We start from the raw sequence: 57,671 nt of genomic DNA on the forward strand, positions 1-57,671 counted from the left end.
TGGATGCTCTCCCCTGACCTCTTTGAGCAGATCGACGACAAACTGTTCCGTCTCGCGCGAGGCGGTGCCGTTGCCGATGGTGATCACCTCGACCTGATGCTCGTCGATCAAGCTTTTAAAGATCCGCTTCGCCTCCTGCACTTTCGACAGCGGAGGAGTTGGATAGGTGACGGTGATGGCGAGCACCTTCCCCGTTTCATCGATCACCGCCACTTTGCAGCCGGTGCGATAGGCCGGATCGACGGCGAGCACCGTCTTGCCCTTGATCGGCGGTTGCAGCAGCAGATTTTTCAGGTTTTGCGCAAACACTTTGATCGCCTGTTCCTCCGCCGCCTCGGTCAGCGCCGCGCGCAGCTCTCGTTCGATCGACGGCGCGATCAGGCGCTTGTAGCTATCCTCAAGGGCGAGGCGCAGATGTTCGCTCGCGTCGGTCGGCCGCTTCGGCAGGTGGGCCTGCTCAAGCGATCGCAAGATGTCGCCTGCGGGCGCGAGGATCGAGAGGCGAAGCGCCTCCTCCTTCTCGCCGCGGTTCATCGCCAGCACCCGATGTGGCGGTATTTTTTCCAGCGGCTCTTCATGCTCCGCATATTGGGCGTACACGTCGCGCTCCTCGTCCGCCTTCCCGGTCGCCACGCTTCTGATCGACCCTTTGCGCCGGGTCAGCTCGCGGATCTTCTGCCTGGTGGCAGCGTCATCCGCCACCTGTTCCGCATAGATGTCCAGCGCTCCCTGCAGCGCCTCGGCTGCGCTTTCCACGCCCTTCTCCGCGTCCACATAGCGAGCGGCGACCGCGTGCACATCGCCGTTCCCGTCTTCGATCAGCCAGCTGGTCAGCGGCTCCAAGCCTTTCTCCCGCGCGACTCCCGCCCGCGTCTTGCGCTTCGGTCGGTAGGGGCGATAGATGTCCTCAAGCTCGGTCATCGTCTTGGCGAGCAGGATCGCCTGAGCGATCTCCTCGGTCATCTTCTCCTGCTCGTCGATCAGGCGATGCACCTCTTCGCGGCGTTCGGCGATGTTGCGCAACGCCTGCAAGCGCTCTTGGATCATTCGCAGCTGGTTTTCATCGAGCTCGCCCGTCATCTCTTTGCGATAGCGGGCGATAAAGGGAATCGTATTGCCTTCATCAAGCAGTTCGCTCGCCACTTTCACCTGCTGCGGGCGAAGCTTGAGCTCGCTTGCGATCTCTTTGGAAAAATCGGTCATGAAGTACCTCCTCGTGCCAAGCCTATCCTTCTTTCTTCGTTCCCCTGCCCGCTAATTCCTATGCAAAACAGGATCGAAAAAAGACGGAAGCGCCGCTTCGGACATGCTTTTGACACAAGGTCGGCACTTCTGCCTGAGCGCACCAGCCTCAGCAGTGCTCAGATCCAGCCAGTTTTTCGCCCGCGCAGCCGATACCAGACGCTGGTGACGACCACGGCGAGAACGAGATGGATCGCCCAGATCGTTCGGTTCGACCCGTCCTCGTCCAACCTGCCGAACCCCAAGAACCCGAGCAGCGCATACACCACAAAAAACACGATGAGAATGCGCAACAGCTCCAGAATAAACTTGATTGGCGCCATCCTTCGTCCCCCCTGTTGTAAAATCGTTCGATCTGCAGAAATCGATCAACAGAAAAGGACGGAAGCGACCGCTCAAGCTTCCGTCCTTTTCTGTTGATAAAACCAAACGGCTAAGCCGATCAAGCTCGCTCCGCCCAAGAAACCTCCGATCACATCGCTCGGGTAGTGCACGCCGAGATAGATGCGCGAGGTGCCGATCAGCAGCACAAGCCCCGCACATGCGCTGATCAGCGCGGCGCGCAGCCACTTATTTTCCACCTTCAGCCACACCATGAAGGCCAACACCCCGTAGAGCGCAAACGCCGACATCGAATGGCCGCTCGGAAAGGAGAAGCCGTGTTCGATGATCAGCGGGTTCTGATCGGGGCGAATCCGTTGCACCAAGTTCTTGATCAGGTAGTTGACCGCTCCCGAAGCGCCGACCACCAGAAAGACGATCGCCATCTCCAGCTTGTTGTTCCCCAGTCGATAGAGCAGAAACAGGGCGAGCAAGCTGATGATCACCACCGACTCGGTGTTGCCGAACGTGGTGATGGCGATCATCACCTTGGTCATCAGTTCGGAGTGAAACTCGGTGATGAAGGTGATGATGCTGCTATCGAAGCGGATCACCCGCTCCCATTCGATCAGATTGGCGATCAGCACGAGCCCGATCGCCGCAAACAGGCTGATCAAAAAGTACCTTTTCACAAAGATGCTCAGGTTCATCGCGTCTGTACCCTTTCCTCTCCTGTTGGTGTCCCCTCTCAAATTATACGAATTCTATGAACAAGGTACACCCCGCGCTTTACATCTGACCAATTTGTCATCATTTTTCCAAAGTCTTCCCGCCTGTGCGCCTCAGCTGGGCAAACGCGGCATTCAGCGCGTTTCCGCTTCCGGCACAGACTTTCCGCTCCGCCCGCCATACATGAACTGATAGACTTCCTGTCCGGTCGGCATCGCGGGGATCGCCCCGAGGCGAGAGACGGCCAGCGCCCCCACCGCGTTGGCATAGCGCGCCATCTCTTCGATCTCCTCTTTGCTCGACAGCGACTCGTCGAGCGAACGCCCCTGCACCCGATCGACCAGCTGGCGAAGGAAGCCTGCGACAAAGCCGTCCCCCGCTCCGGTCGCATCGACCATCTGCACGCGAAACGGAGCGACGCGGCCTTGCAGCTCGCGCGTCCGGTAATAGACGCCCTGCTCGGCGAGCGTGACGAAGACGATCTTCGGGCCGAGCGCCAGCAGTTCCTCGGCACCTCGCTCCACATCTTGCGTGCCGGTGAGGAAGAGCATCTCCTCTTCGCTCACCTTGAGCACGTCTGTCAGCGTCGCCGTCTCGCGAACTTTTGCTTTCCCTTCCTCTTCGCGCCCTCGCCACAGGCCGAGGCGAAAGTTGACGTCAAAGGAGATGATCACGCCATGTTCGCGTGCGATCTGCTGCGCGCGCCTCGTCGCAGCAAACGCCTCTGGCAGCACCTGCGTGACCGAGCCGATATGGATCACGCGCGCTTTTTTGATCAGCTCTGCTTGAATGTCGTCCTCGTCGAGCAGCATGTCGGCCGACGGATCGCGATAAAAGTGAAAATGGCGGTCGCCGCCCCCGTCGATCGCAACGAACGCCAAGCCTGTCTTCGCCCGCTTCGTCCGCGAGCAGCCCGTCGTGTCCACGCCGTGCCCCTTGAGCGTGTCGATCAGATAGTCACCGAACGGATCGACGCTAAATTTACCTAAAAAGGCGGCGCGCCCGCCCAGCTTGGCCACGCCGACCGCCACGTTGGCAGGAGCTCCGCCCGCCGCCTTTTCGAAGCCAGGCACGCGATCGAGCGTAACGCCTGTCGTCTGCGGCATAAAGTCGATGATCATCTCACCGATCGAAAGCACATCGATCATTCGAAACCCTCACTTCCCATTTCAATCCAACAGTCCATACACGGTCAGCCCGAGCCAAGCAAACAGCAGGCCGAGCGTCGCCGATCCGATCAGATAGGCGAGCGCCACGCTTCGCTTGCCCCGCTGAAACAGCGTCATCGCTTCGACGCTAAACGTCGAAAAGGTGGTGAACGCTCCGAGCAGACCCGTTCCAAACAGCCACCAGAGCGGCCCGCCGTCGCTTGCGGCAAACAGCAGGCCGAGCGCGAACGAGCCGAGCATGTTGATCAGAAAGGTCGGCAGCGGAAACGCTCCACCCCACCTCTTTTGCATCTGCTGACCCAGCCAAAAGCGCAGCAGCGCTCCGATCGCACCCCCGAATAACACCAAGCAGCTCTGCATCATCTGGCGGCGACCACCCTTCGCGCCAACAGCCATCCGCTCGCCGCCATCGCCACGCCGCCCAGCAGGCTGCCGAGCAGATAGAGCGCTGCCGAGAGAAAGCGTCCCGCCTGCAAAAAGGTGATCGCCTCCAAGCTGAAAGTCGAGAAGGTGGTAAACCCGCCGAGCACCCCTGTTGCAATCCCGGTGCGCATCGCCTGCGACATCCGAACTTTCGAGGCGCTGTAGGTCAGAAAAAAGCCGAGCAGAAACGAGCCGAGCAGATTGATCGAAAGCGTCGTCCACGCCCCCGTCGTGGTGAGCGTGCCGGCGAGCATCCGCAGAAGCGACCCGACCGCTCCGCCGATCATCACAGCCAGACTGTTCACGTCAGACGGCTCCTTGCGAACTGTCGCCTTTGACCGCTTTCCAGATCGTCCAGCGATCCTGCTCCCAGACTTCCTGCACCCCGATTTGCAGCAGGCGGTCTTGGATGTGCGCGACCAGCTCCTGCAACTCCGGGTCGCTCAGCTCATGCAAGATCGATCGTCCCGAGCGGGTCAGCAGATCGACCGCCAACTCCTCCAGATCCGGATAGACTTTGCGCGTCTCCCAGAGCTGATGCTCCTCGACCACCGAGAAGCCGGCCGCTCGCAGGCTGTCGATCATCAGCTCGCTCTTGTGACGCCTGCCGACCTCCCGTTCGACCAACCGCGGATACAGCTCAAAGAAATAGCCGCGCAGATGCGTCTCACTGCCCGGCAGCAAGCAGTCTTCCGGCGTGCGATTTTGAACGAGCAACACACCTGCCGGCCGCAGGATGCGGTGCGCCTCGGCGAAGCAGTCGAGCAGTTGCTCGTCCTGCAGATGGTGGGTCAGCGCGCGCTGCAAGACCAGATCGGCAGACCGATCGGACAGTCCGGTCGCCAGCGCATGACCGCTCAGATAGGAGATCTGTGGGTAGCCGTCCGTCTGCGAGCGGGCGCCCTTCAGCATCTCGCTGGAAAAATCGATGCCCGTCACGCGCTCCGCCCCCAGATGGGCGAGCGTCCGCGTGTAGATTCCGCCCCCACAGCCGATGTCTACAGCATCTGTTCCGCGCACCTCGACGAGCTTTTCGATCATCGCCGTCCACGAAACATCCACGAGACGACGCGCGTATGAAAAACGGTTTTTCTCCGCATGAAAATTTATCGCCATGATACGTCCCCTCCGCATGTGATCCGATACTTGATTCTATCCTCTTAGTTTACCACTTTCAGGAACAAAAAAGATACGGACATCTCCAGCGGATGTCCGTATCTTTTCAGCTTATTTGTGCGGGATCGATCGGTTGAACTCCGACCGCTCGACCAGCCGATAGATGAAGCGAGTGACCAGACATCCGATCATCCAGAGGATGCCAGCCGCCAAGCCGCCGATCGACGAGGAGAGCGAATGAGCGCCGACCAGCACAGAGCAGAGCGGTGCGCTGATGATCAGCGCGAACGAGACCAGCAGCCCGAGCATGCGCGCCCAGCGAGACTTCTGCGTTTGCCAGACCAGATAGGCGAGCGATGTGTAGAGCAGGATGGCAGCCATCACCTGACCGCTGGGCAGCGTCTTCAGGGTCAGCGTGTTGCCCGTCACCTCCAGCAACAGCTCCACCGTCGACTCGACCGAGCCCGGCATAAAATATTGAAACGATACCTGGATCAGCAGAACTCCGATCACCAGCCCGGCGAACAGGCGCATCTTGGCATGTTTGCGCAGATGGAACAGCAGCACGAACGAGACGAACAGATAGCCTGCGATCACCACCGGGATCGAGAACGCAAAGTCGAGCACTTTGGCAGGAGAACCCCATGCCGGATGCAACGTCTGCTGCACCCACAGGATCGTCGTCTCGTCAAAGTTTTTCAGCAGATCGGAGACCACATCGCCCGCAAATGCGGCGATGATCAGCGAGAGCAGGATGCCGACGATCAGAAACAGCACGCCACGGCGAGATCCCCGCTTGAACGGCGCGAGAAAATCTGTGCGGAAAAAGTTGACCAAGCCGATCAGCCTCTCGCGCAGCCAGGTGCCGCGCTGCGATTTTAAATAATACCAGAGCACGATCAGCGCCACGATGACGAGCAGGCCGATCAGCACCTTCATCTCCAAGCCCTCCGGGATGGTGATCACGCCGATCTTGCGCACGATCAGCACCAGTCCGAAAAAGCGGATGCCCCGGCCGATCAGCGCCCCGATCATTAGCGGGATGCGGCGCATCTTGAACACGCCGGCGGCGATGGTGAACAGCTTGAAGGGAAGCGGGATCAAACCTGCGACGACGATCGCCCAGATGCCGAAGCGATAGAACATCCGCTGAACCTTTTCCAGCCTGGACTCCGACATGAACTTGCGCAGGATTGGATAGCCCGCTTTCGATCCGATCAGGTGTCCGAACTGCGAGCCGATCACCGAGCCGGCCACCGCGATCGCGCCATAGAGAAATCCGAGGTCTGGCGATGCTCCGGTGAGCGGGATCAAGATCAAATCTGGTGCGACGGGGAGAAATGAAGCTTCAGCGAGTGAGACGATCAACAAACCGATCCAACCATAGTTCATCAACAGATCCATGATCCAATGGAACATAATCACCCCCCCCTCCTATGCGCTTTTTCTATTGTGACGGTCTAGTGCGAACAGAACCGAAATCGACACATTCCTTCATACATTGTACCATTTTTCACGGAGCCTATACAGCCGAACCGCGCATTCTTTTGTGTTACAATTATCCTTGGGAAATAGCCTTCCCAATCTGGATCGGAAGGATGAACCGCCATGAGTCGAAGAATCGAGAAAGTGGATGTCTGCATCGGCAACCTGGACAAGGGCACCGAGTGGGTCATCGAAAGGTTGAAAGAGGAGTTCCCCGACCTGAAAGGCCAACGCTGGGGTTGTCTCGGCAACTGCGGTGAATGTTACAAACGACCGTTTCTGCTCGCCGAGGATCGCTGGCTGTACGAAGCGGCGACCAAAGAAGAACTCCTTGAAAAAATTCGTCCTGATCTGAATATAGTAGATTCCTCCAAGTAGTATGACAAGAAACCACCTGTCCGCGCTGAGACAGGTGGTTTTTTGCAGTTAGATCGCCAGTTCTGACGTCTCCGTCTGCACGATGCGCGCTTTGACTTTTGAGACGAGTCGACCTTGGATGAAGCCGAAGACAGACTTTTGCAAGATCAGATCCATCACCGCTCCCACCGCGCTCGGCGTGAGGTCAGCTTTCGGCTCAGGGATGGTGATCTTCACCTTCTTGTTCATGTCGGTCAGAAAGAACAGTTCGAGTTCTCGTTTCATCTTCTAGCACCTCCTCTTTTTTCTGCGATCACATGCGGATCAGATCTTCGCGGTCGACGCGCTGGATCGAGCTCAGCCGCCACGACGACAGCGATGCGAGCGCCTCGCCCACTTCGTACAGATCGGTCGCGTTCACGGTCGGCAGGATGCGCGGATACGACTTGTCTTTGTACACCGCGTTCCCCTCCTGATCCACCCCTGTCTGCAGGCGCAGCACCATGCTGGAAAACCCTTTGTTGATGTCGATCATCCGAATCCCTCCTCGGCAGTTTGTCGAAGCTCTTCTTGAGCCTCACACCTTCTCTATGCGGCCAAGCGGGCCGATCGGGGACAACGTCTAAAAAAATGAAAAACCCCAGCCGAGAGAGACCCGACTGGGGTTTGCTGAAACAGGTGTTAGCAGCCACCCGCTCCTGCGCCGTAACCATAGCCCGGAACGAGCAGGAAGAACAGAACGAAGATGATCAGAAACACAACCGCCCAACGGGTGTATGCGCCAAACGCTCCGTACATCGAACAAACCCCCCTTTCAAGCATGGGTTTTGTCGCAACTCAAGACTTTGCCCTGAGTGATAGTACAGTAGATGCAGTTGTCCTGCTTTTCGTTCGCGACAGCTGCCCCGTTCCTCGCAAAATTGGACGAATGGTGTCCCCGTCCTCGCTCGATCCTCCCCTTGCGCCCCGCCATCCCCTCGCGGTGCTAGTCGTTGAGGTAGGCGAGCACGCCTGCCACCAGCACCTGCACCCCGAGCGGCAACACGCGCTCGTCGATGTCGAACGCAGGGTGGTGCACATTGTAGCTCTCCACGAGTGGCTGCGGATGCTTGCAACCTAAAAATGTGAAGCAGCCGGGCACCTTTTGCAGAAAATAGGCGAAATCTTCACCGCTCATCTGCGGCGGTGCGTCTAACACCCTCGCTGCTCCGAACATGTCGATGCAAACTTTGCGCATCAGCGACACCGCCTCGCGATCGTTGACCAGCACCGGGTACTTGAACTGGTAATCGAGCTCAGCAGACGCGCCAAAAGATGCTGCGATCCCGCTGGCGATGCTCTCGATGCGCTTGGGCATCTCCTCGCGCAAGAGCGGGTCGAACGTGCGAACCGTCCCGGTCAGCTCGACCGCATCTGCGATCACATTGCTCTTGGTGCCGCCTCTGATCGTGCCGATCGACAGCACGGCCGTCTGCGTGGGATCGACAGCGCGCGAGACCACCTGTTGCAAGGCGGTGACCACTTGGGCTGCGATCGGGATCGCATCGATCGCCATGTGCGGATAGGCGCCGTGGCCGCCCTTCCCTCTGATCGTCAGGGTGAACTCGTCAGCAGATGCCATCGCAGGGCCTGGGGAGACGGCGACGATGCCAGCAGGAGCGACCGGAGCCATGTGGATGCCAAACGCCATGTCCACCCCGTCCAGCACGCCCGCTTCGATCATCGGCGCCGCACCGCCCGGCCCTTCCTCCGCCGGCTGAAAGATAAACAGAACATCGCCCGCCAATTGATCGCGCAATTCTGATAACAGAGTAGCTGCGCCGAGCACGATCGTCGTGTGCGCATCATGACCGCAGGCGTGCATGACGCCAGGCACGGTGCTCGCATAGTCGCACGTCTTCAGATCTTGGATCGGCAGCGCATCCATATCGGCGCGCAACGCGACCGTCTTGCCGCTCTTCGCGCCGCGCAGTCGCCCGACCACCCCGGTCTTGGCGATGCCCGTCTCCACCTCAAGCCCCAGCTCGCGCAGCCAATCGGCCACGACCTTGCTCGTCCGCACCTCTTCAAACCCCAGCTCTGGATGACGGTGCAGATCTCGCCTCGTCTCGACCAGCTTCGGGTACAGCTCACCAATCCTTTGCCCCATCCACTCTTTCATATGCTCCACCCCTTCTCGTTCCTGCTTCACCTTCTGCCTTACTAATTCGAAAGCGATAGAAAAAGACCTCCTGTGCGGGAGGTCTTTCGGTCTTTGCTCATTTTATTGCGCTTTGCAAGCGTTGACAAACGCTTCGAACAGCCGCAGAACTGCGCTGTCTTTGCGCCACATGTTTTCCGGATGCCATTGCACGCCGACCAGGAACGGTCCGTCCTGGCGCTCGATCGCTTCGATCACTCCGTCCTCCGCGACGCCGGACACGACCAGTCCGGGCGCCACATCGCGCACCGCTTGGTGATGATAGGTGTTGGTGCGGATGCTGATCGCGCCGAAGATCTCATGGAGCTGCGAGCCTGCGGTGATGTTCACATGGTGAGCGCCAAACCAGCGCGGCGCATTTTGGTTGTGCTGAATCAGTTCGCCAACCTTTTGAGAGGGCAGGTCTTGGTAGATCGTTCCCCCCATCAGGACGTTGATCACCTGAACGCCTCTGCAGATGCCGAGCACCGGCTTTCCCTGATCTTGCATTTCGTCAAACAAGATCGTCTCCAGCCAGTCGCGCTCTGGGCACATCTCGCCGTTGCCGGGAACCGGTTGCTCGCCGAACAGGGTGGGGTCCATATCGACCCCGCCGCCGAGCAGCAGACCGTCCAGCTTTTGTGCCAACGCGCGGACATGCTCTTCCTTCTCCAAAAAGGGGATGGCGAGCGGAATGGCGCCCGCCTCTGCCAGCGCGTTCGTATATCCTTCGCCGACGAACACGCCCGACACTTCCCGCGAAAGGGGATGCAGATACCCAGTGACCCCGATGAGTGGTTTCATAGTTGTCGCTCCTTCTCTCACGCTCGCAAAACGGTTCGCAGGGATTACTCAGCCCACGAATCGAGGTAGCGCGCTTGCTCTTCCGACAGGGTGTCGATGCCCACACCCCACGTTTTCAGGCGCAGGTTCGCCACATATTTGTCCATCTCTTCCGGCACGGTGTAGACGTGCGGTTCGAGGTTTTTGCCTTCTTCGACGATCCAGCGCAGACCCATCGCCTGCAGGGCGAACGTCATGTCCATCACTTCGGCCGGATGTCCATCGCCAGCTGCGAGGTTGACCAGGCGTCCTTCTGCCAACAGGAAGACGCGACGGCCGTCCGCGAAGGTGAACTCTTCGATGTTTTTGCGCACTTCGCGCACGTTGGTGGAGAGCGCGTGCAGATCCGGCTTGGAGATCTCCACATCGAAGTGGCCTGCGTTGCAGAGGATCGCTCCGTCCTTCATCACTTCGAACGCCTCTTTGGTGATGCAATCTTTGTTGCCGGTGACGGTGACGAAGAAGTCGCCGTGCTTCGCCGCTTCGACGATCGGCATCACCTCATGGCCGTCCATGATCGCTTCCACCGCTTTGATCGGATCGATCTCGGTGACGATGACGCGCGCGCCCAGACCTTTCGCCCGCATCGCGACGCCCTTGCCGCACCAGCCGTAGCCGACGACGACAGCCGTCTTGCCCGACACGACGAGGTTGGTCGTGCGCATGATGCCATCCCAGACCGATTGTCCAGTCCCGTAGCGGTTGTCGAACAGGTATTTGCAGAACGCATCGTTGACTGCGACCATCGGGAATTTCAATGCGCCTTCCTTGTCCAAGGACTTCAGGCGCAGGATGCCGGTCGTCGTCTCTTCACAGCCGCCGACGATGCTCTCCATCAGCTCTTTGCGGCTCGGGTCGCTGTGCAGGGTGGACACGAGGTCGCCGCCGTCGTCGATGATCGCGTCCGGCTTGAAGTCGAGCGCCTTGTTGATGTGATCCATGTACTCCTCATGCGAGCAGCCGTGGATCGCATAGCAGGTCACGCCGCGCTCGACGAGCGCCGCCACGACATCATCTTGGGTGGAGAGGACGTTCGATGCGCACATCGCAACATCGGCGCCGCCCGCTTTGATCAGCAGGCCGAGATAAGCGGTCTTCGCCTCCAAGTGCAAGCAGATGACGATGCGCTTGCCTTTGAACGGTTGTTCCTGTTCAAACTGTTCTTTCAGCGTATTCAACAGGGGCATGTGTTGCGCCACCCAGTCGATCTTCAGATGACCGGACGGAGCGAGGTTGATGTCTTTAATGATCGAATTACCGATTGCAGTGGACAAGAAAAATCACCTCTATGTAAATGATTTGGAGTACCGAAAATATCAATTACCATTATACTACATGACGCTAAAAATCGCGAAGTGAATTAATCAGGGAAAACTCGCGTTTCACAGCCGGTCTGAAGCGCCTTCCCCCACTCGCCGCAAACACCCTTTCGCCAGCATCATGTCCTTGCTCACTCACGCGCCATCCGATCGATCGAGCCCGCATTTGCGCAGCAGCCGCTCTCGGCGATGGGCCAGCTCTCGAAGCTCCTCCTCCAGGCTGAGCGAGCGCAAGGCGGAGCGCCTGTTTTGCACGATCTCGATCGTCTCGGTCGTGAGCAGCAGCGCCCGCCGATGTTCACGCGCCTTGTGCTCATAGTATTTGGCGAGCTCGATGCGCGGCGCCGTCTGCCACATCCCGCCACCGTCGAGCAGCTCCTGCCACAGGAGGACTGCCCGCTCATACAGCCCGCGCCGCTTGTAGATCAGCGAAAGTTTCCACAGCGCTTCCCGCACATAGTCCTGCTCTTCCATCTGCGACACTTTGACCAGACAGGCCTCGCTCGAATCCCCCTGCTCCCACTCCGCATACCAGCGGGACAGCCCGAACAGCTCCTCAGGATGGGTCGCGCGGTGCAACGGCTCGTCGACCAGCAGGCCGATATGAGCGGACAGCGTGGCCAAAGTTAATATATCGTGGACGTTGTGCGTGAAAATTCCGGTCAACCGCCGCGCATCGCCGTCCGTCTGGTAGGCGAAGTAAAGCTCTGGCGCCATCTTCCCCGGCGTGTCATCCACTCTGGCAAACCCGAGCACCTCCTGTTCCAAAGTGATCAGCTTGCAGTTGGCGATCACCTTCTTCCACAGGCGACGGGCAGGCGGCAACAGGTCGAGATGGAGCATCGGTGGAAGCGGAAGCCTCGCCAGCGTGAAGCGGGTCTCCAACAGCTTCCAGTCAAACCCTTTTCCGTTGAAGGACACCATCGCTCGAAACCTGCCGAGCAGTTCGGAGAGCGCGTAGAGCAGCGCCCGCTCCTCCGCATAATTTCGCAAGAAGAACTGCCGCACGACAAATTCATCATCCTCATAGAAGCCGATCCCGAACAGAAAGATAAAGTTCCCCGCTCCCGACCCGAGTCCGGTCGTCTCCGTGTCGAAGAAGCAGACCTCCTGCCAGTCGACCGGCTCCTCCTTGATCTTGCACACCTGATACAGCACAGCGAGCGGAAGGTGGCGCGTGCGAGCCAGCGGATAGTGACCGTGTGACGAGAGCACATCGAAGCGCACATCTCGGCAATAGCACCGCCCATACGGCGTCTCCAGCTCCATGCCTGGCAGCGCCCGCTCGACCGCGCTCTCCGGCAACTCGCCCGACAGCGACTCCGCCTCCGCCACCAGCTCGTCGAGCGTCGTCTCTCCCCCGCCGAGCGCCATCTCCTTCTTATAGCTTTGCAACCGATCCCGCAAGCTACGCATCCAATCCCTCCTCTCGGCTCAGTTTTTGTGCGATCACTGTCGTTTCATAGTTGGATATATGCTACTACAAATAAAACCCCTTTGGCAATCAAGCCAAAGGGTCATATTTGAGCCGGATATAGAGGTCGAAAACAGAGGAGCGCCTACCCTTTCCTTTTTGCAGAACTTCCAATTCTACTCTGTTAAACACATTTAGCAACAGAATGTTTTTTCTGGCCCTACTGTTCAAGCGATGATATACGTTGATCAAACTGGAAATACTCTCTTGCACTTTATTCACATTAATTTCCACTTTCTTCTCTTCCCGTATTTCATGTAGACTGAGGTACTTTTTTTGTTTTTCCAGATCTTCCAATTCAACCTGGTACTTTGCTTTTCGATCTTCAAATTCCTGTTTGCTGACCGTCCCATCAATGACTAAATCATATGCACGTTCCAATTTCTGTTGTACTGTGTCTTGATGCTGTTGGAGTTGCTCAATCAGTCTCGCCGAGTTGATGCAATCATTGCTGGAGCTCCCTTCTATTGTTGTTTCTATCCCCTTTTTGAGTTGTGCTTGATCCAACACAAATTGATTTAGGATCTCAATCAATCTTGTTTCTACATCTCGATACTTCACATACACGCCACACATACAGCGTAAAAATTCCTTCTCATAGATGGAACTTCCCCCATTCTTCTTCTCATAACGCTGAACAGAATATTGCCGCACCATCTTCTTCCCACAATTATGACAAGAGATCAATGAAGCAAGTTCACACAGCGAAAAGTCTGTAGTCACCGACTGTTTAGATTTGGTATCTTTCAAACGATTCTGACAGGACTGCCATGTTTCATCGTCAATAATTGATTCGTGAGCCTGTTCAACTACGATCCATTCCTCCTTTGGACGCATCACAACTTTACCATTTCTTTTTTCAGTCATCCGAAAATTGACCTGCCCAATGTATACAGGTTTCTTTAACATTCGATGAATTACTTCTGGTTGCCAATTTTGCTTGCCAGTAGCTGTACGTATCTCAAGTTTCCTTAAGTGAGTGGCGATAGAATAGTATCCCATTTTTTGATGGGCATATAGGTCGAAAATCAAACGAACAACTTCAGCTTGATCTTCTTCAAGTTCCAATTTTTGAGTTTTCTCGTTGAATTTATAACCAAAGGGAACAGTACCAGCCATCCACTTCCCCTGCATAGAGTAATTGTAACGTGCTCCCATCAAACGCTCCCTTGTTGTCTCAAATTCCTCCCGCGACAGGAACAGTTCGAATCGAATTTGACGTAGATCTGATGGGTTCTTAGGGTCATAGATTTTATATGGTGTGATGATAAAGATTCGGCACTGTTGCAGCATGTCATAAATACGCCCCATGTCCGTATAGCTCCCACGACCCATACGACTGATTTCTTTGACGGCAATTGCATTCCACTTTCCAATCTGCAATTCTTCAATGATTTCTTTAAAAATGGGTCGAGTATCAATTTTGTCACCTGATCCAATCTCAAAACGTTGCTCGTATGGAACTCCCCATTCGGCCAACACGCGATTCATTAACTGCTTCTGTTCAGACAGTGTATCTTCACCCGTTCTCCGTTCTCTTTCTTCGTCCTGTCTGGAACGTCTTATGTAGTTGATAATAGCCGTGATTTCTCTAGGCAGTTTAGACACTCCAAAATCACCTCTTTTTTAGTAGTAGCTATATGTAAGCACGATCAAAAAAATCGCTCTTTGGCGTTGGACAGTCACTAAGATAAACTCGTCTCCAAGTTCCAGCAGCTCTTCTCTTGAGACCCAATGTGGACGAAAAAACACCTCCCACGCACGGAAGGTGTCCAGTCGATGTATAAATATTCATTTTTAGGAAGAAATAACTCCTTCTGGTCTGGGTGGTTGGATTTCTGCTTCACTGGAACTTTGTTGATGACCGATCAAGGTGAACACACATGTAAGCCCAATGAAAGCAACGTAAACCATGAATAATGACTTTTTCATCCCGACTCCCCCTTTCTGTCACAAATTGCAGAATTAAGTGAATGACTCCCCTCTGCAATCAGATTGTACCTCATCTTTTTTTGCGTCGCCTACCTCTTTATCACGTTCGTTAGGGGTTAGCCAGAGTGTCTTCGTTGTTTTCAATACACTAAATTCATACATGTCGGACCACACGAATACCATGATTCAAAAGTCGGAAGGGGTGTTGCCATGGGCCACGATCAAATCCTGAAAACACACGACTGCGTTTCTGGTAAAACTTATGTTCTTCACCCAAGCAAACAGACTACGGAAGCAGACATCACAAATATTCACAACCTAATTGCAAAACTTCTCGTAGATGACTATTTGGATACTCACCAAAATTTTCAAGAAAGTACAAATACCACAACCTGAGCGGTTGTGGTATTACATTTTCTAAATGAGTTGCCAGAGACCGATACTCTCTTGCTCAACTTTTTTACCATTTTTAACCATTAATTGCAAAAGATCATACCATTCAGCGTACTCAGGGCTTTCTAATAAATCGATCAGCTTTTTCTCGTACTCTTTCCCAAAAGAGATTCCCGATTCGAGTAGCGATTCGTAGATCTTAACATCCATGAGATAGGGTCGTAGTCTTGGGAAGAAAGTATTCTTCATAAAATTGAAAATGCGCACACCGCCAAAATCAAGATCTCCCCAATGGTACACAGGAATCTCTTCAGGAATCTCTAATAAGTAATCCGATATTTTCCCCAACAGCTTTTGTAACGAACGATGTGGGAATCCTCCCGTGTAAATAACCAGAGTTGACTCCAGTTCTCTCTGCTCTACTGCCTTTACCAACATATAATAACTTGTCAAGTTCTCCACACAAATAATGCGTTTTGTTTCAATACCGACAACCTTGAGAAACTTTATCGATTCATTCGTAATCCCTATTCCACCAGCAAAGTGACCAAGATCAACCAGAGAGTCGTCTATCTCAATTTGCAAAGCCCCAGCGATCATAGACAGTTTAGCATGCTCGACAATACCCAAACTATCTAGATACTCCTCATCAGTATCGTAGAAAACTCCCCCAAATTTTTTATATACGCTCAACACTCTCTTCTCTACTATTTGTTCAAATCGTTTAGAGTCAAGAAGAACTTGTTGACTAAAGATACGTTTTGGCAAGTAGTCGTTTATCTCTGGTAATGCTAGCAAGATTTTTACAAGATCCTCATTCACTTCAGGATCATCAATGTCACAGCCAACCGGTATCCGAAATTGATCAATATGCTTCACAGCATGCGCAAACCAGTTTCGAACCCACTCCCACGAATGTGAGGAGAGAGGTGCAATCTGATTGCGGAGCACCTCCAATTTCTCCTTTTTTGGTGTTAACCTCGACATTCGAAATGCTTCGTCTAAACGATCTAGGTTTAAATAAACCTTTTGCGCTTCCTCTCCTTCACGAAACTTTGTCCACTGCACCTTAATTAGGTCCTCTGCGAGCAAGTTGAAAAGTGCTTCATTGAAAAACTCTTTTTTACGATAGTCCATCTCGTCATTGTAGTCATCGTAAAACGGACTTCTTGCAATCGTGAACTGAGGCCGTGTATTGCTCTTAACACCCTTGCGCACCGTTAAACTTCGATCATGCTTGCTTAAGAGAAAAGAGAGTATCTTGGATTGGTACTCCTGTACTGTCGTCATCTTCTTCGTTCACCTCAATAGTCTCTACCGTCCGTTCCATACGTTCGATGATATCGACAAAACATCTATATTCTTGTCGATGAACAATCAGTGTAGTGCTGACCTCCGGTGCCATATGCGCCATTTTTTCATCTGGGACAGCGGCGATCATTTGTATCCCCATTCGTTTGATCAGCCTAAGTGCCTGCTGTATTCGTGCTTCGTCCATTTTATTGAACGCTTCATCAAATACGACTAAACGCATTGTCTTCTCTGAGTACAAGAGATTAAAAGAAGCTAGGATTGCAATGTAGAACGGGGTTTGTGTTTCACCACCCGATTTTTCACGTAAAACTTTTGAGAACAAGAATGTCTCACCATGCGAAGTAATCTCGATATCGAAATCAAGATACCTGCGATAATCAGTGAACTCCTCATGTTCGCCAATCGCACCTCGTGCAACCTTTTCAAACAGTTCATGTAGGTAATTGACCTTCTCTTCGTCATGTAAATCAAAGAGTGAGCCTTTTTCAATCATCATAGGGTCCATGATGATATCATAATACTTCTTATACAGGTCGCTCGGTACGACCTTGAACTCGTATACATCAGAGTGGAAGGGGAAATTCTTGAGTGCATAATTAAGACGACCAAATTCACGTTTCGCCATGTCAATCGCTTCACGCAATTTGAAAACGAAATGCGATTGGAACTCCTCTTCCGACTGACGGAGAGCTATTTCTAATTGCTCTTTGTATTTCGGTATATCTACATCAGAAATTCGGTTCAGCAATTCATTATAAGCAGTGTTCGATTGCGACTGTGTATCTTGGTTGTAAGTATATGTGATATTGTACAGTTGTCTTTTTTGTATCACTTGTTGAAACCGATTCTCAAGCATGCTTATATTACCCGCTTTGTTTCTTGACCAATCTTCGGTCTTCTTGGTTGTTGGTACATCCTGACTCTCAAGCTCTTTGAGCTTGGCTTGTCCTCGTGGGATCAACTCTATGGAGTACTCTGATTTCCAGTGTTCGAAGTATTCCATCGATTCGCGCACTGCGTTCTTTTTTGTTAGCAGGATTACTCGCTTTGAGTCAAGATCATTTTCATACTTCCCCTTTTGTTTAGTTAAAGCTGTAATTTGCTTGCCAAGTTCACTGAGATCATTCTTCCACTTCTCATATTCCTCCTTCAGACGAATAACCTCTTTAATATCTAAGTTACTCAATTCCGCTTTTTTTGTGGTCAGATCTGCCCGTTTCTTTTGAATCTCTAAAGGAAGATTCAGATGGTCGGCTATTTTGTGATACTGAGATTTCTTGTCCGCTACTCGTAGAACCCACTTTGTCAACCTCACTTTTCGTTGGGTTGCTTGCTCAATCTTTTGCGAATTCTCGTTGAGCTCGTTGCGCTTGATCTCAAGTAATCGAACAATAGCCTGTGCTCCAATGAATGGAACTTCGTATACTTTTTTAGGAATTTGTCGGGCAACAAGGTTATGATAGGACATACACGATTCTGTGATTGCAACACGGTGGTTGCGCAAGTCCTGCTCGTTCTTGGCCTTCATGACTTGTCCTAACAAGTGATCAATACGCGCACGAATAACAGGATTGTCTGCACTTAACTCTTGAGCTAATGAGCCTGCTGAGAATTGCCCTAAATACTTCTGCTCTTTTTGAGTATCAACGAGCCCAACTCCCTCAAGCTGATGTCTCCACTTTTCCTTTTCGTAAATAGACAATGCTTCAGCGAACACTTGCGGCTCGACCAACAAATCAAATCGTTGAGTGTTCAGATAGCCCTCAAGTGCATTGCGCCACCTTTCTTCAACAACTTCCATTTCTTCACACAGAATCCAAACGGATGACCGCTCTTGTAACTGTTGTTGCAATACCAATCTCAAGCGTTCAACAGAAGGAGGGTATGGGCGTTTCTTATTCTCAAGATTTTTCACTTCAACTTCTAACTCAGTTTTTTTCCGTTGTAATTCTGATATATTGTCTTCAATTCTCCCCAATGATTTGGTGAAGCGCAAATGCAAACCTGAAAGGAATTCTCCGATCTCAGTCAGTTTCTGACTTGAATGTTCAAGATCCGTTTCAATCCAAGTGGGACTTTCAGGTTCCTCTAATAGTTCAGCTAAGCAATCGGTTGCTCCCCAAAGATAATCAATCTCCTCATCTGTCCAAACGTTCGTATCAATCTCGCTTTCTGCCAAGTCTTCCAGCAGTCGACGTTCTTCGATGATTCGGTCTTGTAGTGTCTGGAATAGGCGCGTTTCAACGTTTATTTCTTCCGCAAGTTTTTTTATCGCGTTTTTTAACTCCTCTTGCTTTTTATGATGTTCGTGGCTCTGCCATGCTTGGTATGCTTCATTTGTTTTTTGTTGAGCATTATCCTGATCACTTTGTGCCCTTTGTACCTGCTCGTCGATCAATTCAAGATCCTTTTGGAGAGACTCTACGATTGATTCAAGCTGATTACGGTTCTCAACTTGTTCCTGGTGTTTAAGAGATCGGATGACATATTCTTGAACAGCAATCGTATCCTTTAGTTTTTGATACTGATCAAATTCATCATGAATTTGTTGCAGCATCCCCTGCCGAATTTGAAGGTCTTCAAGTTCGCGTTGATAGCGTTCATGAATTCGGAAGTTCTCTTTCATAACATCCAGTTGCAACTCTTTTTTATCCAAGATGTAGTCATATACAAAATTACGGACATTATTAATTGGCTTGAAAGATAATGCCTTGGTGAACACAGAGAAAAATCGGTCAGGCACTTGTCCCATTTTGTGCAAGAGCATCTTCTGATATGTCCCTTTGTGATGCTCAAATTTTGCAGATTTGTACCTTCCAACGCAAAATCGTCTAAACTCATCACGATTTCTCAAGTGTCCCGGCTCGTTCACCACATTCAAATCATCTACTCCTACATCTTGGATAATGAAGTAATACTCGTCCCATTTATCGTCCCGATACACATCAATCACAACACCAACAACAAACCTTTCTTTCTTCCTAGCATCCTCAAATTCAGCTGCAATATAGGTTGAAAAATCACCATCTCGAACATAAGTCTGTTCATTCGTTCCTTTTTTCCCCCGTAAATAGCTGATCAATGAACGTGTTGCATCCTCATGGGCAGCTGGGTTGAACTTAATTTGGCGTTGGTCAGCAACGACTAGAACCTGCAAAGCATCGATGATCGTTGACTTACCGGCAGCGTTACGTCCAGAGATCAAAGTCTGCCTACCAAATTCGAGTGTTTCATCTTGAAAGTAATGCCAATTAATCAATCTTAGCTTCTTCATCCACTTCATCAAGCGTCTCCCCCTCTTCAAAATTGTATCTTTTGAGCATCTCTTCCACTGTTGAAAGTTGTTTATTATCAATAGCATGCAACAGTGTATGAAACAAATGGAATTTACTGTCGTCTGACGTTACATCTGTGCTCAATGAATCAATCAGCTGGTATCTCTTGAACATTGAAACCATCTGTTTTAGTAGGGTCTGCTTTACAAATGGGAGACGGAAAGTTTCATACTTGCTTCGAATGTCATGCAACGTAATCAGAGGATGATCACTTAACGAAAGACTTTGCCGTTTTTCCTGATAGAGCAAGCGCAGCACTAATAAAAAGATACTCTCGTCACGCTTCAAGTGTCGTCGATGATCTGCTTTTGGGGATATAACAGCAATGCACTCGTTACGATCATCCAACACGAAGTTCCATCCTAGAAATTTAAAGTAGCTTTCGAGTGCATCCTTATGCCGCTTAGCTAACAGATACTTGTCTCGGTCGACCTCTTTTCGTAAAAAATTTACACCAAGAAGTTGGTTAATCAGTTCCTTGATTTTCTCCTGTTCTAAATCACTGAGCCCATGAAACATTTGCGCCTCACTCCCCGCCATTGCTATGAACAATCTGCCGATCATAAAAACGATAATTTCCAACTACGAGGATTCGGTCATCAGCACTTCGTTCCAGTCGAAAACCAACCGTTTCATCATAGCCATACAGGTACGTAAAAGCCAGGAGTAAGAACTCTTCCAGCGTAGATGGAGCCAGTTCTTCTAATCTCATCTGCTTTCGATTTCCTAATTTGCTAAAGACGTATTTTTGGACTTTTTCCCGTGTGATTGTCTTTTCTAAGCGAGCCAAGTTTTCTTCTCTAATTTTCTTTCTTAACTCATCAGACAACGGGACAACGACATACTCGTCAGGACTATGAGGGGCTCGCTTGGTTCGGGGGGTCAGCAAAGACTGCTCGGATATGAAATTTAGTTCTATCAAGCGAAAAAGAGATTGGGGTACATTGAATGAGGTATCCTCTTGTATTTGCTCAGAAATCCACTGTAGATAGTTGCTTAGCTGTTGATCGATTCCGTGGCTGTGCTGACCTAAATAACGTGCACGTTCGAACGACGCTCTTAGGAATTGATTATGGCGTAGGTCGATCTGATAAAACATTTCATCGAGCCCGCTATATACTTCTTCTATATTCAGCAATGCCCCCCGAATGACGCGCTCCGCCTCTTCCCGTGTTTGATACAGTTCGCTTTTCAAACCATCTGTGATTGTATCTTCGATTCGATCTCGATCAAGTAGCCATTTCTGGACATTATCCAGAATCCTACTTCGATATCTTGCTACATGATCAGAGGTTTTAAGGCGATGATAGCTCATATCGACCACCTTCGTTTTATACTCTGAGAAGTGATGTTCTAATACGTCTTGAATCGTCTCTTTACTGAGTACTTGCTCCATGTGATGTTTCATGTTATTGATCAGAACTCGAAGCTCATCCAAAAGGCTCATGGTCATCTTCTCTGCTTCCAATAACGCCACACACGGGCGCACACTCGCTTCCTCCCCAGCCAATAATTGATAGGTTGAAAATGTGAATCGTTGATACTCGATCGTCTTACCCTCGCACAAATCTTTCAATACAGCCAAGATACGACTAGAATAGTGAGGAAGGACGATATACTGTTGGAACTGATCTCGTGATTCAACATCAATCCATTCTTGTTCTCGCAGCCTTCTCAACAGTGCATTTGCCTTAAACCGAGAGAGCTCTTCTGAGGTACTGCTTTCGTGCTGCGAACGAAGTGATGGTTGATCCTCTTCCTCATCCTCGTATGCTAAACCTAGTAGCTCCTGCGTTTCAATCAGCTCTTGCAAAAGGTCCCTCATGGTTTCATACTGAATGCCAAAACGATTTTTTTGATATTCCTCATACAGCAGAAGAAGAGCCTCAGCGTATAAGTATTTGTTTTTCCTCGAAAGCAGTGAAAAGAAATTTTCAGGTACGACTTCGAACAGCCTCATAAAAAGTCCACCTTTGATTTGATTTTATCAGCCGTAATCGTGAACAGGCGAAGTGATGTGTAAACACTTCGCCTTAGATCCAATACTTGTTAATAAATCAGTAAGAACGATCTAAGTAAACGAAGCAAAATCATGATGGCACGATTTAGAACATGCGTTGTACGTTGTTGACCACTATTAGGACTATTTCCTACTGTGCATTTGCAGCAACATACCGCTTGAAGATTGACTGTAATTAGAATACGTTCAACTGATTTATTCTTTGCATCCATTGAAATACCTCCTTTCATCACATAGTATGAATTTCGCACAGAAAAGGTTAGCGAAGTTACTGCAAGAAAAAACTAATTGGACACAAAGAGACCATAGCCAAATAGCTATGGTCAATTCTTTAGGTATAACCATGTCACCATCTATTCATCACCTGTTGCCACTGCAAAAAAGCGCATGTTACTCCGCATCCTCCACGGTCGACAGCACCAGATAGTCCAACCCGTGCTCCCGAAACGTTCCCGCCTCGATATACGCCTCCTCGGGCAGCCGATTCAGCTGTGCGGTAAACTCGTCGCGCAGCTTGGCGACGTCGATCCCTTGATACTGAGGCGGCAGGGCGGCCAGCACGCCAAAGCAAAACCCGTACAGCTTGCGAAACCCGTTCATATATCCTTGATTCAGCTTGAACTGCGCGGTCGCCACCTGCACCATCGCCTTATAGAACGACTTGAGCGGCTCCTGCGCTTCCGCCTTCCACGCCTCTTCGAACAGCTCATGGCATTCGAAAAAATCGCGCGTCTCGTTAAAGTGCCGCACATATTCCTTGGTGATCTCGTTCATAAGTCGGCCCTCCTTTGCCCATACTATCCTCTATCTGCTAAAACGAGAGGTGTTCGATCATGCGGCTCGCCGTCGTCCACAACTATCTGCGCGAAACAGAAAACGGCAACGTGCTCACCCTCTATCTATCGAAAAACTCCGATGTGGAAATTGCCGAAGAGCTGGGCCGGATGGAAAACCCGCTCGACGACCGCTATCTGTATGCCTATATCAAGCGCAACTTTCCTGACACGCCGATCAACCTCGTGCAGATCGTGGGGAGCGATCATCAAATCAGAACGCTGTCCTACATGAGCATCCTCGCCGGCGTCAGGCCATAGCGCGCTTCGCTTCGTCCGTTTTCGATTCTATTATAGCAAAAGGGAAGGAGGCTCATGACCCCCTTCCCTTTTGCTTCACCAGTTTCCCTCTCCGTTTTTCGATCTAAGAGACGCGCATGAGAACCTGAATCGCTTCATGGCGGCAGACGAACGCTTTTCCACCGATCCAGTAGAGGTCGAGCCCCGATGCGGCGAAGAGCTCTCGCAGCTTGCGATAGCTGATCCCGAATTCCTTGGCCAGATCGACGATCCGGGTCAGCCCGTCCATCGCCACCCCTTTCAGCCTTGCATAGAACGATTTCAGCACATCCTCATGCGTCATCTCTCATCCCTCCGCTTCAAAATTTACCTCTTTGCTCTACAGTATGCCCAAACCTATCATTTTTAGAACTGCAACCTGATAGATAATATTCTTTTCTTTTCCAAACGCAACTTTCGTCGACTTCTGCCCGTCTGCTGAATATAGATAGAGGCGAGACATCGTGCAGGCGTGGGAGGAGGATTTTCGATGCAATCATCGTGGGGGTATGGATTGTACCTGCTGCTCTACACCATCTTTTGGAGCGCACTGTCTGTCATCGCCTATCGGATCTTGGTGCTCGACGGAATCCTGCAGGTGCAGACGGGGCACTATTTCTTCACGACCGGACTGCTGCTGCTCGTCTGCGGAGCGGTTCGCGCCCTGTCGCCAGTCGTCCGTCAGACCAAAGAGAGCTGCCCCATCGTCGGCTCCTTCTATCTGACCGGCATCCTGCTGATCTTGTACGCCAACCTCGCATAAAAAACTCCCCCGATCATCTGCAGATGACAGGAGGAGTTTTCTTCTGACTTCGATTCATCTTCTCTCGAACTATCGGACCGCTTCCAAGAACCGTTTTGCCGTCTCTTTTCCCTTGCTGCCGACGACCTCCACCGGGCCGACACAGGATGGACAGCCCTGCTCACAGGGGCAGTTGCCCAGCATGTCGAGCGCGGTGCGGATCACTTCGCGTCGCACTTGGTAGCATTTATCTGCCAACCCGATGCCGCCCGGATAAGCATCGTACAGAAAGACGGTCGGCGCTTTCGTATTCATCGCCCGCACCTGCGGCTGGACATGCAAATCTCCTGGTGCGCACATCAGGTAGAGCGGCGCCACCCCTTTTAACAGGTTGGCCGTGCCGACAAGTCCACCTTCGATCTCCTCTTTGCTCAGCTCCCGCGTAAGCAGCTCGTCAAACGTCAGCCAATAGGACATCGTGTGCAGCTCCGCCTCGGGGAGATGAATCTTGCCAAATCCGAGATTTTCGTGCGTGTCAAACTTGATCTTCTTATAGATGGTCGGCATCGCGTTGACCATCACCTCGCCATAGCCGTGGCGCACCGCCTCTTCGCGCTCTTCCCGCAGCTCGTCCAACACCCGCAGGTTGACCGCCAACTCCGCATCGGTGTAGTAGTCGCAGTCCACTTTCCGAACGAACGCTTTGCCATACTCAAGGTCGAGCTTCTCCACCTGAAACTGAACCCCTTCGTGAATATAGATCGCCTTCTCATGCAAGGTGGTCAGCGCGGAGAAGCGATCCGTCTCCCCGATCACGCGGTTTTGCTCCGTCATGTCGATGATCAGGACGTTCTCCTGCGCCGCCGAGCGCAGCGAGATGTCATGGCTGGGCATCGCATCGTTCATCCAGTAGTACCGCTGATCTTGCGCCTTGTTCAGCACTCGCTCTTCGACCAGATAGTCGAGGATCTCCGGCGTGGTCGCGACGCCAAACTGCTCGTCCGATTCGAAGGGAAGCTCATAGGCTGCGCACTTCAGGTGATCGACCAGGATGATCAGATTTTCCGGATGCACCCACGCGTGCTCCGGCGAGCCTTCAAAAAAGTATTCGGGATGCTGGACGATATACTGATCGAGCGGTGCGGAGGAGGCGACCATGATCGTGACCGACTTGCCGTGCCGCCGTCCCGCGCGGCCTGCCTGCTGCCAGACGGAGGCGATCGTGCCCGGATAGCCGGTGATCACGCACGCTTCGAGGCTGCCGATGTCGATGCCCAGCTCCAGCGCGTTGGTCGAGACCACGCCGCGCACCTCTCCTTCGCGCAAGCCCCGCTCGATCGCCCGCCGCTCGGTCGGCAGATAGCCGCCGCGATAGCCGCGCACCGCCTGATGGGGCACGACGCCAGCTGTCGATTCCTTCAGATAGGTCAGCATCACCTCCACCTGCGTGCGCGCCTTGGTGAAAACGATCGTCTGCACGTCGCGCTTGAGCAGCTGTGTGGCGATCTTGCGCGATTCGAGCAACGAGCTGCGGCGGATGCCGAGCTGCTGGTTGACCACCGGCGGGTTGTAGAACAGAAAATGCTTTTCGCCGCGCGGCGCACCCGAGCGGTCGATCAGTTCAAACTCTTCGCCAAACAGCTCGACCGCAAGCTCCCGCGGGTTGGCGATCGTCGCCGAGCAGCAGATGAACTGCGGATCGGAGCCGTAAAACTTGCAGATGCGCTTCAGACGGCGGATCACGTTCGCCACATGCGAACCGAACACGCCGCGGTACATGTGGATCTCGTCGATCACCACATACTTCAAGTTTTCAAACAGCTTGACCCACTTCGTATGGTGCGGCAAGATCCCCGAGTGCAGCATGTCCGGGTTGGTGACGACGATGTGACCCGCCTGCCTGATCGCCTGTCGAGCGGTGACCGGCGTGTCGCCATCGTAGGTGAACGTCTTGATCTCCTGTTCCAGATGTTCGACCATCTCGTGCAGCTCTTTCATCTGATCTTGGGAAAGCGCTTTGGTCGGGAACAGATAGAGCGCCCGCGCCTCGTTGTCGTGGAGCAGGTGATGTAGGACGGGCAGGTTGTAGCAGAGCGTTTTGCCAGAGGCGGTAGGGGTGACGACCACGATGTTCTTCCCCGCCTGCACCTGCGTAAACGCTACCGCCTGATGGGTGTACAGCTTGCGGATGCCCTTCTTCTGCAAGCCTGCTCGAATCTGCTCGTCCATCGCCGCAGGAAACTCCGCATACTCCGCTTCCTGGCCGGGGTAGACGCGCCAATGGGTTATATTTTGAAGAAAGGAAGGGGTGCGCTTCCACTCTTCCAGCAATAGATCGATCGACAAACTTCATCATCCCTTCAAGAGAACAGATGTTCCGTAACTTGTGAACAGTTCGTCAAGCGTGCGGGAAAATCCTTTTGTTTCGTAGCCGATTCCAAAGATTTACTAATAATCGACCCCGCTTGGGATACTCGGTGGTAGCGAATCGATCGCCCCCTGAGACAAAAAAGTGCTAGCCTTCACTCATGGTCTTTGTAGATATAGAAAATACACCTGGTTAGGTCGCCGTACATGGTCGACATCCCCGCAAACGATTGGGTACTTACTAACTCGTCATCAGTAAATAGATTCCGGTAAAAAAGAGTATGATGTATGTGATGATTTTGAAAACCGTCTGGTTGATCCACCTAAATAACAGTTGTCCAAGCAAGATCCCCAGCAAGAGCACAGGAAGCGCAATTCCAGCCGAGATCCAAGTCTCTTTCGTGGTACCGTCAAATAAAATTTGCATGATCAAGCTTACTGAGTAGACAAAGAGATAGTAAGCGAGAGTGGTACTGCGCAGCGTCTCCTTTTTAATCCCGACTCCTGCAAAATAAAGCAGCAAAGGAGGCCCAGGCACTCCGATACTTGTTGTTAATAGCCCTGAGAATCCTCCGGTTAGATGATCCCTTGCCTCTGTTTGTTGAATCGTGAGTCTTAACACTAGGAGCACTGTCAAAATAAGCACAAGGCTGCCGACCACAAATTTTAGCCACTGAACATCCACATAGAGGTAAACGAAGATACCCAGAACCAACCCGATGACACTACCTTTTACCAGTCTAGCTAAGAGAGCCGTATCGATCTCCCTTCGTATTTTATAAATCATGAAAACAGAGAGCCAGAGTGACAAGATAATATTGATTTGAATCGCCGTGTGAGCAGGGTAAATCATGAACAAAAATGGAGTACCGATAATCGAAAAGCCATATCCAGTGCTCGCTTGTAGCAACGCAGCCACAAAGACAATCAAGAGCAGCATGATCCAATCCTCCATCATGCACATCACCCCCCACCGATTTCCTATATCCACTAATTATATCGTACTTCACTTTAGAAGGCAGCGCGCCGTCCAGCTACGGTATGGCGATAAACTCAACAAGCATAACCGACTTTTGATAAGTACAACTGCTGAACAAGACTGTCGATCAAATCTTCAAGTTTGAGTCAATATGGTAGCGGACAATGGAGTCACCTATGTCTGATGATAAACAGAAATGACCCGCAAGAAGGTCACTTTTTTCAAAGTGTCCATCTTGCGGGTCACAGTTCAAGTTCCGCATATCAAGGAGTTTTTCCTATGTCAGCTTTACAGGGGGCACTTCGCTCAAGAAAGCTAGCCTTTCTAAGAGGGCCAGCCTTTCTACCGTTCTTTCATCCGTCGCTCGCTTGGCATTCCCCGCACGTCCGACGACTAAGCTCTGTTTCCACCCCGATGCCTTCTGTTCACAAAAAACAGCGTGATCAGCACGCAGACGCCGAGCCAAGAGGCGACCCCGAGCAGGCGGTAGGTGGTGAAGATGTCATACTTGTCGGCGATCACACCCCCGACCATCGTCCAGGTCATCGCGCCCAAGCCGTGCCCGACCGCCGAGTAGACGCCGATCGCCGTGAACTGAACCTCCTTCGGCGTCACCTCGCGGATGAACTGCGCCGAAGCGGGCAGATAGAGCCCGACGGAGATCCCCTGCACGAACAGCAGCCACATCACCAAGGTTGACGACGGCTCTGTGCTGTAGAAGATCCAGCGCAGCGACGACACGGTCGCCGCCAAGATCAGCACGGGGATCATGCCATATTTGCGAATCAGCTTGCCGGCGATAAACATCAGCGGCGCCTCGCTGCCCGCTGCGATCAGGAAGGACAGGCCGACGCCCGCCACCGTTCCGCCGATCGCCGTGAAAAAGAAGCCGTACAGCGCGTTGTTCGCCTGAATCACGCCGAAGACCAAAAAGGTCGAGGACATCAGCAGCAGATAGCGCGGGATGAACACCAGCTTCCTCAGCCCCTGCAACATGTTGCCGCCCAGATGGGTCTGCTCCTGAGGCAGCCCGCGCGTGAGCAGAACGCAGGCGATCATCGCGCCCGCATAGAGATAGAAGATGACCGACAGATCGGTGCGCTCGGCGATCAGCCCCGCGCCCCAAGAGGCGACAGCAAAACCGATCGCGCCCCACAGGCGCAGCGATCCGTAATCGCCGCCGTTGCGCTGCGTGTAGGACAGCGAGATCGAGTCGAGAATCGGCACGCCGGAGGAGTGAAACAGCGCCATGCCGGCAAACAGGATCAGATAGAGCGGATACGTATCGCTAAACGTATAGACCAGACCGATCGTCGCCGCGGCGATCAAAGTGCTGATCAGCACTTTGCGCTGCGCGTGGTAGCGATCGCAGATCATCCCCCAGATCGGCTGAAAGATGACGGTGACGACCGGGCCGACCGCCATCACCGAAGAGGCTTGCTGCTTGCTCAAGCCTTTGCTCTCCAAATAGAGCGGCAGCATCGTGTAGAGCGCGCCAAACGCGATAAAAAAGAAAAAATAATAGCTTCCGAGCAGTTTCATCTTGCTCTTGGCCGCACCTAGTGCCTGTTGGTGGAGTACCAGAATCTAACACCCTTTCTGTTGTGCTATAATAGAGTGGAGTCGGGAAAGGAGTGTCCCTCCAATGTCAGAGAAAGATCATTCGCATGACCACGCGCATCACAGCCATGCGGAAGCGAAGCACAGATTTTTGGAGCGCTTGAAAGGACAGGGTTTCAAATTGACCGGCAAGCGTCAAATGATCGTCAGCATCCTGCTGGCAGAGGATCGCTACATCTCCGCCAAAGAGCTGTTGGAGCAGATGCAAAAAACGTTTCCTCGCCTCTCCTTCGACACGGTGTACCGCAACTTGCACCTGCTGAAAGTGGAAGGCTTGATCGAAGAATCGACCTTCGGCGACGGAGGCAGCAAATATCGCATCGCCTGTGACACGCACGATCATCATCACCACTACATCTGCACGCTGTGCGGCAAGACGGAGTTGGTGGAGGGCTGTCCGATGGACATGCTCGGCATCACCGCACCCCAAGGCTTCAAAATCGAATCACATCGCTTTGAAATCTTCGGTCAGTGCGCAGATTGTCATCCCGTTTGATCGGCGCGCCGAACACCGTCAAGCACAGCTTCGATCAGTTCTGGCGCGCCGCCGAGCGGCTCTGTCACATGAAGATTCACTTCCGAGTCGCCAAGCGCTTCCCGCACGAGCCGAAGCGCTTTTTTGCATAAAAAGCCGTCCGACAAAAAGAATGGAACCACGAAAAGGTCTGTCAGCTTCTGCGCTGCACAGACCTTTGCTGCTTCTTGGATCGAAGGTGCTATGTAGGCAAGGTAGCCGACTTCCACCGTCTGCATGCCCGTCGTCGTTCGCAAAAAGTGAACCAACTTCCGCATCTCAACTTCTGCTTCCGGCACGTTGCTCCCGTGCGCGACGAGCAAAATCCCCACTGTGGTCATCTGCGCTACCTCCTTTCGCCATCCCTTCCCCCCATCTTACTCCTTTTTGTTCCCCAGTTCCACAAATCTGTGTTTGAGCGCGTAGATCGCCGCCTGCGTCCGATCTTCCACACCGAGCTTGGCCAGAATGTTGCTCACATGCGTCTTCACCGTCTTGATGCCGATGAAGAGCGCCTCGCCGATCTGCTGATTGGTCAGACCTTTAGCGAGCAGGCGCAACACCTCACCCTCCCGCTCGGTCAGCGTGTCGAACAGCGTCTCCGCTTGCACTTTCGGCTTTTGCAAGGCGGCGAGCATCTTCGTTGCAACCTGCGGCTCCAACACCGTCTCCCCCGCCCACACTTTGCGGATCGAAGCGACCAGCTCCGCGCCCAGCACCGTCTTCAGAAGATATCCAGACGCGCCCGCCTCAAGCGCAGGCATCACCTTGTCATCCTCCACAAACGAGGTGAGCACCAGCACTTTTGTGGCTGGGCATGCTCGCAACACCTCGCGCGTCGCCATGATGCCGTCCATGCCCGGCATCACCAGATCCATCAGCACGAGGTCCGGCTTGAGCGCCAAGACCTGCTCGACCGCTCGCTCACCCGAATTCGCCTCGCCGATCACCTCGATGTCCAACTCGGTGAGCAGATAGGTGCGGATTCCCTGCCGCACCATGTCATGATCATCGACCAGCAAGATTCGGATTCTCTTTTCCATCCGCTTCCCCCTCCCTTTCGCTCAACATGTTCACGCTCACCCGCACCTCGGTCCCCGTGTCGAGCGAGGAGCGCACCGAACATCGCCCGCCGACCTCCTCGGCGCGCTCTCTGATCGACCGCAAGCCGTACGATCCGTCCCGCATCGTGTTCGGGTCGAATCCCACCCCATCATCGCGCACGATCAGCGTGACCTGCTCCCCTTCTCGGAGCAGTCGCACTTGCAACAGCTTGGCAGACGCGTGGCGCACCACGTTGGAGATCGCCTCCTGTACCACGCGGAACAGATGGGACTCCAGCCGGTCGCTCAGCGGAGCGACACTCGTCACATCGAGATCATAGCGAATCCCGTGGCGCGGGCAGACATCATGTAAAAATTGCTCCAGCGCTTCCCCGAGCGATCTGCCTTCCAGCTCGACCGGGCGAAGCTGCAAGAGGAGCGCTCTCATCTGCGCCTGCGCTTTTGCGGCCATCTCCTCCGTCTGCTCCACCAGCGGGCGGGCGCGCTCCACATCGAGCGCGAGCAGCTTGTTCGCCGCACCGGCCGTCATGCCGAGCGCAAACAGCTGCTGGGAGACGGAGTCGTGCAACTCCCGCGAGAGCCGAGCTCGCTCTTCCATCGCCGCCACGTTTGCCGACTGCTGAAAGAGCTGTTCATTCTTTTTGACCAGCTGTTCCAGGGCGATCTTCTGCTCTTCCAGCCGCTCCGCCATCCGGTTGAGCGAGGTGGCCAACTCCTCCATCTCATCGTCCACCTCCTCGACGCCGATGCGATGCCCGAGCCGTCCGTTCGCCCACAGAAGCGTCGCTTCGTGCATCGTTTGCACCCGTCTCCGAAACGACCGCGACTCGACAAACCCGGTAATGCCTCCGACCAGCAAGGCGGAGAGCAGGCCGGACACCACCAGGATCGCGACCAGCCCTTCCGACCAGATCTCCTGCGGCAGGAGAGCATGCTTTGTCAACAGCCCTCCGAGCAGCACGCCGAAGATCACCAGCCCTGAGAAAACGGCAAGCGCCGCCGCCGATGTGCGCACAAAGGCGAACAGCATCGACCAGCGGACACTCCGAAAGCGTTGCTCAAACTCGTTGGACATTGAGATCACCGATCTTCACTTCGATCAGCAGGCGCACCTTCCGCTCCGCATCCTGATAGCCTTCGCTCTGGTAGAACAGGGCGCCGCTTCCGTTGCTCGATCGATCGAACAGCGTGACAGAGCCGATTTTACAGTGCGCTTCGATCGAGACGGCCAGCCCTTCCGGCAACCGGACATCCACATCGCCCATCTTGCACTCCACCTCAAGCACCGTCTCCCCTTCTGGAATCGGCGTCTCGCTGAGATCCATGCGGATCGAACCGATCTTCTGCTCGATGAACGAATCCCGCAGCGGCCAGTTTGGCCCGCCGACGAACAGGTCGCCAATCTTGCTCTTGATCGTCGATGTTCTGTGGCGCCCGCCTTCATGAGTCGAGCCCCACATCTCCTCTCCCCAATCGCCATCGCGAATGATCGAGATCCTGCCGCGTGGGCGTCGCCCAAACAGCAGCGATACGCCGAGCAGAACCAGAACGCCCGGGATGATCCACGACGAGAACGAAGCGATCCCCAGGAAGTCGAGCAACAGCACCCCGCCGAGCAGAATCAGCATCAGCGGGAAGACCCGCAATCCTTTTCGTCTGCGCCGAAAGCCGGAGATCACGCCATCCAGCCCCCAGAGGATCAAGAACAGCGGCCACAAGGTGGAAAAAGAATCCCCGATCGAGTGGATGTCAAACAAACCGAAGTTGGGCACCAAGAGCATAAAAGCTACTAACAGAAGTGCGATACCGCCAACTTTACTTCTCACACAGCTCGTCCCCTCTCATCTCTAGTTCAAGTATATGCCAGGTAAAGGCTTACTTCCATTCCTTATATTTTTATTTTATATCGGTCGAGGTGAAACTGCGCCGACCCGCAGACCGTCTTTCTCTCCGTCTGGAGGCGGAGAGGAAAAATGACCGATGTAAACGTTTTCAAATAGTTTCAACGAAATTTGTGTTGTCAATCCGATTTTCTGGTGATACGATTACAGCAAATCCACAATCCGAAAACGCTACGAAGGAATTGTCCGCCACTTCATGTTTCAGAGAGCCGGTGGTCGCTGTGAACCGGCACATGGGTGATGTGACAGAGCATTCCTGAGCGCTTTTCCTGAACGCCGCTTGACCTTGACGAGGCAGGCAGGTCAGTAGGGAATGACGGTTGGCTCCGTTATCGGCCGAGGTTTCAGCTGGCAACACCGTTGCGGCTGCGACCTGCTGAGGCAGCAACGCGCGAGCTTGCTGCGAACAAGGGTGGAACCACGAAGGATCTGTAATCCTCTCGTCCCTTTCTGCACATCATAGACAGAGCTATGAGCAGGTGCGGAAAGGGATGGGAGGATTTTTTGCTGTTCATAAAAACAACGGTCGATGAGGAGATGAACGAGATGTTTCAAGAGCAAATGATGTTGCGCATCCCAGGTCCTACCCCGATTCCTCCCCAGGTGGAGCGAGCGATGAACCGCCCGATGATCGGACACCGCAGCGGCGAGTTTTCTCGCCTGTTCGCAGAGACTGCCACCCGCTTGAAGCGCGTGTTTCAAACGGAGCAGGACGTGCTGGTATTAGCAGGCTCTGGCACAGCAGGCCTAGAAGCTGCGGTCAGCAACGTGATCTCGCCTGGCGACAAAGTGATCGTGCTGGTCGGGGGGAATTTTGGCGAGCGGTTTGTGAAGATCGGCGAGGCGTACGGCGCGACCGTGCTGCGGGTCGAAGCCAGATGGGGGGAGCAGATCGACCCGGAGCTGGTCGCGCTGACGCTCGCCGAACATCCTGATACGAAAGCGGTGTTCGCAACACACTGCGAGACCTCCACCGGCGTGTTGCATCCGATCGAGGAGATCGCCCGCCGCGTACGCGCGACAGACGCCCTGCTGATCGTCGATGCGGTCTCTTCGCTCGGTGCGGTCGAGCTGCCGATGGACGAGTGGGGGATCGACATCGTCGTCACCGGCTCCCAGAAGGCGTTGATGCTCCCGCCTGGGTTGACCTTCCTCGCGTTGAGCGCACGAGCGTGGCAGGCGGTGGAGGAAAGTCGTGCTCCGCGTTTTTACTTCGATCTTCGCGCCTACCGCAAGCAGCTGCAGGCGAACACCACGCCCTACACCGCCCCGGTCACCTTGATCTTCGCGCTGGCCGAAGTGCTGACGCTGTTCGAAGCGGAAGGGCTGACTGCGATCTATGACCGCCACCTGCTCTTGCAGGCGATGACGCGAAGCGCCATCCGTGCGCTCGGGCTGCCGCTGTTCACCAGTGAGGCGGCAGCATCGCCAACCGTCACGTCGGTCGGACCTTGTGAGTTCGATGTGGAGGCGTTCCGCAAAACGCTTCGCAACGACTGCAACCTCGCCATCGCCGGCGGGCAACAGCATCTGAAAGGTCAGATCTTTCGCATCGGTCACATGGGCTATTGCTCGCCTGCCGATCTGTTGCAAGCGATCGCACTGCTGGAGATCGGCCTGATCAGAAGCGGTGTGCAGGTCGAGCTCGGACAAGGCGTGCGCGCTGCGCAAGCGGTTTGGTTGGAACAAAAGGAGGTCGTACATCATGGCTAACTTTCGCGTGCTGGTCAGCGATCCGATCTCCGAACAGGGCCTTGCCTCGCTGCTCGAAGCGGAGGAGGTGACGGTCGACATCCGCACCGACCTCACCCCCGACACGCTGTTGCAAGTGATCGGCAGCTATGACGCACTGCTCGTGCGCTCGCAGACGAAGGTGACCGCAGAGGTGATTCAGGCGGGCGTCAACCTGCGCGCCATCGGACGGGCCGGCGTCGGCGTGGACAACATCGACGTCACGGCCGCCACACAGCGCGGCGTGATCGTGATCAACGCGCCGGACGGCAATACGATCTCCACCTGTGAGCATACGTTTGCGATGCTGCTCTCGTTGGCGCGCAAGATCCCGCAAGCGCATGGGCGGTTAAAAGCGGGCGATTGGGACAGAAAATCGTTTGTCGGCGTCGAGTTGAACGGCAAGACGCTCGGAATCTTAGGCTTTGGGCGCATCGGGTCAGAAGTGGCCAAACGGGCGCTCGCCTTCAACATGCGGGTGTTGGCCTACGACCCGTTCTTAACTCGCGAGCGCGCCGAAAAGCTCGGCGTGATCATGTCCAGCATCGAGGAGATCGTCGAGGGTGCCGATTTTATCACCGTGCACACCCCGCTGATCAAAGAGACGAAACATCTGCTCTCCAGCGAGCAGTTCGCGCGGATGAAACCGGGCGTTCGCGTGCTCAACTGTGCGCGCGGCGGCATCATCGACGAAGCGGCGCTGGTGGAGGCGGTGCAGAGCGGCAAAGTGGCGGGCGCTGCGCTCGACGTGTTCGAAGTGGAGCCGGCGACGCTCGCCAATCGGCTGGTACAGCTGGACGAAGTGATCATCACCCCGCATCTCGGCGCTTCGACCGAAGAGGCGCAGATCAACGTGGCGATCGACGTCGGGCGGGAACTGCTGCACATCCTGCGCGACCAGTCGTTTAAAAATGCGGTCAACTTGCCGTCCCTGTCTGATGAAGCGATGCGCACGATCTCACCTTATGTGACCCTGGCAGAAAAGGCGGGTCGCCTCGCCGCCTCGCTTGCGACCGGGTCGATCCAAAAGATCGAGATGATCTACGCGGGCAAGCTGGCCGACAAGCAGACAGACCCTTTGACCCGCTCGATCCTCAAAGGGCTGCTCGGCTACCATCACGGCGAAGAGGTCAACTATGTCAACGCGCCGTTTCTCGCCGAGCAACACCGCATCCGCCTGACCGAGACGAAAACGTCTCGTCACGACCTTTACGCCGATCTGCTGCAAGTGAACGTGCACACCGAGACGAGCTCCGTCACGATCGCCGGAACGCTGATCGCCGACCTCGGCCCGCGCATCGTGCAGATCGACGACTTCAAAGTGGATCTCGCCCCTGAAGGCACACTGCTGATGACGGAGCACCTCGACCAGCCGGGCATGATCGGAAAGGTGGGCACGCTGCTCGGCGGCGCAAACGTCAACATCGCTTCGATGCAGGTCGCCCGCCGTCAAGTCGGAGGGCTCGCGCTGATGATCCTGACGGTCGATAAAGTTCTCGACGCGGACACGCTCGCGAGGATCGAATCGATCGAGGGCATTCACCGCGTGCGAGAAGTGACAATTTAAATAGGAAGAGAGAGCGGCTCGCAACTTGAGCCGCCCTTTCCTATTTGGTACGCCAATTGATCTTTTTGGTGATCAGGACGGTGAAGCAGAGCGCATATCCGACCAGGATCAACAGATTCCAGCCGACAGACGCATCATATCCGCTGAGCAACAGCGTGCGCGCCGCTTCTGCGATATAGGTGGTGGGAAAGAGATAGGAGATCCACTGCAGAAAAGCGGGCAGCTGGTCGAGCGTGACCATCACCGGGGACAGGAAGGAGAGAAACATCAGCAGCACTTGCCCCATCATGTTGGCCAGCTGTTGGTTTTTCGCCCAGAAGCCGATCATCGTGCCGAACGCGGAACAGACGTAGATCGCCAGCAGAAACATCGGCAGCAGCCACCAACTGTAGTGAAAATCGACCTGATAGACCAACGCCCCGAGCACGGCCATCACAGCGACCGAGGGAATCGTGTTCAGCAATCCTCTGAACAGGACGGCGATGATAAAGGATAGCTTGTGGATCGGCAGTGATAGATAGTAGGTAAAATGGCCTTGCTCTTTTTGCCAAGCGATGTTTTGCGACATCACGTTCACCCCGGTCAGGATCACCGCGAAGATCATATTCCCCGCAATCGCTTGTACGATATATTCTGGAGTCGGATTCGGATTTAAAAATTTCATAAAGAGCAGCGTCGTCAGCGGGAAGATGCTGGCCAGCACCACCACCCACATCCAGGACTCGCGCAGTTCTAACATCTGCATCCAACACATGGTTGCCACTTCGCTCACCTTGCGCTTCCAAGCGGGAATCCCCTCTCGCTTGATCACCGACTGCGGCAGTACCCTTTGTTGCTCCATCGCTTCCATCATCGTCGCTTTCATCTTAGATCGAACCTTCCTTTCCACCCAGCGTGAAATACACATCCTCTAAGCTCGGCGGCACGAGTCGATATTCTTCACATGCCTCCCCCGCCTGCGAGAGGACAGTCTGCAACGCTTCTCCTGCACGATCCTTCTCCATGAACAGGCGCAGTTTTTGCTCGGCCGGGCGGTCGATCGTTCCGTAGCTGGCGAGCATGTCTGCCAGCCGATCGCCCGCGTGCGACTGAACGGTCAACTCCAGACGCAACCGGCTGTCCACCTGCTGTTTGAGCTTCCTGACCGTGTCATAGGCGAGCAGTTTGCCATGATCGATCACCGCCACTTTGTCCACCACCTGTTCCGCCTCCAACACGTTGTGCGTCACCAGCAGGATCGTCGTGCCCTCGCGGCGGTTTTTTTCTGCCAACAGATCCCACAGTTGACGCCTGCGCTCCGGGTCGAGCTCGTTGGTCGGCTCGTCGAGGATCAGCACGGGCAGTTCGCCGATCAATACGGTCGCAAAGCCGACCATCCGCTGCTGCCCGCCCGACATTTTGCGAATCTCCCGCTTGCGGACTTCGCCGAGATCTAGCTGCTCGATCAGTCGGTCCGTCTCCCGCTTGGCAGCCGCCCGCGACATCCCGCGCAGGCGCCCGGTGCAGTAGATCGCCTCATACCCGGTCAGCGCATCGAGCGCAGCCGGCCGCTGGGCGTAGTAGCCGACATACTGCGGGATCAGATCTGCCCGCTTCACCACATCGACTCCGAACAGCCGAATCTCGCCCGCAGTTGGGCTGACATGCCCGACCATCTGCTTGATCAGCGTCGACTTGCCGGCACCGTTCGGGCCGAGCACCCCGACCACCTCTCCTTGTGCGACCGAGAACGAGATCTCTTCGTTCGCCACCTTTTTGTTCTCGTATACTTTCGTCAGCCCGACGACCTCATACACGTTGTTCACCATCATCTGTCTCCCCCTCCAGCGCTTTGCACTTGATGGTTTTATTGTAAGAAGAATCCAGTGCAACTGCGCCGACCTCGGGACCGTTTTTCATTCCGTCCGCAGGCGGAGGGGCATCTACGACCTCCTGATGATCGCAGGCGGTCGATTGGCTGAATTTTCACCTACCGCTTTGATCGAGATCGCCTTTCGACAACGCAAAAAAGGCTGTCGACAAGATGGTTGTCGACAGCCTTTTTGCAATTGTGACCTTCGCTTATTTGTAGCCTTTTGCCACTTCGTCGATCATCTCGGAGACGGAGAGCAGTCCGCCGCCGGAGAGGTACCAGAAGCCCGGATCGAGGTAGACGATGTTGTTGTTCTTGTAGGCGTTGGTCTTCTTGACCAGCTCGTTTTCGATCAGCGCTTTGGCGCCAGCTTGTGCCGAGTCGCCTACGACAGCGCCGCGGTCGACGACGAACAGGTAGTCAGGGTTCTTCTCGGTGATGTACTCGAAGGAGATCTCATCGCCGTGCGTGGAAACTTTGATGTTTTTGTCGACAGCCGGGATGCCCAGCACGTCATGGATGATACCGAAGCGGGAGCCTTCACCATATGCGCTGATCTTGCCTTCGTTCGCCAAGATGATCAGTGCGTTTTTCTTGCTCGCATCCGCTTTGTCTTTCACGCTTTTGATCGTCGCATCGAGCTTGGCGATCTCCGCGTTCACCTCAGACTCTTTGCCGAAGATCTGTCCCAGGCGCTGCATGTTCTCTTTGAAGGATTCCATGTATTTCGTCGTGTCCACCCCGACATACAGCGTCGGCGCGATCTTCGACAGCTCCGGATACGCCTTCTCTTGACGACCGGAGATCAGGATCAGATCCGGTTTCAGCTGGTCGATCTTCTCATAGTCTGGCTCTTGCAGGGTTCCGATGTTTTCATACTTGCTGTCTTTGTACTTTTCCAAGTATTTCGGAACGCTCTTCTGCGCCACGCCCGTCACGTTGACGCCGAGCTTATCCAGCGTGTCCAGCGCACCGAAGTCGAACACGACCACTTTTTGCGGATTTTGCTTCACCGTGGTTTCGCCCAGCTTATGTTTAAAGGTGAACTCTTTGTTCTCTTGTTGTGTTTGCGATCCACCGTTGTTCGAATTTGCGTTGCTCGCATCGTTCGTGCCGCACGCGGTTGCGAAAACGGTAAAGCAAAGCAATAGCGCTGCCCAACTAAATTTCTTCTTCACTCGAATCACTCCATCATCTTTTTTAACTGCTTTTATTGGTATTTGAGCATCCGCCAGAGCGGGACGCCCAAATTATGAATCGAAATACACACAGATTCTGTTGCCGTTGATCGTCTCGATCTGAATGTCCATATCGTAGACTTCTTTTAAAACTTCGGTTGTGATGATCTGCTCGGTCGCGCCTTCTTTGATCACTTTGCCATCCTTCAAGGCGACGATATAGTCCGAATAGCAGGAGGCGAAGTTGATGTCATGGATGACGATGATCACCGTCTTGCCCAACTCATCGACCAGGCGGCGCAACACTTTCATGATCTGCACCGAGTGCCGCATGTCCAAGTTGTTCAGCGGCTCATCGAGCAGGACGTATTCGGTGTTTTGGGCGATGACCATCGCGATGTACGCGCGCTGGTTTTGACCGCCGCTCAGCTGATCCAAATATTTGTCCTGCATCTCCTGCAGCTCCATGTAGGCGATCGCCTCATCGACATACTTCCAATCCTCGGCGGTCAACCTCCCCTGCGAATAGGGGAACCGCCCGAAAGAGACGAGCTCTCTGACGGTGAGCCGCACGCTCATCTGATTCGATTGCTTGAGGATCGAGATCTGCTTGGCGAGGTCTTCGCTCTTGCACGTGCTGATCTCCTTGCCCTCGATCAACACTTCCCCCGCATCTTTTTTCAGCAGTCGGCTGATCATCGAAAGCAGCGTGCTCTTGCCAGCTCCGTTGGGCCCGATAAACGATGTGATCTTGCCCTTCTCAATGCGAAGCGACACATCCTCGATCACATTTTTGCTGCCGTACTTTTTGGATAGATGCTTGACTTCGATCATGATTTATTCTCCCTCAGCAGAAGATATAGGAAGTAAATACCGCCGACAAGATTGATGATCACGCTCACCGTCGTGGTGAAGCTGAAGACGCGCTCCACGATCAGCTGCCCTCCGACCAGCGCGATGATGCTGATCAGGATCGCTCCTGGAATCAGGTAGGCATGGCGGTACGTCTTCATGAACTGGTACGCCACGTTCGCCACAAGCAAGCCCAAGAATGTCAGCGGTCCGACCAGAGCGGTCGCGACCGAAATCAGTGCCGCGATGATCACCAGCAGCTGTTTGACCACAGCGTCATACGGAACGCCCAAGTTCACCGCATGCCCTTTGCCGAGCGAGATCGCGTCCATATACTTGTGCAGCCGCATGTAGTAGAGCCCGACTGCGATCGCCACGATGTAGCAGATCACCGTCAGCTGCCCTTGCACGCTGTTAAAGCTGGCAAACATTCTGCCCTGCAGCACGAGAAACTCGCTCGGGTCGATCAGAAGCTGTAAGAACGTGGTCATGCTGCCCAGCAGGGTGCCCAAGATGATCCCGACCAAGAGCAGAAAGTAGAGGTGGTTCCCCTCCCGCCGGAACATCACCCAGTACAGCAGCAGCGCGAACACCATCATCAGCGCGAGCGTCAACATGAAGTTCAGGTTGCTGTCGACCAGCAGTTTGTTGGTCGATCCGAAGACATACACGACGGCCGTCTGGATCAGCATGTACATCGAGTCCAACCCGATGATGTTCGGCGTCAAGATGCGGTTGTTGGTAACCGTCTGAAAGATGACCGTCGAGAAGGCGATGCACACGCCTGTCAGCACGATCGCCGCTATCTTCCAGGCTCTGCGCTCCAGGGAGTATCCCCAGTTGCTCCCCAAGCCGATAAACAGGAACAGGAGGATCAGCAGCAGTGCGAAGAGCGAGAGCACTACGATCTTTGTTCTAAGCTTCATATGCCCTTCTCCTCATCAGCAAGTAAAGGAAAATCCCGCTTCCCAGCACCCCGACGGTCAGGCCGATCGGCACTTCATACGGGTAGATGACCACCCGTCCCAAAACGTCGCAGGCCAGCACGAACACAGCCCCGAGCACCGCCGTGTGTGGAAGGTTTTTCTTCAGGTTGTCCCCTTGGTACATCGTGACGATGTTCGGAATGATCAGCCCCAGGAAGGGGATCGTCCCGACTGTCAGCATCACGACAGAGGAGACGAGCGCCACGATCACCAGACCCAGGTTGACAACCCGCTTGTAGTTAAGCCCCAGATTGACCGCAAACTCTTCGCCCATCCCGGCGATCGTAAAGCGGTTGGCATAGAGATAAGCCAAGATGACCGCCGGAATGCTCACATATAACAGCTCATAGCGACCTTTCATCGTCAGCGCGAAGTTGCCTTGCAACCAGGCGGACAGACTTTGAATCAGGTCGTACTTATACGCATAGAAGGTGGAAAAAGATGTGATGATGTTCCCGAACATCAACCCGACCAGCGGGATGAAGATCGCATCTTTGTACTTCACCTTGTCTAAGATCTTCATAAAAACGAACGTGCCGAGCAGCGCGAACACAAACGCGACGAGCATCTTTTGCATCGGAGTCGCGTTGGTGAACAGGAGCAGCGAGACGAGAATCCCCAGTCTGGCCGAGTCGTCCGTCCCGCCTGTCGTCGGCGAGACGAACTTGTTTCTGCTCAGCTGCTGCATGATCAGGCCGACGATCCCCATGCTGACGCCGGCGATGATGATGCTGACCAGACGTGGAATTCGGCTGATCATCAGCACTTCCAGCTGATCCTCATTCAAGCTGAACAGATCGAGCGGACTGATATCCTTAACCCCGATGAAGACGGAGGCGATCGAGAGTACGATGAGCGCGATGACCAAATATCTCAGTTTCATCTGTATGTTCTCAACTACGCTTGGTCGATGACGGTCAACAGCTGTTCAGCCGGAATTCTCGACTTCGCCGCCGGCACTTTTGCCGAATAGCCAACATGGAGGTTGCCGATGATCCGCTCGCCAGGACCTACGCCGAGCGCCGCGCGAAACTCCGGTGCGGAGAGCATCGGATACGTCTCCCAGACCATTCCGATCTGATGCTCCCAAGCGAGCAGGCTGAAGTTGTGGATGATGCAGCTGGTCGAAGCGTAATCCTCTTCGCGCACAGCCGGGTTGGGGTTCTCACTCATGACGACCGCTACGAACAGCGGAATCGACATGAAGCGGTTGTACAGCCGCTCGCCCACTTCCTGTTTTTTCTCCGGGTCGCGCTCGCGGCTTTCAGCGCCAGTTCGCACCGCATCTGCCAGCCGTTTGCGCCCTTCGCCATGAACGAGCACGAAACGCCACGGTTGCGTCATTCTGTGATTCGGCACCCACACTGCCGTATCGAGCAGTTCCTTCACCAGTTCGATCGAGACAGGACGGTCTTCGAACAGATGGACAGAACGTCTTTCTTTGATCAACTGAGCAAGCTCCATTTTGCAAATCCCCCTGTATAGATCGCACACGCCGACGCGTGTTACGGATCGAAAATGAGAATCATTATCACTTCAACCATTTTTTCATGAAACGCCCGCTTCAGGAATGGACGTTTCTTTTTTTCATATGGACTTTCCTTTACCGCCGGTAGCTGATCAGATGATCGACAAGCTGATCGACCAGCCCTTCATAAAACGCGGCGTTGTAGAGGAGCATCTCTTCATGCCGCAGGAAGATGCAGCGCTTTTCACGCCGATTGCGCTTTCGCTGCAACCACTCCTCCTCCAGCTTGATGCACTCCTCGTCTGACAGCGACTCCGGCACCAGAAACAGGATGTTCTCACAATCCAAAGCGGCCACTTCATCCAGCAGCGCAACATCCAAAAAGCTGATCTCATGAGCGGTGGCCGGAGGGGTTACCCACAGCTCGTCATAAAAAAGGTCGCTGACCTTGATCCGGCGGAGGCCGTAGACGCGAAAGAACGGCTCGAAGACGCTGACCACCAGAAACGGCAGACTGCCGAGCAGCTGGCGAACGTGCGTGCGCGCGTTTTCCACCTTCAGCTGAAAATTGGCCAGCCAGCGCTCCGCAACGCTCGTCAGCTGAACCGCGCGGCTGATCTCAAGCAATCGCGCTTTCCACGGATACCCTTTCCATCTGATCATCAGGACGGGCGCGATCTGTGACAGCGTCCGGTGCAATTCCTCAGAGACCGGCGGTGTGAGGATCAGGTCGGGCCGACATTGCTCGACCTGTTTGACATATTGATCGAGGTCTGGCTCTTCATACCATCCTCGGTGCAGTTCCAAGACGGGCGCGATGCCGAGCACCGATAGATCGCCGCGAAAGACCGGGCCTAAGATCGCCACTCGCGCCTTGGCGCTCGCCGCATAGTCGGTCGGCGACAGGCCCATATGCTTTTTGAACAGCCTGCTGAAGTACAGCTCGTCCGGGTAGCCGACCGAGTGCGCCACTTCTTTGATCGAAGCCGGGCTGTTCGCAAGCGTGCGCAGCGACTCATTCAGCCTCACCATCGTGATAAACTTGAGCGGGCTCAACCCGGTATAGCGCTTAAACGCCTGATAGAAGCGTGCAGAGCTCGCACCTGACAGGCGGGCGATCTCCTCGATGTCGATCTCCGCTCCGCAATGCTCCAGCATGTTTCGACTGACCTGCACCACATATTCGATCAGGTCGTCATCTGCGCTCCGCGGCTGCTCAAGAAACGCAGCAAACTCTGCCATCAGCGCATACAGATGCGACTGGACGAGATAGTGATGTGCGATCTCCTGTCGGGAATCATCGTTCAAAAAGTCGCGCACCCAGTAGTGAACGCGCGGCATGCGGAAATGGTACAGCCGCAGCTCCTTGCCGCCTGCGAGCGCCGCATCTGTCCAATTGAAACGGCCTTGCTGTCTCCCCTGCCAGGCAAAGCGGATCAACAGCACACGAGAGGAGTGTTTTTCCGCATTGTGCAGGGTGCACAGACAGTTTGGCGGGATCAGAAAAACCTCGCCGTACGCCACCTTCCCTGCCCGTCGGTCGTTCACCGCTTCCAGCGTGACTTTGACCGAACCTTTTAGCACGAAGCCGAACATCGAGTGCTCGCCAGTTGGAAGCTCCAGACTGTGGCGGCTTTCGAGCTTATATTTCTGCGCATCCATGTAGTGAAGTGAAAGCTCTTGGAACGACTGAAGCGATACCATTTTACAACTCACCCTTTTCCCATACAGTCGAGTACGGTCGATATGCACATACTAGTTGATAATGATTATCAACGTCAACTACACTTCTTTCCATCTGCCCTGACTGGTCGAGTGAACCAACCAGCAGGATGCAGCAGCGTGCCGCGCTCAGCGACCAAGTTTCAAAACAATTGACACTGATAATCATTATCAATAAAATGAACCTCATAAGTCAATCTTTTGGAGGTATCGACCGATGTTTGTTGAGACATTGACCATCGTGGTGAACGAAGGGTTTTCCGATCAAGTGGTAGCTCGCTTCAGCAAAGAGGGCGCAGTAGAAAAATCGAACGGTTTTCTCGATCTGAGCGTGCTGGTAAAAAAGGCGAGCAAAGGGGAAGAAGAAGTGATCGTGCTGATCCGCTGGGAATCGAAGGCGCACTGGAAGGAGTGGGAGATGAGCGACGCGCACATTCAAGGGCACAAGCGGTCGCGCGAACAGGGACGTCCCGAGTACATCCTGCGCTCCCACAGCAGCGTGTATGAGGTAAAGGCGATCAAGACGGCGTAGCGATCTCGCTTACACACTTGGCAAGCGAACTCGATCGGGGCGAGATGCGGTTAAGTTTTCACATAAAAAGATCGCCAGACGTGTTGACCTCGCTGGTGATCTTTTTTAGAATCAACTATTGCCAAAATTATCATTTTGTGGTATATTTTTCATTAGAAAATAGTTAATAAAAATTAACCGTATGGAGGTTACCTAATGAAAAAAATAGTAACAACAATCGCGTTTGCAGTTGCACTGACAACCTCAGTTACACCCACAATGGCTGCTCATGATACCCTAGTCTCGGTGGCAGAACCAGACGGAATGGAAGTCGGAATCTTTTCATTCACGGTGAGCAAGTATGGAGCAAGAGGGGCAAACTTCAGCGCTTCTTGGGGCGGGGGCAACGGCTATTATGCAAACACACTGCACTATTGGGACGGTAATAGCACGAGTAGAGTTGGATACATGACTTCGGATAATTGGTCTTACTACTATAACTCACCAGGTACATATTATCCTAAATTGGTGGTTAATTCTGGCGGTTTCAGCGATTCTGCGACAACCGGAAAGATTGTTTACGAATAAAATTCCTACAAGACAAGGAGTCTATCTGACTCCTTGTTAACCTATTTCCACCAATAGATAGGAGCGACATACATGTTTAAATATATCTTAGCAACCGCAAAATCCTCCTCTCTATTCGTGACTTCCGTACTTTTGCTTGCGTTGCTACTTACAACCGTACCCTCAGCTCTTAGTAGCATGCAATCATCCAAACTGGCAACCAATGAGTCAATCGCCCAGTTTGGCCGAGGAAGTTACGATCTGCTGGTTCGCCCCGACTCTGCTCGAACCGAGATTGAGAAATCAAAAAACATTGTGGAAGAAAACTTTCTAACTGGTGGCAAAGGCGGCATCTCTCTCGAACAATATCATGCGATCAAGGTATTAGCTGATGTAGAATATGCTGCTCCAGTCTCTGTTCTAGGTTTTTTCACAAACGATACGGGCGGATCTGTGGTTGATCTCCCCAAGCCTGCTGATGGCGTCAAGACTACTTCGATTCGCATCTCTGCTGAGACAGGCTTGGCGAGTGAATACAACGTTGCTCAAGATACAAATGTGATGAGCTTTCCATTTCAGGACTTTCCGATTTTGCCAAGCCGCAGTTTGGAGTTTCGACACGTTGATCAGCACTACCAAGTTAACCTTACATTACCGGCAATTTATAACCTCATCGTGGCAGTCGATCCTGAGCAAGAAGAGTTGATCACGGGGAAACAGTTAAACATTTTCCCCAGTCTACCGCTAAACATTTCTGGTTCGCGTGAAGCAACAGAAGTCGATTCAAAGAATATCACCCAAATTCCCTTATTGATCAATGAAGACATCAAAGTTCCACTAAAAGTAGTCCTAGAAGAGCGTAGCCCTCAAGGGTCTGCGCAAATTTGGCGGCAAAAGGCAGAGCAAGTGTACGATTTACAAAAGGATGGCGGGCCATTTTTTGCCGAGGCACTGAAAACGCCGACCGATAAGAGTACCCACTATGATCTCACCCCATTCCTCGACCCTTTCCAAGTCAAGAAGCTTGTACTCGAAAATGACGGAAAAGTTCGTGTTGGGTCTGGTGGTCTCAGTTCAATGTTACTCAGTTCGGTTTATTATCAGACAGATCGACTGCATTACGCTCCCTCCACCGATTTGTCGTCTGATCTGGAACTGATCCCCAGCGAAAAAAGCGGTACAACTTACTATCGTCCACTTGTCCGTGACGGCTTAGCAGAAGACCACGTACAAAAGAATATCTCTCTGTATAAGTTTAGTATCGTCGGCAAGTACAAAGGAGAACAGGTTGGTAATGACCCGTTAAATCCGAGTCCGTTAGGGATCTACACCTTTTCTCCTGTCCGTCAGATTATCGACAGGAATGGCGAACAGGTGAACAACCTGCTCACCAAAGACATCACTCCGGACACTTTTTTGCCGATTCAAGCAAGCGCGCTTACTAACCTAGAAGCAGCAGAATATTTAAAAGGTGATACTCCGATCGATGCCATACGGGTGCGCGTTTCGGGCATCGAAAAGTATGACGAGCACGCAGAAGCCAAGATACTTCAGGTCGCTGAACAAATTCAAAAAACAACTGGATTGCACACAGATGTTATCGCCGGTGCTTCCAAGCAAAACGTTCGCGTTTCCATTCCAGCAGTTGGTGACCGTCCCGCAGTCGGGGTTGTTCAAGAAGTATGGACGACGCTTGGAATTGCAACTCAGATTAAAGAAGCGGTCAACCAGCTTTCGATTTGGGTGACAGTTGCAATGGCCATCATTACGATTCTCTACTCGACCGTACACACTCAGACGCTGTTTTTGTTGAGAAAAAAAGAGTTTACAATCCTACAAGCTATCGGCTGGAGCATGCGTGATATTTCTAAAATGCTCATGCTTGAGTGGGTGATAAAGGCCGGTGCTGGCTTCTTGCTTTCATTGGTGCTGATGGCTATTTTGAGCGCATTTATCGAGTTCCCCTCCTTTTGGCTGATCTGCATTGGTGTACAGCTCCTGATCGCCGGGCTTCTTCTCCTCACCGTATTCCTCACAGTAAAACGGATGGAAGAGAGTGAACTAAAACTTGGAAAGGATGCGGAGTGGAAGCAAAATAAGACTCAACTTCACTCGATCTTGGGCATCTCTTGGGGGAATTTTAAAGGGCAATTCAAATACAATGCTTGGAATATCCTGTTGATTGCTATATCAGGGGCGGTGGCTCTTTTCACGTTCAATCTAGTTCTGGCAAGCAATCAAAACATTGGTACGACCTTCCTTGGCTCAGCTGTAAACGCAGCGAGCAATGCGTCGCAATGGCTGATCATCTTTGCTTCGATGTCGATGGTCGTGTATGGGCTCTTTGAAGCCAGCCGCGCTCTGGTCGCCAAGCGAGATCGAGAGATCTACATCTTGCGCGTGATCGGTTGGAGCGTCTCGCATATTACCAAGCTGATCGTCAATGAACTGCTTCTCGTTTTTGGCATTGGCTGTTCTTTGGCACTCCTCATTGGATTTGGATCATTTCGCATATTGTTTGACAAGTTTCCGGTTACACCCCTTTTGCAAACAGGGGCATTGCTCGGAGGGGTTTTATTGCTACTGATCGTCGCTTTATCAAATCTGAGAAGACGTGCCCAACAACTCCACTAGTTTAAATCGTCACCAAGGAGGAGAACGATGGAAAAAACGATCATTCATGCAGAGCAGATCAGCAAGTCCTATCAAATCGCTGAACGGGAGATCACCGTCCTCCAAGACATTTCCTTCGAGATTGAAGAAGGCTCAATGGTCGCTTTGCTCGGGCCTTCCGGTTCTGGGAAAACAACTTTGCTCAACATACTTGGGCTGATCACCGAACCAACTACAGGTAACCTGCGATTGAGCGAATACGACATCGCGGGAAAAAAGCTCGACCGCAACAAATTACGCCGATCTCTGATCGGGTATATCTTCCAACAATTTCATTTGTTGCCTCAATTTAATGCATTGCAGAATGTTTGTCTGCCATTGGTACCAGAAAGGCAATCAAATGTAGAGGTGCGCGCAGCTGAGTTGCTTGAGCGTGTCGGTCTCGATCATAGGCTCACTCACCTGCCATCCGAATTATCAGGTGGCGAACAACAACGGGTTGCGATTGCACGTGCACTAATCGGACGTCCGAAAATTCTCCTATGTGATGAACCAACTGGAAACCTCGATACAGGAACTAGAGACTCGATTCTCGAACTGCTCTCGAAACTGAAAGAGGAAGGGCTGTCGATTATTATCGCGACTCATGATGTCGAAGTCGCCAACCGCTGCAACTACACGTTGGTCATTCGTGACGGACATCTGATCAGGGAGGACAAGGATTAAACGTAGTTGTAGAGGGCAAAATGCTCATACCTCATTCTGATCCGCTCCCCCCCACACGAAAACCTTTCTCAAAACAACCAGACCCTCGCGAGCGATCGCGAGGGTCCACCTATCTCTCACCTCTGATTTAACAAATTTCATCACTAAAAACGTTCGCACATCGTCCGGCCGCGTCGCGCAGCGTTGTCAAAATCGATCATGTTCGCGTCCCTCCCACTTTCGCTTGCGGAACAGCTTGGTGAGGGTCATCGCTTTGTCGAGCGTGGGGACGACCAAGCCGAGCCCCTTCCACCCGAGCAGGCCGCCTGTCAGATTTTTTACCCGATACCCGTTCTCTTGCAGGAACAGGCAAGCGTAATGAGCTCGATACCCGGCGGTGCAATAGACGATATACTCTTGGTCTTTCGATAGCTCGCCCATTCGATGGGGCAAGTCTTTCATCCCGATCCAGATCGCGCCCGGCAACCGCCCCTTCTCAAGCTCCCACTCCTCGCGAACATCGAGCAGTTCAATCGATCGGTCGCCCGCCTCTACTTTTCTGCGCAGTTCTTTCGGGCTGATCTCCTGCACTTTTTCCTCCGCGGCTGCACGGCGATCCGACCGCTTGAGGTAGGCGGTCTCCACAATCTCATAGCTGTCCAAAAAGGGGATTTTGCTCATCACATCGCGTGCGAGCTCTTCCGCCTCCTCTTTTGTTTTCGTCACGCCCAACGCGAGCCAGTCGCTCGACCGCTTCAGCCTTGCATGGACGACATAGCAGTTCTGCATGCAGTCTTTGCACACGCTCTTCCCCATCTCAAGCTCAAACGGAACCCCGCTTTGCTCCCGACCGCACGCATCACAGGTGAACATCACTGCATTCTCCACCACCACTCACCTCGTTCGCAAACTTTTATACCACCCAGGATTTCTATACCATCAGGAAGAGAAGCGCGAGATAGAGGAACGCAGGCACCCATTTCAGGCGCTGTACGCTCTGTCCCTTTTGCAACGCGCTGCTCATCTTGCCCAGAACTGCGCCCAGCAGAAGCAGGAGTCCCAGCACGGCGACGATCCACCAAACTGCCGGTCTGGTGGTCACCGCGAGCCAGATGCCGCTGATCAGCGTGACCAAGAGCGCGAAATGGCCGACGCGATGCAGGAGCGGGCGCGGAAAGAGCGGAAATGCGAGATACACAGACAGCAAGACGGCTCCCGCGATGTGCAGCATCAGAGCGATCGTCATCGGCGAGCACTCCGCCAGATCCAATATTCTGCCAGCGACAGGTTGATCACGATGCTTCCGTACACGCCGAAGACGTAAGCGTCGCGGTAGTCGAGATCGAAGATCGCATGGAGCAGATAGGCGATCAGATGGACGAAAAAGTTGGTGAAACAGATCACGAAGCTTCTGATCATCCAGTTTCGGTGTTTGCGCAGATTTTTGCGGAGAATGTGAAGAACTGCCATAAAGGTGCTCGCCAGCCACGCGAGCTCAAGCAGATTGAACACCATGCTGGTGACCTTGCCGCCCGTTGCGGTCGGCGCCATGTAGCCAGATGTGACGACGGTGCCGAGAACGGCGATGCAGTAGAGCAGGCCGAGCGACCTGTGGAGCCGCTTTCGATGTGGTGTCAGGAAGTTGAGCGCCCCGGTGAGCAAGGCGATGCTGGCAAAGATCGTATGGATGCGCATGACGAGCAACCACGCGTCTGAGTTTTTGGGGAGCTTGTCTTTGTGCGCGAGGAACTGCGTCGCCTCCGGATCGAGGATGAAATTGACGGTAAACGTATAGAGCAAGAACAGGAAGATCGCAAACAACAGCCATTTTGATCGCATGAGATCTCGAACTCCTTCATTCGTTGTCGCTTTACAGTGTAAGACAAAACTCTCACAAAACGATCAACAACGACAAACAGTTCGCTCACAAGTGGTACACTACCCCTAACAGAGGTGATGGTGATGAAAACGATCCTCGTGGTGGACGACGACCCCACGATCGTCGATTTGATGAAAGATTTTTTGGAGCTGGAAGGCTTTCATGTGGAGGGCGTGTCAAGCGCAGACGCGGCCAGCGCGGTGCTTGAGCAGGTCGAGGTGGACTGCCTGCTGCTCGACATCATGATGCCGGGGACGAGCGGGCTCGACCTTTGCAGACAGGTGCGCAAGGTGAGCGATGTTCCGATCCTGTTCCTCAGCGCGCGCAGTGAGGATGCTGATAAAATACTCGGGCTCGGCTTGGGCGGCGATGATTATATTGTCAAAACGGCGTCGCCAGCTGAGGTGGTCGCCCGTGTGAAAGCGGTCCTGCGCCGATCGGCCCGACAGGAACGGCAGGCGGAGGCGCGGGAGAACGCGCTCGATTTTGGCAGGTTCGTGCTCGATCTGCAAGCTCGCGACCTCTTTGTGGAGGGGCGACAGGTGACGTTAACGCCCCGCGAGTTCGATCTGCTCAGCTTGTTTGCCCAACACCCGCGACAGGTGTTCACATATGAGCACTTGCTGGAGAAGTTCTGGCAACAGGTCGGCGATAAACACACGGTGACCGTCCATGTCGGGCGCATTCGCGACAAAATTGAACCTGATCCGAGCAAGCCGCAGTTTTTGCGCAACGTTTGGGGTGTCGGGTATCGGTTTGAGGGGGTGAGCCGATGAAGAGGTTGCGGAGCAGGTGGTGGATGGTCTGGGGCCTCCTGTTTGGGCTGCTGATCGTCGGCGGCGCCTATTTTGCATTGCATGAGTTGGTCGGGAAGACGCTGACCGTCTTTCTGGCGTTCGTGCTCGCCTTGCACCTCGTCGGCTGGCTGCTCACAAAGTCTGTCGTTCGCCCGTTGGAAGCGCTGAGCGCGGCTGCGCATCGGGTCGCCCAGGGGGAGTTGGAGTTCTCCATCCCCGATTCGACAGTCAAAGAGGTGGCAGACGTTCGCGCCGCCTTTCAGCTGATGGCGAACAGCATCAAATCTTCCTCCGAGCGGGAGGCGCAGCTAGAGTCGGAGCGCCGCTTTTTATTGGGGGCGATCGCACACGATTTGCGGACGCCCCTCTTCGCGTTGCGCGGACATCTGGAGGGCTTGGAGTGCGGCGTGGCAGATTCGCCGGAGAAGCGGGCCAAGTACATCGCGGTCTGCCGGCAGAAAGCGGATCAGCTCGACCGGCTGGTGTCCGATCTCTTTGCGCTTGCCAAGCTCGACCTGATCGAGCAGCCGATCGCTCATGAAGCGGGCGAATGGAATGGGTTGATCGAAGGGGCTGTAGCGGGCATTCAACCGCGGGCGCGTGAGAAAGGGGTGACGCTTGCGATCGAAAGCGCTGCGAAGAGCGTGGAGTTTTCAGGCGACGGACACCTGTTGCTGCGGGCGGTCGACAACCTGCTCGACAACGCGATCCGCCACACGCCAACTGGCGGGCTGATCGAGATAGGCTGGGAGGTTCTGGCCGACGGAAAGATGCAGTTTTGGATCGCCGACAGCGGCCCCGGGTTTGCGGAGGGTGATTGGGAACAGGTCTTCTCGCCGCTCTACCGAAGTGAGCCCTCGCGCAACCGCGAGACGGGCGGGGCCGGACTCGGGCTGTCGATCGCGCGGCGGATCTTCCGCCTGCATGGAGGAGATCTCACCGCTCACAATCGTGAAACGGGCGGCGCCTGCCTGACCGGCGTGCTGCCGGTGAATGGGCGGTCGGGAAGGTGATGAAAACGAGCATTGGGGCACGCGCAACGTTATGAAAGACCTGTGCTTAATAACAATCGAGGCTCCGTTTGCAAAAGATTTGCCAGTTGTGCAGAGGACGAAGATCGCCTGATCAGTTGTCCGATCAGGCGACCTTTGGTTTCCCCTACTTTGAACAGCAAAAAGTTCCTGCTGACTCAGTCGGCAGAAGTTGAGCGATGATCGCCATACCTCCGTGCATATTGATCCTTCACTTCCTCATTTTCCAGATCTTCTGTCCAGTTCAACCAATGCGCACCTACGTCTGATAAGTTCCTCTTCTCAAAAACTTCTCTGTCCACTTTCGCGAACCGACCGAAATCGCGCTTGTAAATCCCGATCTTCTGGTGCAGAGAATCCCAATACTCCTCTGTGTCCTCCGACCGATCCGGCGAGTTCGTAAAAACCCAAGTTTCCCGCAGTTTGGAGTCGACCTCCAGCTTGTACATGTCAACGAGATTGGTGAAAAAGCTGGTACTGCCTCGCAAATCGGGATCACCGTGATAGCGAAAGTATCCATCTATACTTCCTATTTCAATTCTTGCACTGGTGAGTGCCGAAGAGATGGCGAGCAGAGCGTTGGCCACATCCTGCGGAGATCTCTTTTCCCAGCCTTCGAGAATAAGCACTGCCTGCTGTTCAGCTGTCTCGAAGTAGGAGACCGCGTTCGCCAGATGCTTCGTGTATTCTTCCTCATGTTGGGATTGCCTGCGGTCGTCCACATACCAGATCGCGCCCGCTCCGATGAGCAGAAGCAAGCTCACCACCCACACGTTCCGTTTTTTCATGCTGTGCACCTTCTCTCTTCTGCCATCTTGCGCATCGCGCGCATACAACGCCTCCGCCCTTGCTCAAGTCATGCTCTGCCCGCTCACCTGGCGTCGCTGTCGCTCCCTGTTGACCACCACGAGCAGGAAGGTCAATCCGAAGCACACCTGCACGCTTCCGATCAACAGCGGCACATATTCCAATCCGAACAGCGAGATGATCGCCCCGGTGAGGAAGGCGCCCACCTGCAGCGCGGACAGGCTGATCGTGTTCCACAGCCCAAACACGCGACCTCTCGCCTCTTCCGGAATCTCCGTTTGCATCGTCGTGCGCTCATAAGGAGCGGTAAATGCGGAGGCGGCAGCAAACAGCACGAGGCAGATCACACCTTCGTAGATGTTGCCCGAGAATCCGAACAAGATCCAGGCGACACCGATCAAAGCGTACATGTAGCCGTAGCGGCTCGTCTTCTTGAAGAAAAACTTGCGGTTGGCCATCCAGTATCCCAGATAGGCGGAGACGGCCCCTTCTGCCACATACAGAACGCTCATGCCCCAATTGCCGATCTTGTACACGCCGGACGAGTATGCCTCGATCATCAGATTGTACGAACCGATCACCAGACCTCCTGAGAGCCCTGACATCAGGACGAGCAAAATCCACCTGTTGCCAAACGCCACTTTCAGCCCGGTCGTCAACTCCTCTTTAAAATTCTTGCTCACCTGCACACGCTTGCTCGTCGACCACTTCTCCCGGCCGATCAGCCAGGCGGACAACAGATAGGCGACTGACGCGAAGATCCAGTTCACCTCTTGGCCGAAGATGGTGAGCAATAGCCCCCCTAACGACGCGCCTAAAAGACGCACTACGCTGGTGATCGTATAGCTGAGCGAGTTGGCGACGACAAGATCGTCTCTCGCCACCAAGTCTGGGATGACCGCCTGTTTCGCCGAGGCGTTAAAAGACGCAAAAATACCTGTCGCAAACCGCAGGATCAAGAACAGGCCGATCGCGTACATCTCCGGCAGGAAGGGCACGACGATAAAGCCGAGAAACGTGACAGCGCGCAGAACCTCTACCACGATCAGACCCCTTTGCAGCTCCCAGCGATCGACCCAGACCCCGACGACCACCGAAAACAGGAGCGGAGCAAGTCCGCTGACCGCCCACAAAGTTCCCAAAGCGAAGCCGCTGTCGGTGATCTGGTTCAAAAGGACCAACATGGCGATGAACGAACTCCAGCTGGCCATGCTGGTGATGATCGTCGAATATTGCAAATGCTTAAAAGCGGGGTACTTCCTCCAAATCCGCATTACCTCTCGTTGCTTACCGTTCTTCGTCATCAGGGGCATCTCCTCTCACTAAGCCGGATGTACAAAAACATCAACAACACCGTGCCGCACACAGCAAATTTGAACGGAGCGATCGGTTGCCCGTCCCTCGCCTGCGGTCATCCTGTCCATCTCCTCGCGCGTTTCGCACAAAACGTCTGATCGAGAGGAGAAATAAATTAAAATAACTCGGATACGAATCCTCATAATTCACAAATAGAAAATATTTCACATGAGAAAATATTACACATCAATTCTACACTTGTCTATATTTTGTGCAATTTTTATTTCAGATCAGAGTTGTTACCTGCCCACTGCGCAGCACATCAGCCCCTTATTACAGGCGTTTTCACTCGCTGATCGCAAGAGCATCCGTATCATTCGTTACGCATCTGTGTATATCGATCCGCACAGCTCCTCGCAAAAGGAAGAGCCCCTCGCGCTCTCGCAAGGGGCTCTTGGTGGATAGGGGGGTCAGGTGCTGATCTATCGCCGCTGCCCACTCTCTCGATTCGACGTGTACACCCATGTTGCACGCGATGCGGGAGGTAGAACAATGGGAGCAGACGAGCGAAGATCATCCCCCCCTCCGCTCACACCTCGCGAAGATAAAGCCGCTCACCTGCTCCCGCTCCCAGCAGGGCGGGCAACTGCGCCACCTGCTGAAAACCCATTCGCTCAAAAAAGGGAGCTGTTCCCTCTGCCGAAAAGAGAAACAGGCGGCGCAGCGCCGCATCGCGCTCCGCATAGTACGCGCTCATGTCGGACAACAGCGCTCGAAACAGCTCCGAACCCAGCCCTTGCTGTCGGCGCGAGGCGATGATCCGCATGCCCGTCACCTGCGCCACCCCGAGCCGAATCCCTTCGCGCGGGCCCCATGTGGCAAGGCCGAGCAGAAAACCGCTCTCCTCGATCAACAGCGCGCGATCCACCTGCAGGTGCAACAGCGCATAGCGCTCCGCCTCCCCGATGTGCGGGCTCAGATGCTGTAAATAGTCTCGGATCAGAATTGACCTGTCCTGCTCTTCTGCCAATCGAATCGATCGAACCACGATCAAACTTCCTCCCGTCCCCAAACAGAGTTTCACTACACCGAACATATCTCGTCGAGTATAACCGATTCCTCAAAAGGATAACGAGCGGTATTTTTGCTCTGCCATAAAAAAACCCTGCCCGAATCTCGGACAGGGTGGTGAACCATCTCGTTTTACAGCATCTTCGCGAGGATCGCCGATGCTTGATCGAGCGCCTCTTGCAACTTCGAAACATCTTTGCCGCCCGCCTGTGCCAGCTCCGGGCGACCGCCGCCGCCACCGCCGGTGATCGCAGCGACCTCTTTGACGATCTTGCCCGCCTGAATGCCGCGTGCGTTCAAATCCTTGGTGACCGCGACGACAAACGACACTTTGTCCCCTTGTGCCGCTCCGAGCACGATGACGCCAGACTCGATGCGGTTTTTCATGTCGTCGGCAATGTTGCGCAGGCCGTCCATGTCCACACCGTCAAGCTTGACTGCCAAGAACGGCACGCCGGACACTTCGGTCAGTTGGTTCAACAGGTTGGACACTTCACCTGCTGCCAGCTTGCCCTTCAGGCTTTCGATCTCTTTGCTCAGCTCTTTGATGTTCGCCTGCAGGTTGTCGATCCGGCTCGGCAGATCGTTGACGTTGGCGCGGAGCTTGCCAGCCGCCTCTTGGAGCAACCGCTCTTGATCGACGACAAACTCATACGCACCTTTGCCTGTCACCGCCTCGACGCGGCGGATGCCCGCCCCGATCGAAGACTCGGAGACCAGTTTGAACAGGCCGATCTCGCCGGTTGAGGCAACGTGACAGCCACCGCACAGCTCCACCGAGTAATCGCCCGCTTTGACCACGCGGACGATGTCGCCATATTTCTCCCCGAACAGCGCCATCGCACCCAGCTTTTTCGCATCGTCGATCTGCATTTCGTTGATCTCGACCGCTTCGTTCGCCCAGATCTGCTCGTTGACTTTGCGCTCCACCTCAGCCATCTCCTCCGGCGTCATCCCCGACAAGTGCGAGAAGTCGAAGCGCAGGCGATCCGGTCCGACCAGCGATCCAGCCTGGGCGACATGCTCGCCGAGCACTTCGCGCAGCGCCTTGTGCAACAGGTGCGTCGCCGTATGGTTGCGGGTGATGCTCACGCGGCGCTCATAGTCGATCGACGCCTCGACGGTCGAAAGCGCAGCCACCGTTCCGGACATAACTTTCGCTTTGTGCAGGTTGTATCCGTTCGGCGCTTTCTGCACGTCGGTGACTTGCACGATCGCCGACTCGCCGACGGTGATCAGCCCGATGTCTGCCACCTGACCGCCCGACTCTGCGTAAAACGGCGTTTGGTCGAGGAACAGCTCGATCTCGTCCCCCTCGTGCGCCTCGGTGACGATGTTGCCCTCTTTGATCAGCGCCAACACCTGTGCACCTGCTGCCGTCTCGCGATAGCCGACAAAGTCGGAGCTGATCTTCAGCTCGTCATAGAGGCTGGTCTGCACCGCCATCGATGCCACATCTTTGCGAGCTGCGCGCGCGCGCTCCCGCTGTTCGTTCAATGCGCTTTCAAAACCTTCGCGGTCGATGCTGATCCCCTGCTCGGCGCAGATATCTTCCGTCAGGTCGATCGGGAAGCCGTATGTGTCGTACAGGCGGAACGCCTCTTCGCCCGGCAGGACCGACTTGCCTTCCTCCTTCACGCGCTTGAGGACATCGGCGAGCAGATTTTCCCCATCTGCGAGCGTGACGTGGAAGCGCTCCTCTTCCGCCTTGACGACGCGCTCGATAAACTCGCGCTTCTCCACCACTTCCGGATAGTGATCGCCCATGATCTCGCCCACCAGCGAGACGAGGGTGTACATGAACGGCTTTTCGATCCCGAGCACTTTGCCGCAGCGAACCGCGCGGCGCAGCAGGCGGCGGATGACATAGCCGCGACCTTCGTTGGACGGCAGCGCGCCATCGCCGATGGAGAAGGTCACCGTGCGCAGATGGTCGGCGATCACTTTAAACGCGACGTCCCACTCCGCCTTTTCCCGATATGGCTTGCCAGCGAGGCGCGCCGTCTCCTGGATGATCGGCTGGAACAGGTCGGTGTCAAAGTTGGTCTCCACCCCTTGCAGGATCAGGCAGAGGCGCTCAAGGCCGGAGCCGGTATCGATGTTTTTCTTCGGCAGCTCGGTGTAGGAACCGTCTGCGTTGTGGTTGAACTGTGTGAACACGAGGTTCCAAAACTCAAGGTAGCGCTCGCCATCATGGTTGTCCGGATGGAACACATCATCCTTGCCCATCTCCGGCTTCAGGTCATAGAAGAGCTCAGAGCAGGGGCCGCACGGACCTTCGCCGATCTCCCAGAAGTTGTCCTCTTCGGTGCGCGCGATGCGCTCAGCAGGCAGGCCGATCTCATTCGTCCAATAGCCGAACGCTTCGTCATCTTTGGTGTGCACCGTCACATAGATGCGGTTTTTGTCAAAGCCGAGCGCCTCTGTAGCAAACTCCCATGCCCAGTGAATCGCCTCTTTTTTGAAATAGTCGCCGATCGAAAAGTTGCCGAGCATCTCAAACATCGTCTGATGTCTTGCCGTCTTGCCCACATTTTCGATGTCGTTGGTGCGGATGCACTTTTGCGAGTTGGTCAGGCGCGGATTTTTCGGAATCTCGCTGCCGTCAAAATACTTTTTCAGCGGCGCCATCCCCGCGTTGATCCAGAGCAAAGACGGGTCGTTGTACGGCACCAGCGAAGCGCTCGGCACGACCTCATGCCCTTTTGATTCAAAGAATTGGAGCCAGCGTTTGCGAATTTCGGACGACTTCATTCTGATTTCCCTCCTAAGTTGGTGACAGACAGAGTGTTGTTGACAGACAGAGTAAAGAGCAATAAAAAAAGCCTTTCATCCCCAAAACAGGGACGAAAGGCGTTGTGCACTCTCGCGGTACCACCCTGATTACCGATCGCAACAGCATGATCGGTCACCTCAGATGTGCGCTAACGGACACAAGCCGGCAGGTTTTGCCTGCGCTCAGAAAGCAGCGTTCGGGCACTCCTCACTGAAGAATCCTCGCAGCCCATGGGATTCTCTCTCTGCCAGCGGAACTTGCCGTACTTTTCTTTCCTCTTCGCGTTGATTGCTTTTTTGCTTCGGTCTCTAT

General features: G+C 53.9%; 55 protein-coding genes (1 of these 55 only partly in view). 12 read left to right on the forward strand and 43 right to left on the reverse strand.

The annotated features are described in order from the left end of the window. From ACFSOY_RS18860 to ACFSOY_RS18895, 8 genes are all read right to left on the reverse strand, one after another. On the reverse strand, positions 1–1,203 hold the 5' portion of the coding sequence (locus tag ACFSOY_RS18860; RefSeq protein WP_386049331.1) for a Tex family protein. It extends 984 nt beyond the left edge of the window; 1,203 of the gene's 2,187 nt are visible here — the first part of the coding sequence; it begins with the start codon at positions 1,201–1,203; its stop codon lies beyond the left edge, outside the window. Positions 1,204–1,361: 158 nt separating this feature from the next. Continuing rightward, entirely contained in the window at positions 1,362–1,565 is a 204-nt protein-coding gene (locus ACFSOY_RS18865) for a hypothetical protein (protein ID WP_386049333.1), read from the reverse strand. 72 nt (positions 1,566–1,637) lie between these two features. Further along, a complete protein-coding gene (locus ACFSOY_RS18870) occupies positions 1,638–2,273 on the reverse strand; it encodes a phosphatase PAP2 family protein (RefSeq protein WP_386049334.1) in 636 nt (211 codons plus the stop codon). A gap of 153 nt (positions 2,274–2,426) precedes the next feature. After that, positions 2,427–3,440, reverse strand: coding sequence for a carbohydrate kinase family protein (locus ACFSOY_RS18875; RefSeq protein ID WP_386049336.1), 1,014 nt, complete (start codon positions 3,438–3,440; stop codon positions 2,427–2,429). Positions 3,441–3,461: 21 nt separating this feature from the next. Continuing rightward, positions 3,462–3,857 carry a fluoride efflux transporter CrcB gene (crcB, locus tag ACFSOY_RS18880; RefSeq protein ID WP_386049338.1) on the reverse strand — a complete coding sequence of 132 codons (396 nt, stop codon included), beginning with the start codon at positions 3,855–3,857 and terminating at the stop codon, positions 3,462–3,464. Further along, entirely contained in the window at positions 3,821–4,189 is a 369-nt protein-coding gene (crcB, locus tag ACFSOY_RS18885; protein ID WP_386049340.1) for a fluoride efflux transporter CrcB, read from the reverse strand. The genes crcB (ACFSOY_RS18880) and crcB (ACFSOY_RS18885) overlap by 37 nt, the downstream gene beginning before the upstream one ends. A gap of 1 nt (position 4,190) precedes the next feature. After that, entirely contained in the window at positions 4,191–5,000 is an 810-nt protein-coding gene (locus tag ACFSOY_RS18890) for a class I SAM-dependent methyltransferase (RefSeq protein WP_386049342.1), read from the reverse strand. A gap of 111 nt (positions 5,001–5,111) precedes the next feature. Continuing rightward, positions 5,112–6,419 carry a VTT domain-containing protein gene (locus tag ACFSOY_RS18895; protein ID WP_386049344.1) on the reverse strand — a complete coding sequence of 436 codons (1,308 nt, stop codon included), beginning with the start codon at positions 6,417–6,419 and terminating at the stop codon, positions 5,112–5,114. A gap of 189 nt (positions 6,420–6,608) precedes the next feature. On the opposite strand from ACFSOY_RS18895, the gene ACFSOY_RS18900 reads away from it, so the two are divergent. Further along, complete coding sequence (locus ACFSOY_RS18900; protein WP_386049347.1) at positions 6,609–6,863, forward strand: YuzB family protein; 255 nt, start codon at positions 6,609–6,611, stop codon at positions 6,861–6,863. Positions 6,864–6,911: 48 nt separating this feature from the next. On the opposite strand, the gene ACFSOY_RS18905 is transcribed toward ACFSOY_RS18900, so the two are convergent. From ACFSOY_RS18905 to ACFSOY_RS18960, 12 genes are all read right to left on the reverse strand, one after another. Then, entirely contained in the window at positions 6,912–7,127 is a 216-nt protein-coding gene (locus ACFSOY_RS18905; protein ID WP_386049349.1) for a DUF2922 domain-containing protein, read from the reverse strand. A gap of 28 nt (positions 7,128–7,155) precedes the next feature. Next, entirely contained in the window at positions 7,156–7,377 is a 222-nt protein-coding gene (locus tag ACFSOY_RS18910) for a DUF1659 domain-containing protein (protein ID WP_386049351.1), read from the reverse strand. Positions 7,378–7,827: 450 nt separating this feature from the next. Beyond that, positions 7,828–9,003 (reverse strand): M20 metallopeptidase family protein, encoded by a 1,176-nt coding sequence (locus ACFSOY_RS18915; RefSeq protein WP_386049352.1) that lies wholly within the window; start codon positions 9,001–9,003, stop codon positions 7,828–7,830. 102 nt (positions 9,004–9,105) lie between these two features. Continuing rightward, entirely contained in the window at positions 9,106–9,825 is a 720-nt protein-coding gene (locus ACFSOY_RS18920) for a gamma-glutamyl-gamma-aminobutyrate hydrolase family protein (protein WP_386049354.1), read from the reverse strand. A 44-nt stretch (positions 9,826–9,869) separates the two neighbouring features. After that, on the reverse strand, positions 9,870–11,138 hold the full coding sequence (locus ACFSOY_RS18925; protein ID WP_386049356.1) for an adenosylhomocysteinase: 1,269 nt from the start codon (positions 11,136–11,138) through the stop codon (positions 9,870–9,872). A 180-nt stretch (positions 11,139–11,318) separates the two neighbouring features. Continuing rightward, on the reverse strand, positions 11,319–12,599 hold the full coding sequence (locus ACFSOY_RS18930) for a ribonuclease H-like domain-containing protein (RefSeq protein WP_386049358.1): 1,281 nt from the start codon (positions 12,597–12,599) through the stop codon (positions 11,319–11,321). Between the two features lie 88 nt (positions 12,600–12,687). Beyond that, positions 12,688–14,265, reverse strand: a complete 1,578-nt coding sequence (locus tag ACFSOY_RS18935; RefSeq protein WP_386049359.1) for a recombinase family protein — start codon at positions 14,263–14,265, stop codon at positions 12,688–12,690. Between the two features lie 741 nt (positions 14,266–15,006). Beyond that, positions 15,007–16,272, reverse strand: coding sequence for a Wadjet anti-phage system protein JetD domain-containing protein (locus tag ACFSOY_RS18940; RefSeq protein WP_386049361.1), 1,266 nt, complete (start codon positions 16,270–16,272; stop codon positions 15,007–15,009). After that, complete coding sequence (locus tag ACFSOY_RS18945; protein WP_386049363.1) at positions 16,214–19,579, reverse strand: ATP-binding protein; 3,366 nt, start codon at positions 19,577–19,579, stop codon at positions 16,214–16,216. Before ACFSOY_RS18945 ends, ACFSOY_RS18940 begins: the two co-directional genes overlap by 59 nt. After that, complete coding sequence (locus tag ACFSOY_RS18950; RefSeq protein WP_386049365.1) at positions 19,548–20,195, reverse strand: DUF4194 domain-containing protein; 648 nt, start codon at positions 20,193–20,195, stop codon at positions 19,548–19,550. The genes ACFSOY_RS18945 and ACFSOY_RS18950 overlap by 32 nt, the downstream gene beginning before the upstream one ends. Next, a complete protein-coding gene (locus ACFSOY_RS18955; protein WP_386049367.1) occupies positions 20,158–21,591 on the reverse strand; it encodes a Wadjet anti-phage system protein JetA family protein in 1,434 nt (477 codons plus the stop codon). The genes ACFSOY_RS18950 and ACFSOY_RS18955 overlap by 38 nt, the downstream gene beginning before the upstream one ends. 450 nt (positions 21,592–22,041) lie before the next feature. Beyond that, complete coding sequence (locus ACFSOY_RS18960; RefSeq protein WP_386049369.1) at positions 22,042–22,425, reverse strand: DUF309 domain-containing protein; 384 nt, start codon at positions 22,423–22,425, stop codon at positions 22,042–22,044. Positions 22,426–22,484: 59 nt separating this feature from the next. Between ACFSOY_RS18960 and ACFSOY_RS18965 the strand changes: the two genes are divergently transcribed. Then, complete coding sequence (locus ACFSOY_RS18965; RefSeq protein ID WP_386049370.1) at positions 22,485–22,745, forward strand: hypothetical protein; 261 nt, start codon at positions 22,485–22,487, stop codon at positions 22,743–22,745. Between the two features lie 103 nt (positions 22,746–22,848). Here ACFSOY_RS18965 and ACFSOY_RS18970 read toward each other — a convergent pair whose 3' ends face one another. Further along, positions 22,849–23,067: a hypothetical protein gene (locus ACFSOY_RS18970; RefSeq protein ID WP_386049372.1), complete on the reverse strand. Its 219-nt coding sequence runs from the start codon at positions 23,065–23,067 to the stop codon at positions 22,849–22,851. Positions 23,068–23,253: 186 nt separating this feature from the next. Between ACFSOY_RS18970 and ACFSOY_RS18975 the strand changes: the two genes are divergently transcribed. Next, entirely contained in the window at positions 23,254–23,526 is a 273-nt protein-coding gene (locus ACFSOY_RS18975; RefSeq protein ID WP_386049374.1) for a hypothetical protein, read from the forward strand. Between the two features lie 69 nt (positions 23,527–23,595). On the opposite strand, the gene ACFSOY_RS18980 is transcribed toward ACFSOY_RS18975, so the two are convergent. The 3 genes from ACFSOY_RS18980 to ACFSOY_RS18990 form a co-directional block, all read right to left on the reverse strand. After that, positions 23,596–25,851 carry a DEAD/DEAH box helicase gene (locus ACFSOY_RS18980; protein ID WP_386049376.1) on the reverse strand — a complete coding sequence of 752 codons (2,256 nt, stop codon included), beginning with the start codon at positions 25,849–25,851 and terminating at the stop codon, positions 23,596–23,598. A gap of 262 nt (positions 25,852–26,113) precedes the next feature. Further along, positions 26,114–26,827, reverse strand: a complete 714-nt coding sequence (locus ACFSOY_RS18985; protein WP_386049518.1) for a sulfite exporter TauE/SafE family protein — start codon at positions 26,825–26,827, stop codon at positions 26,114–26,116. Between the two features lie 417 nt (positions 26,828–27,244). After that, a complete protein-coding gene (locus tag ACFSOY_RS18990) occupies positions 27,245–28,393 on the reverse strand; it encodes an MFS transporter (RefSeq protein ID WP_386049377.1) in 1,149 nt (382 codons plus the stop codon). Between the two features lie 103 nt (positions 28,394–28,496). On the opposite strand from ACFSOY_RS18990, the gene ACFSOY_RS18995 reads away from it, so the two are divergent. Then, a complete protein-coding gene (locus ACFSOY_RS18995) occupies positions 28,497–28,967 on the forward strand; it encodes a Fur family transcriptional regulator (protein ID WP_386049379.1) in 471 nt (156 codons plus the stop codon). On the opposite strand, the gene ACFSOY_RS19000 is transcribed toward ACFSOY_RS18995, so the two are convergent. Genes ACFSOY_RS19000 through liaF form a run of 4 tightly spaced genes read right to left on the reverse strand, consistent with a single transcriptional unit; the run spans position 28,955 to position 31,875 of the window. Further along, complete coding sequence (locus ACFSOY_RS19000; RefSeq protein ID WP_386049381.1) at positions 28,955–29,326, reverse strand: CbiX/SirB N-terminal domain-containing protein; 372 nt, start codon at positions 29,324–29,326, stop codon at positions 28,955–28,957. The genes ACFSOY_RS18995 and ACFSOY_RS19000 overlap by 13 nt on opposite strands. A gap of 36 nt (positions 29,327–29,362) precedes the next feature. Continuing rightward, entirely contained in the window at positions 29,363–30,028 is a 666-nt protein-coding gene (locus ACFSOY_RS19005; RefSeq protein ID WP_386049382.1) for a response regulator, read from the reverse strand. Then, the gene (locus ACFSOY_RS19010; RefSeq protein ID WP_386049384.1) at positions 29,994–31,124 is read right to left on the reverse strand and encodes a sensor histidine kinase; all 1,131 of its coding nucleotides are present in this window, start codon (positions 31,122–31,124) and stop codon (positions 29,994–29,996) included. Before ACFSOY_RS19010 ends, ACFSOY_RS19005 begins: the two co-directional genes overlap by 35 nt. After that, positions 31,108–31,875, reverse strand: coding sequence for a cell wall-active antibiotics response protein LiaF (gene liaF, locus ACFSOY_RS19015; protein WP_386049386.1), 768 nt, complete (start codon positions 31,873–31,875; stop codon positions 31,108–31,110). The genes ACFSOY_RS19010 and liaF overlap by 17 nt, the downstream gene beginning before the upstream one ends. A gap of 621 nt (positions 31,876–32,496) precedes the next feature. On the opposite strand from liaF, the gene ACFSOY_RS19020 reads away from it, so the two are divergent. Both ACFSOY_RS19020 and serA read left to right on the forward strand, forming a co-directional pair. Then, positions 32,497–33,663: a pyridoxal-phosphate-dependent aminotransferase family protein gene (locus ACFSOY_RS19020; protein ID WP_386049388.1), complete on the forward strand. Its 1,167-nt coding sequence runs from the start codon at positions 32,497–32,499 to the stop codon at positions 33,661–33,663. Then, a complete protein-coding gene (serA, locus tag ACFSOY_RS19025; RefSeq protein ID WP_386049389.1) occupies positions 33,656–35,248 on the forward strand; it encodes a phosphoglycerate dehydrogenase in 1,593 nt (530 codons plus the stop codon). Before ACFSOY_RS19020 ends, serA begins: the two co-directional genes overlap by 8 nt. A 40-nt stretch (positions 35,249–35,288) precedes the next feature. On the opposite strand, the gene ACFSOY_RS19030 is transcribed toward serA, so the two are convergent. The 8 genes from ACFSOY_RS19030 to ACFSOY_RS19065 all read right to left on the reverse strand — a co-directional run bounded on the left by ACFSOY_RS19030 (position 35,289) and on the right by ACFSOY_RS19065 (position 43,288). Further along, on the reverse strand, positions 35,289–36,113 hold the full coding sequence (locus ACFSOY_RS19030) for an ABC transporter permease (RefSeq protein ID WP_386049391.1): 825 nt from the start codon (positions 36,111–36,113) through the stop codon (positions 35,289–35,291). A gap of 1 nt (position 36,114) precedes the next feature. After that, positions 36,115–37,059, reverse strand: coding sequence for an ABC transporter ATP-binding protein (locus tag ACFSOY_RS19035; protein ID WP_386049393.1), 945 nt, complete (start codon positions 37,057–37,059; stop codon positions 36,115–36,117). 250 nt (positions 37,060–37,309) lie between these two features. After that, positions 37,310–38,278, reverse strand: a complete 969-nt coding sequence (locus tag ACFSOY_RS19040; RefSeq protein ID WP_386049394.1) for a siderophore ABC transporter substrate-binding protein — start codon at positions 38,276–38,278, stop codon at positions 37,310–37,312. A gap of 72 nt (positions 38,279–38,350) precedes the next feature. Then, positions 38,351–39,112, reverse strand: coding sequence for an iron ABC transporter ATP-binding protein (locus ACFSOY_RS19045; protein WP_386049395.1), 762 nt, complete (start codon positions 39,110–39,112; stop codon positions 38,351–38,353). Further along, positions 39,109–40,056: an iron chelate uptake ABC transporter family permease subunit gene (locus ACFSOY_RS19050; protein WP_386049397.1), complete on the reverse strand. Its 948-nt coding sequence runs from the start codon at positions 40,054–40,056 to the stop codon at positions 39,109–39,111. Before ACFSOY_RS19050 ends, ACFSOY_RS19045 begins: the two co-directional genes overlap by 4 nt. Beyond that, the gene (locus ACFSOY_RS19055; protein ID WP_386049399.1) at positions 40,046–40,999 is read right to left on the reverse strand and encodes an ABC transporter permease; all 954 of its coding nucleotides are present in this window, start codon (positions 40,997–40,999) and stop codon (positions 40,046–40,048) included. The genes ACFSOY_RS19050 and ACFSOY_RS19055 overlap by 11 nt, the downstream gene beginning before the upstream one ends. A 14-nt stretch (positions 41,000–41,013) precedes the next feature. Beyond that, entirely contained in the window at positions 41,014–41,580 is a 567-nt protein-coding gene (locus ACFSOY_RS19060) for a nitroreductase family protein (RefSeq protein WP_386049401.1), read from the reverse strand. Between the two features lie 139 nt (positions 41,581–41,719). Further along, positions 41,720–43,288 (reverse strand): helix-turn-helix domain-containing protein, encoded by a 1,569-nt coding sequence (locus tag ACFSOY_RS19065; RefSeq protein ID WP_386049403.1) that lies wholly within the window; start codon positions 43,286–43,288, stop codon positions 41,720–41,722. 235 nt (positions 43,289–43,523) lie between these two features. Between ACFSOY_RS19065 and ACFSOY_RS19070 the strand changes: the two genes are divergently transcribed. The 4 genes from ACFSOY_RS19070 to ACFSOY_RS19085 all read left to right on the forward strand — a co-directional run bounded on the left by ACFSOY_RS19070 (position 43,524) and on the right by ACFSOY_RS19085 (position 47,723). Then, positions 43,524–43,838, forward strand: coding sequence for an antibiotic biosynthesis monooxygenase (locus ACFSOY_RS19070; RefSeq protein WP_386049405.1), 315 nt, complete (start codon positions 43,524–43,526; stop codon positions 43,836–43,838). Positions 43,839–44,033: 195 nt separating this feature from the next. Then, the gene (locus ACFSOY_RS19075; RefSeq protein ID WP_386049406.1) at positions 44,034–44,405 is read left to right on the forward strand and encodes a hypothetical protein; all 372 of its coding nucleotides are present in this window, start codon (positions 44,034–44,036) and stop codon (positions 44,403–44,405) included. A gap of 72 nt (positions 44,406–44,477) precedes the next feature. Beyond that, the gene (locus ACFSOY_RS19080; protein WP_386049407.1) at positions 44,478–47,018 is read left to right on the forward strand and encodes an FtsX-like permease family protein; all 2,541 of its coding nucleotides are present in this window, start codon (positions 44,478–44,480) and stop codon (positions 47,016–47,018) included. A 27-nt stretch (positions 47,019–47,045) separates the two neighbouring features. After that, entirely contained in the window at positions 47,046–47,723 is a 678-nt protein-coding gene (locus tag ACFSOY_RS19085) for an ABC transporter ATP-binding protein (protein ID WP_386049409.1), read from the forward strand. A 186-nt stretch (positions 47,724–47,909) separates the two neighbouring features. Here the strand turns inward: ACFSOY_RS19085 and ACFSOY_RS19090 are convergent, their stop codons facing one another. From ACFSOY_RS19090 to ACFSOY_RS19100, 3 genes are read right to left on the reverse strand one after another with little or no spacing between them, the layout of a single operon-like run. Beyond that, positions 47,910–48,590 (reverse strand): rhodanese-like domain-containing protein, encoded by a 681-nt coding sequence (locus ACFSOY_RS19090; RefSeq protein WP_386049411.1) that lies wholly within the window; start codon positions 48,588–48,590, stop codon positions 47,910–47,912. A 43-nt stretch (positions 48,591–48,633) separates the two neighbouring features. After that, entirely contained in the window at positions 48,634–48,948 is a 315-nt protein-coding gene (locus ACFSOY_RS19095; protein WP_386049412.1) for a hypothetical protein, read from the reverse strand. Beyond that, the gene (locus ACFSOY_RS19100) at positions 48,945–49,541 is read right to left on the reverse strand and encodes a DUF2306 domain-containing protein (protein WP_386049414.1); all 597 of its coding nucleotides are present in this window, start codon (positions 49,539–49,541) and stop codon (positions 48,945–48,947) included. Before ACFSOY_RS19100 ends, ACFSOY_RS19095 begins: the two co-directional genes overlap by 4 nt. A gap of 123 nt (positions 49,542–49,664) precedes the next feature. Here ACFSOY_RS19100 and ACFSOY_RS19105 point away from each other — a divergent pair, with 123 nt between their 5' ends. Together ACFSOY_RS19105 and ACFSOY_RS19110 are read left to right on the forward strand one after the other, a co-directional pair. Beyond that, the gene (locus tag ACFSOY_RS19105) at positions 49,665–50,357 is read left to right on the forward strand and encodes a response regulator transcription factor (protein ID WP_386049415.1); all 693 of its coding nucleotides are present in this window, start codon (positions 49,665–49,667) and stop codon (positions 50,355–50,357) included. After that, entirely contained in the window at positions 50,354–51,391 is a 1,038-nt protein-coding gene (locus tag ACFSOY_RS19110; RefSeq protein ID WP_386049417.1) for a sensor histidine kinase, read from the forward strand. Before ACFSOY_RS19105 ends, ACFSOY_RS19110 begins: the two co-directional genes overlap by 4 nt. 176 nt (positions 51,392–51,567) lie before the next feature. Here the strand turns inward: ACFSOY_RS19110 and ACFSOY_RS19115 are convergent, their stop codons facing one another. From ACFSOY_RS19115 to alaS, 4 genes are all read right to left on the reverse strand, one after another. Further along, positions 51,568–52,197: a hypothetical protein gene (locus ACFSOY_RS19115; RefSeq protein ID WP_386049419.1), complete on the reverse strand. Its 630-nt coding sequence runs from the start codon at positions 52,195–52,197 to the stop codon at positions 51,568–51,570. A 63-nt stretch (positions 52,198–52,260) separates the two neighbouring features. Further along, a complete protein-coding gene (locus ACFSOY_RS19120) occupies positions 52,261–53,520 on the reverse strand; it encodes an MFS transporter (protein WP_386049421.1) in 1,260 nt (419 codons plus the stop codon). Between the two features lie 581 nt (positions 53,521–54,101). Beyond that, a complete protein-coding gene (locus ACFSOY_RS19125; RefSeq protein WP_386049422.1) occupies positions 54,102–54,560 on the reverse strand; it encodes a GNAT family N-acetyltransferase in 459 nt (152 codons plus the stop codon). A gap of 155 nt (positions 54,561–54,715) precedes the next feature. Further along, positions 54,716–57,337, reverse strand: coding sequence for an alanine--tRNA ligase (gene alaS, locus ACFSOY_RS19130; protein WP_386049424.1), 2,622 nt, complete (start codon positions 57,335–57,337; stop codon positions 54,716–54,718). Between the last annotated feature and the right edge of the window lie 334 nt (positions 57,338–57,671).

Origin of the sequence: Tumebacillus lipolyticus (assembly GCF_042682745.1) — a bacterium.
Lineage (GTDB): Bacteria > Bacillota > Bacilli > Tumebacillales > Tumebacillaceae > Tumebacillus_A > Tumebacillus_A lipolyticus.

Bases quoted from the DNA above. Each gene is read 5' to 3' on its own strand.
- ACFSOY_RS18865 (WP_386049333.1), bottom strand. From the start codon at position 1,565: ATGGCGCCAATCAAGTTTATTCTGGAGCTGTTGCGCATTCTCATCGTG.
- ACFSOY_RS18870 (WP_386049334.1), bottom strand. From the start codon at position 2,273: ATGAACCTGAGCATCTTTGTGAAAAGGTACTTTTTGATCAGCCTGTTT.
- ACFSOY_RS18875 (WP_386049336.1), bottom strand. From the start codon at position 3,440: ATGATCGATGTGCTTTCGATCGGTGAGATGATCATCGACTTTATGCCG.
- crcB (WP_386049338.1), bottom strand. From the start codon at position 3,857: ATGGCTGTTGGCGCGAAGGGTGGTCGCCGCCAGATGATGCAGAGCTGC.
- ACFSOY_RS18890 (WP_386049342.1), bottom strand. From the start codon at position 5,000: ATGGCGATAAATTTTCATGCGGAGAAAAACCGTTTTTCATACGCGCGT.
- ACFSOY_RS18895 (WP_386049344.1), bottom strand. From the start codon at position 6,419: ATGTTCCATTGGATCATGGATCTGTTGATGAACTATGGTTGGATCGGT.
- ACFSOY_RS18900 (WP_386049347.1), top strand. From the start codon at position 6,609: ATGAGTCGAAGAATCGAGAAAGTGGATGTCTGCATCGGCAACCTGGAC.
- ACFSOY_RS18905 (WP_386049349.1), bottom strand. From the start codon at position 7,127: ATGAAACGAGAACTCGAACTGTTCTTTCTGACCGACATGAACAAGAAG.
- ACFSOY_RS18910 (WP_386049351.1), bottom strand. From the start codon at position 7,377: ATGATCGACATCAACAAAGGGTTTTCCAGCATGGTGCTGCGCCTGCAG.
- ACFSOY_RS18915 (WP_386049352.1), bottom strand. From the start codon at position 9,003: ATGAAAGAGTGGATGGGGCAAAGGATTGGTGAGCTGTACCCGAAGCTG.
- ACFSOY_RS18920 (WP_386049354.1), bottom strand. From the start codon at position 9,825: ATGAAACCACTCATCGGGGTCACTGGGTATCTGCATCCCCTTTCGCGG.
- ACFSOY_RS18930 (WP_386049358.1), bottom strand. From the start codon at position 12,599: ATGCGTAGCTTGCGGGATCGGTTGCAAAGCTATAAGAAGGAGATGGCG.
- ACFSOY_RS18940 (WP_386049361.1), bottom strand. From the start codon at position 16,272: ATGACGACAGTACAGGAGTACCAATCCAAGATACTCTCTTTTCTCTTA.
- ACFSOY_RS18945 (WP_386049363.1), bottom strand. From the start codon at position 19,579: ATGAAGTGGATGAAGAAGCTAAGATTGATTAATTGGCATTACTTTCAA.
- ACFSOY_RS18950 (WP_386049365.1), bottom strand. From the start codon at position 20,195: ATGATCGGCAGATTGTTCATAGCAATGGCGGGGAGTGAGGCGCAAATG.
- ACFSOY_RS18955 (WP_386049367.1), bottom strand. From the start codon at position 21,591: ATGAGGCTGTTCGAAGTCGTACCTGAAAATTTCTTTTCACTGCTTTCG.
- ACFSOY_RS18960 (WP_386049369.1), bottom strand. From the start codon at position 22,425: ATGAACGAGATCACCAAGGAATATGTGCGGCACTTTAACGAGACGCGC.
- ACFSOY_RS18965 (WP_386049370.1), top strand. From the start codon at position 22,485: ATGCGGCTCGCCGTCGTCCACAACTATCTGCGCGAAACAGAAAACGGC.
- ACFSOY_RS18970 (WP_386049372.1), bottom strand. From the start codon at position 23,067: ATGACGCATGAGGATGTGCTGAAATCGTTCTATGCAAGGCTGAAAGGG.
- ACFSOY_RS18975 (WP_386049374.1), top strand. From the start codon at position 23,254: ATGCAATCATCGTGGGGGTATGGATTGTACCTGCTGCTCTACACCATC.
- ACFSOY_RS18985 (WP_386049518.1), bottom strand. From the start codon at position 26,827: ATGGAGGATTGGATCATGCTGCTCTTGATTGTCTTTGTGGCTGCGTTG.
- ACFSOY_RS18990 (WP_386049377.1), bottom strand. From the start codon at position 28,393: ATGAAACTGCTCGGAAGCTATTATTTTTTCTTTTTTATCGCGTTTGGC.
- ACFSOY_RS18995 (WP_386049379.1), top strand. From the start codon at position 28,497: ATGTCAGAGAAAGATCATTCGCATGACCACGCGCATCACAGCCATGCG.
- ACFSOY_RS19000 (WP_386049381.1), bottom strand. From the start codon at position 29,326: ATGACCACAGTGGGGATTTTGCTCGTCGCGCACGGGAGCAACGTGCCG.
- ACFSOY_RS19005 (WP_386049382.1), bottom strand. From the start codon at position 30,028: ATGGAAAAGAGAATCCGAATCTTGCTGGTCGATGATCATGACATGGTG.
- ACFSOY_RS19010 (WP_386049384.1), bottom strand. From the start codon at position 31,124: ATGTCCAACGAGTTTGAGCAACGCTTTCGGAGTGTCCGCTGGTCGATG.
- ACFSOY_RS19020 (WP_386049388.1), top strand. From the start codon at position 32,497: ATGTTTCAAGAGCAAATGATGTTGCGCATCCCAGGTCCTACCCCGATT.
- serA (WP_386049389.1), top strand. From the start codon at position 33,656: ATGGCTAACTTTCGCGTGCTGGTCAGCGATCCGATCTCCGAACAGGGC.
- ACFSOY_RS19030 (WP_386049391.1), bottom strand. From the start codon at position 36,113: ATGAAAGCGACGATGATGGAAGCGATGGAGCAACAAAGGGTACTGCCG.
- ACFSOY_RS19035 (WP_386049393.1), bottom strand. From the start codon at position 37,059: ATGATGGTGAACAACGTGTATGAGGTCGTCGGGCTGACGAAAGTATAC.
- ACFSOY_RS19045 (WP_386049395.1), bottom strand. From the start codon at position 39,112: ATGATCGAAGTCAAGCATCTATCCAAAAAGTACGGCAGCAAAAATGTG.
- ACFSOY_RS19050 (WP_386049397.1), bottom strand. From the start codon at position 40,056: ATGAAGCTTAGAACAAAGATCGTAGTGCTCTCGCTCTTCGCACTGCTG.
- ACFSOY_RS19055 (WP_386049399.1), bottom strand. From the start codon at position 40,999: ATGAAACTGAGATATTTGGTCATCGCGCTCATCGTACTCTCGATCGCC.
- ACFSOY_RS19060 (WP_386049401.1), bottom strand. From the start codon at position 41,580: ATGGAGCTTGCTCAGTTGATCAAAGAAAGACGTTCTGTCCATCTGTTC.
- ACFSOY_RS19065 (WP_386049403.1), bottom strand. From the start codon at position 43,288: ATGGTATCGCTTCAGTCGTTCCAAGAGCTTTCACTTCACTACATGGAT.
- ACFSOY_RS19070 (WP_386049405.1), top strand. From the start codon at position 43,524: ATGTTTGTTGAGACATTGACCATCGTGGTGAACGAAGGGTTTTCCGAT.
- ACFSOY_RS19075 (WP_386049406.1), top strand. From the start codon at position 44,034: ATGAAAAAAATAGTAACAACAATCGCGTTTGCAGTTGCACTGACAACC.
- ACFSOY_RS19080 (WP_386049407.1), top strand. From the start codon at position 44,478: ATGTTTAAATATATCTTAGCAACCGCAAAATCCTCCTCTCTATTCGTG.
- ACFSOY_RS19085 (WP_386049409.1), top strand. From the start codon at position 47,046: ATGGAAAAAACGATCATTCATGCAGAGCAGATCAGCAAGTCCTATCAA.
- ACFSOY_RS19095 (WP_386049412.1), bottom strand. From the start codon at position 48,948: ATGACGATCGCTCTGATGCTGCACATCGCGGGAGCCGTCTTGCTGTCT.
- ACFSOY_RS19100 (WP_386049414.1), bottom strand. From the start codon at position 49,541: ATGCGATCAAAATGGCTGTTGTTTGCGATCTTCCTGTTCTTGCTCTAT.
- ACFSOY_RS19105 (WP_386049415.1), top strand. From the start codon at position 49,665: ATGAAAACGATCCTCGTGGTGGACGACGACCCCACGATCGTCGATTTG.
- ACFSOY_RS19110 (WP_386049417.1), top strand. From the start codon at position 50,354: ATGAAGAGGTTGCGGAGCAGGTGGTGGATGGTCTGGGGCCTCCTGTTT.
- ACFSOY_RS19115 (WP_386049419.1), bottom strand. From the start codon at position 52,197: ATGAAAAAACGGAACGTGTGGGTGGTGAGCTTGCTTCTGCTCATCGGA.
- ACFSOY_RS19120 (WP_386049421.1), bottom strand. From the start codon at position 53,520: ATGACGAAGAACGGTAAGCAACGAGAGGTAATGCGGATTTGGAGGAAG.
- alaS (WP_386049424.1), bottom strand. From the start codon at position 57,337: ATGAAGTCGTCCGAAATTCGCAAACGCTGGCTCCAATTCTTTGAATCA.